Genomic DNA, 57,671 nt, shown 5'->3' with positions numbered 1-57,671 from the left:
CGCATCGGTACCGGTAGCTTGGCCCATCGCGTGAAATGCCGAGCATTTCGCTCTAGGGGTCTGGCGCGTCGATCAAATAGCCCATCCCACGCGCGGTTTGTATGAGCTTAGGTTCGAACTCATCATCGATTTTTGCTCTCAGCCGTCGTACCGCCACCTCAATCACATTGGTATCGCTGTCGAAATTCATGTCCCATACTTGGGAGGCGATAAGGGACTTTGAGAGCACTTCCCCGCGACGCCGAAGTAATAGCTCAAGAAGTGCGAATTCCTTTGCAGTTAGGTCTATTCGTTTCCCCGATCGCGTAACTCGACGCCTGAGCAGATCGACCTCAAGGTCGAGGAGTTTGAGTATTGTTTGGTTGGGGACATTATTGCCGCGGCGAAGCAACGTACGGATCCTGGCTAGCAATTCGGAGAAGGCGAACGGCTTGATGAGATAATCATCAGCGCCCAACTCCAATCCCTTTACTCGATCCTGAACCCCGTCTCGGGCGGTGAGAAAGAGCACGGGAACCTCATTACCAGCAGCGCGGACTTTCTGTAAAACCTGCCACCCATCCAGGCCAGGCATCATCACGTCTAAGATGAGCAAGTCGTATGTGGTATGAAGCGCGTGCTGAGCAGCATCGGTCCCGTTTTCAACTCTATCGACTGTGAAGCCTGCCTCTGAAAGCCCCTGCTGTAGGTAGGTGCCTGTTTTCGGCTCGTCTTCAGCAACAAGAAGCTTCATGAAAGTATTCCCTCCGGCATTTGGAGCAGTGTGCCGATTGTCAGGGCGTGCAGCCAGTACCTTACAGAAACGTAATGCTCGCATCATCTGTCTGACAGCTTGTAGCGTTAACGTCTACATCAGCAGTTGCTCCCACACTCTGCTTTTTGGCCTTTTCCATGCTCCTTTGGCCTATCGGCGCCTAGATGGCGCCCTTTTTTTGCCCGCTGGAAACAAGACCTATTTGCCTGAACGAAAAGGCACCATGCACGCTACCTGCGCTTTCGCTTGGGCTCACTGCTTTTATGCATTACTGACGAAACCGTAATGTCTAAATCAGGCTTCTGACAGGAACGCTCGGTTAGCTTAGACACAGGACCAAGCCAAAGCCCCTATTTATGGAGCTGCGCTGGGTCTCCCATGTCTTCGAACGAGGTAACAAGTAATGAAATTCTTCAGATCCGTTTCTGTACTGCTCGCCATCGCAGCAAGCTCTTCCTATGCAATGGCAGAAGGTGGTGGTGATCGTACCTTTGCTCGTATGGAGCAGGCTCGCCAAATAGCGATCGCTAGTTATCAGGCTGACCAGAAGGACCAAGCCCAGGAGGTAGCCTCAAAAGCAACTTCAGCGAAGCACGCCCACGCTAATTGCTGAAGCGAAACCTTACGCAACTGTGACCATGCACCTTGAGTATCGTTGCAACCGGATCCTTGCACGGAAATCAAAAGCCATTGCGCAGCTTCCACCTGGAGATTGACATGCTCACAGGCGATTTTTTGGGCGATTTCTGAAGCGCTTTAAGCTTACAAAAATGTAATCCCGCGTCTTTCTTAGGCATGCCATATTTACGATTAAAGGCGAGTCGCTTGATAAGACAGACCGTGCGCGAGTTTCTAAGATCAATTAACGCTGGCAACACCAACCTTACGGCTGGTTTCGGCTTGGCTCCTTAGTTTGATTGGAACCTACACATGCAACGTAAAACCTCTAGGCGAACCTTTGTTAAAGGCTTGACTGCCGCAGGCATCCTTGGCGGTCTTGGCTTGTGGCGAGCTCCGGTCTGGGCAGTGACTAGCCCAGGCCAGCCCAGCGTACTAAGTGGCACGGAGTTCGATCTGCTGATTGGGGAGACGCCGGTCAATATCACCGGCGCGGCCCGGACAGCGATGACTATCAATGGGACCATCCCAGGGCCGCTTCTACGTTGGCGTGAAGGGGATACCGTCACGCTGCGAGTCAGAAATAAGTTGAGCGAAGATACATCGATTCACTGGCACGGCATGATCCTGCCGGCCAACATGGATGGCGTGCCTGGATTGAGCTTCCACGGCATCGCTCCCGATGGCATGTATGTCTACAAGTTTCAGGTTAAACAGAACGGTACCTATTGGTACCACAGTCATTCAGGCCTACAAGAGCAGCTTGGTGTCTATGGTCCCTTGGTCATCGATGCGAAGGATCCCGAACCGTTCAGCTATGACCGCGACTATGTGGTGATGTTGACTGATTGGTCCGATGAGGATCCCGCTCGAATCCTTTCTAAGCTCAAGAAGCAGTCCGATTATTACAACTTCCACAAGCGCACTGTCGGAGACTTCATTAACGATGTGAGCGAAGACGGCTGGGCCGCTACGATTGCGAATCGGAAAATGTGGGCTCAGATGAAAATGAGTCCCACCGACCTCGCCGACGTAAGCGGCTACACCTATACCTATCTAATGAACGGCCAAGCACCCGACGGGAACTGGACCGGCATCTTTAAGCCCGGCGAGAAGCTTCGTCTGCGGTTCATCAACGGCTCGGCCATGAGCTATTTCGATGTCCGCATTCCAGGGCTGAAGATGACTGTAGTCGCAGCCGATGGCCAATACGTCAACCCAGTTAGCGTCGACGAATTCCGCATTGCCGTGGCAGAAACCTACGATGTGATTGTCGAGCCTGCGACCGAGGAGGCTTACACGATCTTCGCCCAATCGATGGATCGCACAGGATACGCCCGTGGCACGCTAGCGGTTGCCGAAGGGCTGAGCGCTCCTGTTCCAGAAACCGATCCTCGACCACTAATCACCATGGACGACATGGGGATGGATCACGGCAGCATGGGCGGTATGGCGGGCATGGACCATGGCGGCGACATGGGCGCGATGGACCATAGCAACATGTCCGGCATGAACCACGGTGACATGCAAGGGATGGGCGACATGGGCGCAATGGCCGGCATGGATCACAGCAAAATGGGTGGGATGTCCGGGATGGACCACTCTGGAATGGCTGGGATGAGCGCAGGTATGCAATCGCACCCGCCCTCAGAGTCCAATAACCCACTGGTGGACATGCAGACCATGAGCCCAACTCATAGGCTGAACGATCCCGGTATTGGCTTACGAGACAACGGCCGCCGAGTCCTGACCTATAGCGACTTGAGAAGCACTTTCCCCGATCCGGACGGCCGTGAGCCCAGTCGGACGATCGAACTCCATCTCACCGGCCACATGGAGAAGTTCTCCTGGTCATTTGACGGTATAGAGTTCTCTGATTCGGAGCCCCTGCGGCTCAAATATGGCGAGCGGGTACGCATCACTTTGGTCAACGACACCATGATGACCCATCCGATTCATCTGCATGGTATGTGGAGCGATCTTGAAGATGAGAATGGAAAGTTCATGGTTCGCAAGCACACGATCGACATGCCTCCAGGTTCGAAGCGCAGCTACCGCGTGACAGCCGATGCGCTCGGGCGTTGGGCTTATCACTGTCACCTACTGCTTCACATGGAAATGGGCATGTTTCGTGAAGTCCGAGTGGACGAGTAAGAGGAACTTTATATGGGAAATTTTACGAAGCGTAAAACTCTTATCGGCAGCGCGTTAATGTTCAGTCTGCTGGGCGTAATGAATATGTCAGCTGCGTTTGCAGAGCAAAAGCATGATCAGCACAAGCAATCATCGGCTTCATCGCAGAATCCAGGCAACAAGCCGGCATCTCAGACACAAGGCACCTCTAACTCAAAAATGAACCACGACGACATGGATCATGGCTCGATGGACCATGGAGAAATGGAGCACGGCAAGATGGATCATGACCCCAAGGCCACTGATACTGAGGTGGATTCGCACCATGACCACTAGACCTTCTCGCTTTGCTCTGATTGCGCTCGGAGTTTCGTTGAGCGCAGCGGCTGGAGGGACAGCCAACGCTGCCGAGATGATGGATCATTCGATGCATCAAACCCCTCCTGCTGAGGCAGCTCAAGCCCCTGCATCTTCAGCGAAGCCCGCAGCTAAGAATCATGGCTCCGGTGGGCAAACGGACCATTCTGCGATGGGTCATGGTGCGATGGACCATAGCACGATGAACCATGGCCAAATGAAGCATGACGATACGCTCGAAATGCCCGGCATGGTTCATCCCTCGTTCATTCCAGTATTGACCGATGCGGATAGAGAAGCGGCTTTCCCTGGTCTTCAAGGTCATACAGTCCATGACAAGTATCTGGCCTGGTTCCTTCTGCTAGATCAACTTGAGTACCAGAACGCAAATGAAGGTAGCACCCTCAGTTGGGAAGCTACTGCCTGGGTTGGTGGCGATATCAATCGGTTCTGGTTTCGCTCGGAAGGTGAGCGAACGAATGGCGTTACTGAAGATGCGGAAATTCAGGCGCTCTACGGGCGTGCCATCAGCCCCTGGTGGGATGTGGTAGCAGGTGTTCGCCAGGACTTTAAGCCCGAGTCGCCGCAGACGTGGGCGGCTTTAGGCGTCCAGGGGATGGCTCTGTATAACTTTGAGGCGGAAGCCACCGCCTTCGTCGGTGAAGGTGGGCAGACAGCAGCACGTTTTGAAGGCGAGTACGACATTCTCCTCACTAACCGGCTGATCCTCCAACCGACTGCCGAGCTCAATTTCTATGGCAAGGACGATCCTGCGCGCGGAGTAGGCGCTGGTCTCGCAAACACAGAGGTGGGGCTCCGCCTCCGATACGAAATCGTTCGTGAGTTCGCACCGTACATCGGCGTCACGTGGAGCCGGGCATACGGTAATACCGCCGATATGGCGAGAGATGAAGGCGAAGACGTAGATGAGGCGCGGTTCGTTGCTGGCATCAGGCTTTGGTTTTAAGGACCCTAGATGAAAAGAATAATTATTAGCTTCGCTGCCTTCTGCGCACTAGGCCTGTTGGTGGTGGCCGGTGTTGTTTTCTCGGGACTAATAAACGTTGCCGCGGATGATCCTCATACGGGAGTCGTGCACGCATTCCTGGAAACTGCTCGCAATCGCTCGATTGAGGTTCGCTCCGAAGACATAGTCGTGCCATCTCTCGACGATGAAGACCAAATCCGCGCCGGGGCGGGGAACTACGACTCGATGTGTGTGGGTTGTCATTTGGCGCCAGGCATGGCTGAGACCGAGCTAAGCAATGGCCTTTATCCCGCTCCACCCAGCCTGGCTGAAGCGGGGCCATACGATGACCCAGCAAAAACATTTTGGGTCATCAAGCATGGCATTAAGGCCACTGGGATGCCCGCGTGGGGTAAAAGCATGGCTGACCCGTACATCTGGGGAATGGTGGCTTTTCTGCAGAAGCTTCCTGAGTTAGATGAAGGAGCGTATCGAGCACTCGTTGCGTCTAGCGGTGGTCACCAGCATGGTGGTGGGGAGACCCCAGCTGGGCATAGTGAGCAACACGGCGAGATGGCCTCGGGCGACCACCATCAGGGCGACAGTGGCGGCTCGGATCACCATGGCTCCAGCAGCACAGGTGGAGCATCCGGCCAATCAGGCTCCGGTCATCATGGTAATAACGAAAGCGATGACCATCATGCGTCCGAGGAGCCCCAGGCGGTTGAGCACAGCAATGGCAGTGACAGTGCCGATGCGGAAGGCAAATCCCCTTCAAAAAACCATGTGCACGCAGACGGGAAGCAACACGAGCACTAACATCCGGTATATGTGTGCCTATGCGGTTCTGATCGAGGCTCTAAGAAAGGCGGTTCAGCAAGCAGAGGATCGGCCCTAGGCCATCCTAGTCGACGCAACGGTACCGGAGGGCTTTGCAATTGCTTCCTTCCTAAAAGTTAGGCCGCAAGGCCAGTAACTTACCTAGTTAAGCGGCTTGCGCTCCGGCCGTTCCCCAACGAATGCTCCCAGTCGTGGCGACAGGGAGCTCCCTCATTTTCAACTCAATCATCTCGAACAGACTAGCGAAGCCGTACAGGCAATCTGACGGCCACATCGCCACCAACTGCGCCCGCAGATCCCCGGTGCGGTTGGACTTACCTTACAACATTGTAATGAGGTTTTTCGAAACGGGCTCGGTAGGAGCGTGTCGTAATTCAGTGTCTGCTAACAGGCTGATGAGCCATATCGGCCAGTAACCAAACGACGAAATACAACTATCGAACCCTGGAGAACGTAAATGACAAACTCAATGTTCGCATCCTGTATCCAAGCTTGTTCGAACTGTGCCCTAGTGTGCGAAATGTGCGCCTCTGCTTGCCTACGCGAGGATGATGTAAAAATGATGGCTCGCTGCATCGAGCTTGACCGCGACTGCGCGGACATTTGCAGGTTGGCTGCCACACTGATGAGCCGCGAAAGTGAATATGCTAAGAAGTTCTGCGCCCTTTGCGCCAAGATCTGCCGTGCATGCGGAGAGGAATGCGCGAAGCATGAAATGGATCATTGCCAAGAGTGTGCGAAGGCGTGCATGAACTGCGCTGAGGAATGTGAGCGTATGGCAGGATAACATCCGTAACTCACTGCTCTGGCACTACTAAATTGGGAGTGTCAGAGCCCCTCGAAGAATAAGAAAAGCCATGGTGCGCTTAATGTTCGCGCCTCCATGACATATCGAAAAAGTGCGTACGATACCCGCAACTGCCAAGAGCGAATCAATCCCTGTCCAGCAGCATTTCATTCCAAAGCGAAATACGATAGTTACGCGCTAGCAACTCTTACTTAGCCACCGATGATCGCCACCGTAACGGTCTATTCTCTTGCCACTGTCTCCCGATTGAGCGCTGAAAACTAATTGAGTGAATTAGCATGAAAGCTCCTGGCAAAAAGGCGGTCCAACAACAACCAAGCGGGCCATGCGACCTTATTTTGCTGGGAGAAAACGAAAATGGTTTTGCGAATATTCCCATCGCAGCGATTGGCTTTGCTGCTAGTACTGCTCGCCGTTCTGCAACTCAGTGGCTGCGCCGTTTCCCCGCGCCTGAAACCAAGCGACCAGCCAAGCGTTGCTCGCAAAACCTTTGTCATCACTGGTGCCTCCAGTGGCTTCGGCCGCGGCGTGGCGCTCAAGCTTGCCGCTCTGCAAGGCGACGTGGTGCTAGCGGCCCGCCGGACCGACGTGCTCGAAGAACTGGCCGCGCAGATACGCATGGCTGGAGGATCGGCACTGGTGGTGACCACCGACGTGAGCAACCCGAACGAGATGCAGGACTTGGCACGAGCCGCCATCGAGCGTTTCGGCAGGATCGACGTTTGGATTAACAACGCTGCGGTCGGAGCGCTGGGTCGTTTCGAGGACGTTCCCGTCGAGGACCATGCGCGGATCGTGGATGTCAATCTTAAGGGCATGATCTATGGCAGCCACGCAGCCATGCGCCAGTTCAGAGCTCAAGGCTTCGGCACGCTTGTCAACGTGGGCTCAGTCGAGAGCGAGATACCGCTGGCTTATCATGCCTCCTCCGCAGCGACCAAAGGTGGCGTCATAAATCTCGGCGCGGCAATCGCTGAGGAGATTCGCCTGAGCGGTAGCGAGACCATCAATGTCGCCACCGTCATGCCCTGGGCTGTGGACACACCGTTTCTGGGAATCAATTTGCCCTTTCTAGTTCATTGATCAGGGACTTCATTTCTGCGATTTCTCGGCGCTGAGCGTCGATGATTTCGTCAGCTAACTTGCGGACGCGAGGATCTGAAATCTGAGCTCGTTCACTTGTTAGGATTGCTATGGAATGGTGGGGGATCATGGCCTTCATGTAGTCCGTGTCGTCTACCGTCGCTTGCCCACGTACAAGCCATAGTGCAATGGTAAAAGCTACTGCACTTCCTGCCAATATCGCTAGGTTTACTGACTTACGCTTATACATGTTGAGCATGAATGCGAGCATGACTACTGCCATTACCGCGCCCATCACTAATGCCATCCAAGCGCGAGTCTCGCTCCAAAAAACATGCTCGAACGAGTAAGTATTTAAGTACATCACGCCATACATAATGATCGTAGACGTGGCTACCATCGCTGCAAAGCGCCAGTAAGACATTTGCATAGTTAGACCTCTTTAATGATTGCTGCTGGATCGGCGACTCAACGTGTTCGCGCAGCCCTGCTTAGAAGTGGCTTTCGAATGCTCTCCTAAAAACGGACAAGCCGAAGATGATGAGGTTTCGATTTTTTGAGAAGCTTACAAAAATGTAATCATCGACCGCTTTAAGACCGGCTTAAAGCGCTGCCAGCGCTGTACTACGCGTAATGTTCCCCTGAACTAATCAATCGCTAATAGCTTATAAGCAGACAATACCAACGTCGCGCTATGGACCACTGCGCGAAAGAGCGGGCCCACTAAGATGGCCTTCAAGCCTTGAGACCCGACTACTCGGCTTAGCAAGCCCAAAGAGTTATCGTGAGCAATAGAACACTCGGAGAGAACAATTCAGCACCCAGCATATGCCACGTTCTTGTCGAGTGTGACCGCAGGGTTAGTATTCGCACATTAGATGTGTGGCGGCTAAGACGGCTGGGTGTAGCTGGCTCCAAAACTGAGCGGCGAGGTTATTCTGTCCCAAGCCGCGCCTTTCGTGGCGCGCGGGACCTCACTCACTTTGAAACAACAGACCTTCGATTCGATCATGTTCTTCCGGTGTTGGCAGGGCAGATGAGTCAACATTGCCAATACTATTTGGCTGACCATTTTCTGGTGGGCCAACTTCAGGGTGGTAGGCGCCATCTGCGTCGAAAGCAACCCAGCCGTACAATTCTCGGATGACTTCGGAAGGATGGCCATCTTCCATTGCCACATACCAGTCCGCCAATCGGAAACGCTTACCGGCAAGCTTAGAAGTAGCCATTTCGGCTCGAACCAGCGCCAGATATAGCGGGTGCGGCAGTTCCTCTACGGCGCCGGTTTCGTCGAGCAAGAACATGAACGAGGCGTGCGACCGTTGCTCTGTAGAACCGGCTCGCTCCTCTTCCTCGCCTAAGGTAAAAACGGGAGCAAAACCGCCCCCCTCTGTTCTGAAGTTGGTCGTCTGGCCTTGGTAGACCCTGGCAGCGTTCCACTGCACCTCGCCAGCATAAGCGTAAGCGCGCAGATCAAACTTCATCGATCGTACCTGAGGGTCGGCGACGATTCTACGCTCGCCAGGAGCTACAAGGGACTGGGCCACGTAGTTTCCGCCAACGATTTCTTCCCAAACGCGCTTGGTGAGCTTGTCTCCTCGGTATGCACCGCGACTACCATACCCGCTGACAGGCTTGAAAAAGAGGCTACGGCGGTTTTGCCACAGGTGCTCTGCATTACCATGCCCGACAGGAACGGTAAGCGGGACGTATTGGGCCAATACGGTTCGGATTTGCTGATCAACGCCAATCTCTTCCAAAAAACGTGCGTTGGTTAGGTCAACCAACCTGCGTTTGTCGGCGTAAAGGGCATAGGCCTGAGGGTGTGGCGTTACCGTCACGACATCAGCCAAATAAGCGCTGCGCAGCGCGCTGCAATTGTCGCCTTCCAGATAGAAATCGGTGAGTCGGTTGTAGACGAGATCCACAGGCTTTCCGTCGACCAAGAGGGACTCGTTGTGAAAGGCCAGATCGGCTGGGTCTGCGATTAGGCAGTCGATTCCTGCTGACTCGAATAACCGCTGAAAAAGAAGGAACTCCGGATACAGGTATTGGGCTTGTGGGCTTTCATCCAAGATCACCACGCGCGTGAGCGGACGTGGCTCGCCGCTCGTAGACCATTCCTGGGCGAACATATCCAGAATCGAACGCTCGAAGCCGCCGGGTCCTTCCTGACCTGGCGAAAGCCCGACTACGCCGCTGCAACAACTACGCTGCGCGCGGGCGAGCAATACGTTTAGCATCGCTCCGCCCGCATTTGTGTTTATTTCGATGAGCCCAAGCTTGTCATCATCCAGATGGAAGTCGTAGCCAAAGAAGACGCCGCGCGCGCCCCGAGGATCGTGTCGGGCAATAGGAGGTGCAGAATCCAGAGCATGCTCACGCCAACCGGGCGAGCTCACGGTCTGCTCGATGGCCTGAATAACCTCATTAACCTGGCGCAGCCGCAAGGATGAAACAAAGACCGGTCGTGCTGCAAACACATGAGGGCAACGTGACTTCAATAGCTCCGACAGCTCTGAATTCCCAAGCTGTTCGGTCAATGAGTTTACGAGCGCAGCTTGATCTAGGCTTACGCAGAAGCACGCTTCGTTGAGCGCTGCGGCTGTCGTACCGCATTTTCTCGATGAGGACGCTTGCACGGGAACCTCCAGAACCAAACATACAGCTTCGAAAGTCTCGGCCTCTTTCGGTTCAGCCTGGCGTTTCTATGAGCGTAGGTCAGGGTCGTTGCTGGCACTCTGCCATTAACTAGACATAAGCTTTGGAAGCGTCATTGTGAAAGTCGTATGCCCCTCAGCTGATTCGCAAGCGATGCGCCCTTTGTGCGCTTCGACTATCGAACGAGTGATAGCCATGCCGAGGCCCGCATTCATGGTGGTTCCTTCGCGCCTTGCGGTGTCGACCCTATAGAATCGATCAAACACTCGGGCCTGAAGCTCGGCTGGAATCGTTGTGCCTCGGTTGGATATGGCTGTGCAAACTGAGCCACCGCTCTCGCTTATTTCAACGCTGATGGTGCTGCCTTCCTCTGCATATCGAACTGCGTTAGAGACTATGTTTGAGACGGCCCGTCTCAGCATCGATTTATCGCCATGTACCGATCCATCGCCTGAAAGCGCGATTTCTACCTTTTTGTCCTCGGCTGCAAGCTCGTAATATTCGATAACGCTCGCGGTAATCTCAGCCATGCTGGCATCTTCGGCATTGGGCGTAATCTTCCCGTTGTCCGCCTTGGCGAGGAATAGCATGTCATCGACCATCTTTGACATGCGCCTAAGTTCTTCGAGGGCGGAATACAAAATGTCTTTGTAGTCGGTATTCTCGCGGTCGCGCAAGAGCGCGACCTCCATTTGGGTAAGCATGCTGTTCAGCGGCGTTCTTAGCTCATGCGCGATATCCGCTGAGAAACCTGACAATCTGAGAAAAGAGTCGTCCAAGCGCGAAAGCATTTCGTTGAAGTTGTCTACGAGTTCATGCAGCTCGCCTGGCACCGACTCGGTTGGAATTCTGGTATCTAAGCAGTGGGCGGTTACTGTAGAAGAAGTCTTGGACAGTTCGTCTATTGGTTTTAAGCCTTTCCTGATCAGAACAACACCTAACGCGCCACTCAGAAGTGCACTAACGACAAGCGTATAAGCAAACCACTGCTGAATCATATCGAAGAAGTGGATTCGGTGCGTTACATCCAAAGCCAAATAGATAACAGTGTCCTGCCCTTCTACCCACCGATTTACTTTTCTGGTAATTCCGCTGTACTGGTGGCCACCGAAACTTACCGTCCAGCGTTCCTCTTGGATGTCTGTGACAAGAGGTAGCAAGCTCTCAGACAGATTGTGATGGGAGTAAACCGTCTTACCGTCTACTACAACCGCAGTCGCGAAGCCAAAGGAGTGCTCAATAACGGCATCGATCCTTGAAGCGGTCTCAGGCCCGAATGCTGAGCTGTTGAGTAGCGTACGCTCTACTGCAGCGGCCTTTTCATTAAGCACTTGTGCATCTTTGCGTTCGAAATGGAGCTGACAAAAATAATTAAAGCTGATTGCGGCCGCCAGCAGCACAACCGTAACCACGAGCATGAAAGCTATCGCCATTCTGCTCGTCAGTGACACTTTTCCCATCAGTACGGTCCTGGTTAGGCCATCAAGCACAAAAAAGCAGGTGGGGCACCCCCCACCTGCTTCGATCATTGTTACTCACACCCTCATATCCTATGCTGCGTCTGGATTTTCGCCATTTTGCGAGTGGTCGGCTTTGGCGGCCCCCATCATCTCACGACACTCTTTCATCATTCCACGCATGTCACCCATCATTTCCATATGCTTGTCGCCGCTCATCATGCCGGTTTCTGAATGGCTTTGGTCCGCTTTATCTGCCGCTGCGAAACTCAGTCCGCTCGCCAAGGTGATTGCGATTGCTGTAACGGTGATGGCCTTTCGCATGTTAAATCTCTAAGTTCAGTGGGTTATTCGCTTTTGCTTAACAAGGTGTTTTCGCCAACGTTGGGCTCCTTGGGCTTGTCGCACTTACCGCTAGACATATGCTTCATGCATACGACCATCATCAACAAGCAGGGCAAGAGAAAGAGCAGGCTTGGCAGCGTTGTTGCCAACGCCGCAGTGCTTTGGTTCAGTAGCATGTAGCCAACCACAGCTGCGGTTAACCCCGTTACGACCGGATTGCGCTGCAGTACGCTTTTAATCTTGGATATTATGCTGCTCATCTAACTATCCCTCGGATATTAAGCTTGGCAGATTAGCCATTGTTCACGCCAACTGGGGTGCTCAGGAACTCTACCGTATGGATCTTCCCGTCGGGGGTCTTGACCTTCATCTCATACGTCTGGACTTGGGCACTAGTTCTATAGTTTTGAATCATTCGAGTCGTGCCGGTCGCCCCTGCAGGTGCGATGCTCAGCACTTGACCCTCTTTGACAAGCTCCTTAAGGGTGGGCTTTGCTCCTGCCGAGTCATTTAAGCGATTCAGCGTACGTTCGCTTCCGCCTTCGGCCATTGCAAGCGAGGAAGCAACGGTCAGAATAAAAGGAACGATTACTTTGGTTATGCGGTTCATGGTTTGCACCTCTTGGTTAGTTGATGCCTGTAGATTAAAGGCTTGCTACTTACAAGAAGCTGTTGCCAAGGTTACAAAGCGGTAATCGCTTCATTCTCGTGTTGGTACGACCGCCGCGCCTGCGGCGGTCGCTTTCTGCTCTTTACTGCTTTTCGATGCGCGTAATGGTGGAATCCATACCTTTCGAGGAGAACTCGAATTCGACCTGGTCCCCTTCTTTCAGCGTTTGGAGCTGATCAGGCTTTGCTTTGAAGCCCATCGTCATCGACGGCCAGCCCAACGCTTCGACCGGGCCGTGGGCAATGGTGACGGTTCCGCTCTCGGTGTTTACTTTCTTGACCGTACCTGTGGCTGTAGCGGTCTGTCCCGCCGACTTCTGGTCCATTGGCATGTTCATGCCTTTGTGATCCATCGGCATGCCGTCCATTGGCTCCTTGTCGGCGGCATAGGCGACTGGCACCAGGAAGAGTGAGGCAAGGGTGATGTGCTTAATGTTCATGGATGTTCTCCAGTGGGGTTGGTTGCTTGCTGGGTGGTAACTCGCAATTGCCGGCGGCGCATCAGCAGGTAAGCTGCCGGCAGAACGAACAGGGAGAGCAAAGGGGCGGTGATCATCCCGCCCACCATGGGCGCGGCGATGCGGCTCATGATTTCGCTGCCGGTTCCGCTACCCCAGAGGATGGGCAGCAGACCGGCGATAATCACTGCTACGGTCATGGCCTTGGGGCGCACCCGCTGCACAGCGCCTTCGCGGATTGCGTCGAGCAGTACGCCTTCGCCATGGGCTCCAGCGTTAACCCGATCTGTCCATGCGTTCTTCAAATACAGCAGCATAATGACGCCGAACTCAGCAGAAACGCCTGCCAGTGCGATGAAACCGATTCCTGTCGCTACGGATAGGTTGTACCCGAGCAAATAGAGGAACCAGACGCCACCGGTTAGGGCGAATGGCAGCGTGGCCATGATCAGCAACGCCTCCCCAAAGCGCCCAAACGTGAGGTAGAGCAAGACAAAAATGATGAGCAAGGTAGCCGGCACGACGAGCTTCAGCTTCGCGTTAGCTCGCTCCATGAATTCGAATTGGCCGGAATAGCTGATGCTCATGCCGGATTCGAGCTGGACCCCTTTGCTGATCTTTTCCCTCAGATCGCCCACCACAGCCGCCATGTCGCGGCCACGAACATCGACGTAAACCCAGCCCGACAGCCTTGCGTTTTCGCTTTTAAGCATGGGCGGTCCGTCTGTCACCTGTACTTTGGCCACGGTCCCCAACGTGATCTGGCTGCCTTGCGGCGTGTAGATCGGTAGGTTGCGCAGATCGGATATCGAGTCGCGCCACTCGCGGCCATAGCGGAGGTTGATCGGATACCTGGCGAGCCCTTCCACGGTTTCACCAATGGTTTGACCACCGATGGCACCGGCCACGATCGATTGCACGTCCGCGATATTCAGGCCGTAGCGTGCGGCGGCGACACGATCGATATCCACATCGATATACCTGCCGCCGGTCAGTCTCTCAGCAAGTGCCGAACTGACCCCAGGCACCGTTTTGGCGATTTTTTCCACTGCCTGGGTGGCTTTGTCGATCTGTGCCAAGTCAGTGCCATACACTTTCACCCCGATCGGGCTCTTGATACCCGTCGCCAGCATATCGATACGGTTTCGAATCGGCGGGATCCACAGATTGGCTAATCCAGGTACCTGTACGGTGCGATCCAACTCCTCAACCAGCTTGTCAGGCGTCATCCCAGGGCGCCATTGATCCTTCGGCTTGAACTGAATGGTCGTCTCGAACATTTCCAGCGGGGCGGGATCTGTAGCGGTGTCGGCTCGACCAGCCTTACCGAACACGTGTGCAACTTCTGGAACCGTTTTTATGAGCCGGTCCGTCTGCTGCAGTAGCTCAGAAGCCTTCTGAGCGGAGAGGCCTGGAAGCGCAGTGGGCATATAAAGGAGGTCACCTTCATCCAGCGGGGGCAAGAACTCCCCACCAAGGCGAGAGGCCGGCCACAAGCCTGTCAGGAAGACCAGAACAGCCACCAGCAGAGTCATCTTGGGCCAGCGCAGTACCGCGTCCAGGGCCGGCTTGTAGATCCAGATGAGGCCACGGTTGAGTGGATTACGGTGTTCGTCAGGGATTTTGCCCCTGATCCAATACCCCATGAGCACCGGAACCAGCGTGACAGACAGGCCCGCGGCGGCTGCCATTGCATAGGTTTTGGTGAACGCCAGTGGACCGAACAGCCGGCCTTCCTGCGCCTCCAGGGTGAACACTGGTATGAACGACAGCGTGATGATCAGCAGGCTGAAGAACAGTGCCGGCCCCACTTCAACAGCCGCGTCAGTAATGACCTTCCAGTGCTCCTGGCCCTTCAAGGTGGAGTCAGGATGCCGCTTGTGCCAGGCCTCAATGTGCTTGTGGGCGTTTTCGATCATGACGATTGCTGCATCGACCATCGCTCCGATGGCGATCGCGATGCCACCCAACGACATGATGTTGGCGTTGATGCCTTGCCGCTGCATGATCACAAAAGCAATCAGGATGCCGATCGGCAACGACACGATGGCGACCAACGACGAGCGCAGATGCCACAGAAAAATCGCGCAAACCAACGCAACGACAATGAACTCCTCGATGAGCTTGTGCGTGAGGTTTTCAACGGCACTGTCGATCAGCTTGCTACGGTCGTACGTCGTGACGATTTCGACGCCTTGGGGCAGGCTCGCTTTCAGCTCATCCAGTTTGGTCTGAACGGCAGCGATGGTTTCCCGAGCGTTCTTGCCGCTCCGCAGGATCACCACGCCGCCGACTACCTCACCTTCACCGTCAAGCTCGCTGATGCCCCGGCGCATTTCCGGGCCGAGCTGGATATGCGCAACGTCCCCTAGCGTCACAGGCACGCCGCCGTCGAGACGCAAAGGAATGGCTCGAAAGTCTTTGAGTGTCTTGAGATACCCGGTCGCACGGACCATGAACTCGGTTTCTGCGAGTTCCAGAACACTCCCGCCGGTTTCACGGTTGGCTTCATCGATCGCCTTTGCAATCTGCTGCTGCGTCACGCCCCTGCTTGCCATGCGCACGGGATCCAGTACGACCTGATACTGCTTGACCATCCCGCCTATGGGCGCGACTTCCGCCACGTTGGGCAGTGTCTTGAGCTCATAGCGCAGGAACCAATCTTGCAAAGAGCGCAGCTGCGAGAGGTCATGTTTGCCCGTTCGGTCTACCAAAGCATATTGGTAGATCCAGCCGACACCTGTGGCGTCAGGGCCCAAAGCGGGTTTGGCGGCGGCGGGAAGCCGACTCTGCACCTGACTCAGGTACTCCAGCACCCGAGAACGGGCCCAATAGAGGTCGGTGCCGTCCTCAAACAGGACGTACACGTAGCTATCCCCGAAGAAGGAGTAGCCGCGGACCGTCTTTGCGCCGGGGACAGACAGCATGGTCGTCGTCAGTGGGTAGGTGACCTGATTCTCAACGATCCGGGGCGCCTGCCCGGGGTATGGCGTGCGGATGATGACCTGAACGTCGGAAAGGTCTGGCAATGCATCAACAGCGGTGTTTTTGACCGACCAGACACCCCAAGCCACCGCGAACACAGTAGCCAGCAGGATCAGAAAGCGGTTGGCCACTGACCAGCGAATTATGGCTGCGATCATCGCTGGCCCCCCAGCTTCTCGATGTGCTCAATGACCAGGCCCTCTTCGCTTTCACGCGCGCCGACACGGACGTGATCGCCGGTCTGCAACTTTGTTAGGAGCGATTGATCTGCAACCGGAAAGGACATTGTCATCCCAGGCATGTTCAGCGTCTTGAACGGCCCATGCGACAGGCCAACCATGCCATCTTCCAGGCTGACGATCGTACCTTCAGCCTCGTGCAGCGCAGGTTCTGTAGAAGTTGCAGGCTCCTCCAAACCCTGAGCGGTCAGCCCGCGTAGGCTCGCCTCTGAATCCAGGAGAAACTGACCGGACGCCACGACCTTCTGACCGGCTTCCAGCCCTTCAAGCACCTCTGTCTGGTCATCGAATTCCCGGCCTGTGCGAACCTCAATCGGGCGGTAACGGCCTTGATCCTCGGCCAGCATCACCAATGCGCGCCGACCGGTGCGAATGACCGCCTCGGACGGGATGACCAAGACATCTTCGACGTTGCGACTCAACGTCACCTCGGCCGTCATGCCGGGACGAAGCCGTTGTTGCGGATTAGGCAGTTCAACCCGGACGCGCACAGTACGGCTATCCAAGTTGGCTTGTGGTAGTACGGCCTGGATCGTCCCTTCCAGAACTTCACCTGCAAAGGCCGGGAGGCGCGCGTTGACCAGCTGCCCAGGCGCCACATTTGCAACCTGCGCCTCAGGCACCGCAACCTCTAACCATACCTTTTCCAGCCCATTAACACGTGCCAGAGACGCACCAGTGGATACGGTCATGCCCTCGCGAACGTCGAGGCTGTTCAGCACGCCGCCTATTGGACTCCTCACTGTCCAAACAGGGCGCGCTTTACCAGTTCGTTCTAGCTGCACTATGACTTCTGGCGGCATGCCAGCAAGGCGCAACCGCTGGCGAGCCGCTGCGAGCAGCTGGGGTTCGCCAATCCCTTTGAGCGCCAGGTACTCTTCCTGTGCGGCAACCCATTCGGGAACCAGCAGATCGGCTAACGGCGCGCCTTTTTCGATGACATCCTCCGGTGCTCGGTCGTAAACGCGCTCGACAAAGCCACCGGCACGCGCCTGCACAACCGCCACGTCTCGCTCGTCGAACATCAATGCGCCTGTCGCTTCGAGCGACTGGCTGATCGATTCACGCGTTACGGTTGCAAAGCGCACGCCGAGATTCTGCGTCACGCTCGGGTCGATACTGATCGATGCCCCGTCGCTTCCCTCATCTGCATAGCGTGGAATCAATTCCATATCCATGAATGGCGACTTGCCCGGCTTATCGAACTTTTGCTGGGGGACCATAGGGTCATACCAATAGAGCACTTCCTTGTCTTCTTCTGCAGGCGATTGTCCGAAGGCTGCGGTAGGCAGACCGATTAGCGCTGCAGCGCTAATCATCAGAGGCAGACTGAAGGCGAGTACCAGCCGCTTGTGTTGGAATGTCATGGTCGGGTATCTCCAAAGGCGAAATGCAGGCGGGCATTGCTCAACGATCGATCGCGGGCGACGTCAATACGCCGTAGCCGAGTCTCCACAAGCTGTCGTCGCGCTTCGATCACAGCGGTCAGCTCACCGCTTCCGGAGCGGTAATCGGCCATGGCAAGGCGGACCTTCTCTTCAGCGAGGGGTAGTAAGGTTTTGTCGAGGCGGATGAGTGCGCGGTCCAGACGCTGATACTCAGCGAGGTCAGTACTCAGCTCTTGGTTGTACAGGCGCAAGGTCGCTTGGCGCTGAGCCTCGATCTGGGCAAGGCGAGCTCGTTCGGCCGCGATCTTCGGATCCTGCCGAGAGCTGGTAAACAGCGGCAGGTCGAAGCTGACGCTGAGGTTCACCATGTCGCCGTACTCACGGCCACGTCGCAGGTAGTCGATCCCCCAACTCCAATCCGGTGTTTTCTCTGCGATGGCCTGGTGAACCTTTGCCTCCGCTTCACGAGTCATCGGGTCGAAGGCGAGTAACGCCGGGTGCCGGTTCAGGTTGTGCTGATAGTTATCAACGGCGGCAAGCCATTGCGGCCAGTCACCTGTAAGCGGCTGGCCTGCTAGCTCGCCTATCCAGCGCCGGAGGCCGGCCCGCGCAACAGCCTGGTTACGCAGCAGCTCATCCTCTTGTTCAGCCAGCAATGCTGCCTCTTGCCTCGGAAGTACGCTGTCTGCGGTTTGTCCGCTGCCGCCAGCAATGCGGGCCTGAACAGCCCGCGAAAGGAGCTGATTCTCGCTGTAAAGCTGCTTGAAAAGGCTTAGCTTCTGCTCGACCGCGAAGCTAGCGATCCATGCCTCGGCGGTTGCTTGGCGCACACCGAGACGTTCAACCGTTTGCTGGGCGTTTGCGAGCGCAACACTAGCCTGCGCGGCCTCGACACGAGCGCGCCTTTTCGCTCGGTTTGGCACATCTTGCATGACCCCAACCATTTGCATGGTCATGGCCTCTTGCTCCAACTGCCAGCGAGCGTCACCTTCGATGGGCACGCTTTGCAGTCCAAGCTTAAGTTTAGGGTCAGGAAGCTCGCCGGCAGGGATTGCAGCGCTGCGTGCGGCCACCAGGTTGGCGGCTTGCGCATGCAGCGAAGGCGCGTCTTGCTCGGCCACGCTCAGAGCTTGTTCTAAGGTCAAAGCGGACGCTAACCCTGGAAACGAGAGCGCGCCCATGATCAAGGCGGCCACGTACGGCGGCGCCCAATAAATACGGGGTTTCATTTGCGAAGGATTCCTGATCTTTCATGCGAGCCAAAGGCGCGCAGTAGCCGGCCCGAATGCTCACTCGGGCGGTTCCTATAATTTGATCGGAATTAGACGCGGGGTGGACGCCAGACGGCGTCTAAAAGGCTAGAGGGGATCAGGCCGTTATAGGGAGTGGTCACGGGTTTAGCAGCAGGCATCAGCTGGGCTTTTATTGAGACAAGCTGAAGGATACTTGCAGTTTTGCATTCTTGGCCCGTCTTGCAGACGGTCGCCGTTCCATGCTCATTCGCTTCACAGCACTCGTGTTCAGCACCGTCATCGGCGCCAACCATCGAAGCGTGGTCGGTCGTCATGGCGCCCACACCTTCCATATCGGACATCATGTGATGCCCGGACGATCCAACCGTCATGAGCATTTCCGCTATCCCATTGATCTGAAGCGCAAGCACTAGCAGCAGGATAAGGAAGGAGCGCATGTAGGACGTCATATTTCCAGCTTACGGGGCAATTCATGAGCAATCAATGAGGCAATCGGTCGCTTCGCAACCGAAGCCTAAGCCTAAGCCGACAGGCTTCAAACTACACGCGTTTGACGGAGCCGGAGTGCGTTGAACACAACCGATGCTGAGCTGAGGCTCATGGCCAGGGCAGCAATCATCGGAGACAGCAACAGTCCGAAGAACGGATAGAGCAGACCTGCGGCAATCGGGATGCTCAACCCGTTGTACATAAAGGCAAACAGAAGGTTCTGACGCATATTGCGAACCGTCGCCACCGAAAGCGTGCGCGCGCGCAGTATCCCCATCAGGTCACCTTTAACGAGCGTAACTTGGGCGCTGTTCATGGCGACGTCAGTGCCCGTGCCCATCGCTATGCCGACATCAGCCCTGGCGAGCGCCGGCGCATCATTTATTCCGTCGCCTGCCATGGCGACTACTTTACCTAGGGCTTGTAGCTTAACCACCAGCGCCTCCTTGTCCTGCGGCTTCACTTCGCCATGCACCTCATCGAGCGATAGCTCACGAGCCACCGCGCGGGCAGTGGTAAGCCCGTCGCCGGTGGCCATGATGACTTGCACGCCCTCCGCTTGGAGCCGCGCTACAGCTTCCTTGGAAGTCGGTTTGATTGGGTCCGATACGGCCAGCAAGCCGGCAAGTGCCCCATCAACAGCCAGGTACACAATGCTGGTACCGCTCTCGCGCATTTTTTCTGCCTGATATTTCAACGGCTCGACGCTCACACCCGCATCTTCCATAAGCGCGGTGTTGCCTAGCTGTAGCTGCTTGCCTTCCACCAGACCACGGACTCCGATCCCTGACCCTGACTCGAAGGTCTCTGGCTTCGCCAGCTGGAGACCTTCGCTTCTGGCATGGTCTACGATCGCGTGGGCTAGGGGATGCTCACTACCTTGATCCAAGCTGGCAGACAAACGGATGACTTCCTGCGAGTCAAACGGCGTGACGCCTATGGCCCGATCGAAGACAGGTCGGCCCTCGGTCAAGGTTCCTGTTTTATCGACAATCAGCGTGTCTACCTTACGGACATTTTCGATGGCGCCTGCGTCTCTGAAAAGCACTCCACTTCCAGCCGCTTTGCCTGTGGCAACCATGATCGACATAGGCGTTGCCAGGCCAAGTGCGCAAGGGCAAGCAATGATCAAAACCGCAACTGCATTGATCAGGCCGAATACCCAGCCCTGGTCAGGCCCGAACAGGCCCCATGCAAAGAATGTCAGCAAGGCGATACCGATGACCGTCAGCACGAAATAACCTGCAACCGTGTCTGCCATTCGCTGCATGGGTGCTTTGGAGCGTTGTGCATTCGCAACCATCTGGACGATTTGTGAAAGCATAGTCCCGGAGCCAACCCTGGTGGCTCGCATGACAAGCGAGCCGCTCGTGTTCATCGTCGCGCCGATAAGCGAATCGCCTGTCCGCTTCGTCACCGGAACCGGCTCGCCCGTTAGCATGGATTCATCGACGGCGCTCTCGCCCTCCAATACCTCTCCATCAACGGGTACCTTTTCACCAGGACGAACGCGCAGATGGTCGCCCTCATGAACATGTGTGAGCGGGATGTCCTCCTCTGAACCATCTTTGGCGATACGGCGAGCGGTTTTAGGTGATAAGCCAAGCAGGGACTTAATTGCCGAGGACGTCTGCGAGCGGGCCTTCAATTCCAGCAACTGGCCCAGCAGAGTCAATGAAATGATCACCGCGGCGGCTTCGTAATAAACGCCTATCCGGCCGCCTACTGTGAATGACTCTGGAAACATGCTCGGTAAGAGGGTTGCTACGACGCTGTAAATATAGGCAGCCCCCGTGCCAAGCCCGATCAAGGTCCACATGTTTGGGCTGCGATGTTTGACCGAGGCGAGACCGCGCGCGAAAAATGGCCAGCCTGCCCACAAGACAACCGGGGTCGTGAGGGCCAGTTCAACCCAGTTCTGGCTAGCCCCGTGAAACAGCGGTATCGCATGTCCCGCCATTGCCAACAGGGTTACTGCTACGGTCAGGGGCAGAGACCACCAGAATCGCTTCGAGAAGTCCTTGAGTTCGGGATTCTCCTCCTCGTCGAGTTCAGGGATCAGAGGTTCCAATGACATCCCACAGATAGGGCAATCACCTGGACCCATTTGGCGGATCTCAGGGTGCATCGGGCAGGTGTACTCTGTCGTTGCATCACCGGCGGGTGGTTTCTGTGCGGGTGGGGTAGATGCCCGAGAGGAGGTTCCATGAGCCTGCGGTGCAGCGAGATATCGAGCAGGGTCGGAACGAAACTTGGTCTGGCAACCCTGGCTGCAGAAGCGGTAAGTGCTTCCCTGATAATGCTCTTGATGCTCGCTATCCTCTTCCACCTTCATCCCGCAGACGGGGTCTGTGAGTGCTGCAGTACCTTTCGTTTGGTCGGGCTGGTGATGGCACTGCTGAGAGGACATACGGGGCACCTTATGGATTGGTTAGCGACGAACTTGGCCTATTGCAGGGACATTTGCGGTTTTTCAATGCTTGCAGCGTCTGACAGCCAATATATGCAAAGCGTCCTGACCAAAGGCTGAAGTAACCATTACATTTCTGTCAGGTTCTCTGGTATGTCAGGTCGTATGTATGTTGAAGCGAGCTGCTGGAAAAGTAGCTCGCGCAGATACCGCCTGCTGGCCTAGCCTATGCCTCCATTGTTCGATGCTCGGCCGCTTCATTTTGATGAATACCGAACCGTGCAAAAGCCTAAGCGCAGGTACTCTGCTTTTGAATACGCCTTTGGCAGAGTGGGATACGCCGTACGCTCTAATGAAGCCATAGGAACTCCTTTTCTGAGGAGTCAGAAAAGATAGTCCACGATCAGAGGCTGTGCGGTCGATTTGGTAAATTCTCTTGGCATCAACACGTTACGTGCGAAGTGAGTGAATTTTACTTATATCTCGGCATGACCCCTTACTCGGATCGCCCAGATATCTCTCAGTCGGAGCGGGATTTTCTGCCCGACCAATTTCCCTTTGTTCCAGGGCTGACGGCTCCAGGTAGCGATGATGTTCATGGCAAGTCCTCCACGTGTGGGAGGACAAGGATGGCTAGCCAGAGCAATGGTCGCTAACCGGCCAGAAGCTGACGTTCAAATTCGTCTAATAATTGCGTGTCAGTCATTACCGCCGGGCTGCGCCGGCAGATGGTTTGCGTGGCTAGGTGTTGTCAGGTAGGTTCGATCGAATCAGTGGGTCGAATAACAAGGGCAGCTATGGACTTCGCTAAGGCTTACAAGCAGTGCAGAAAATCGATGGCGCTGGGGCGAGGAATAAAAGCAGTAGAAGCTTGCTTACATCGAGGGAAGCATGAGTTTGATAGTTTGCAGGAAGCGAAGCTGAGCTGTTTTCGGGATATTCGCGGATATAAAATTGTTTCATCTGGTGAGTGTGCATTTTTTCCAAGAGATCTTTCGGAAATCAAAGTGGGCTCTGGGCTAGCTTGGTACAGAGATACGTTTGCGACTACTGAGATAGTACTCCCCCCATATCATAGCTTTGGATTTCTATCTGAATACGGCGGAAAAATCTCGAAAAGCAACAGTGAAGAGGAAAGGTACGCTCACGCGAATAATATGCTGTTGGAAATGTACACGCCCCCACGAATGGCCGACCTGATTTGTGGGGCATGGTCTCAGCGCATCACTTTTGCTCAGTATCAAGAACAGCTGATTGAGGCTGTAAAGGCATACTGTCTGGGTCTGTACGGCGTGGCAATTGTTGGAATTCTGCCTTGCATAGAAGGGTTCCTAAGAGAGCTTGGAAAGCACGTCTCTCTTCCAGTTAAGGATGCCGTGAATATAGAGACGCTTCTAAAGGTTTTTCATCGAATAAAGCAAGGTGAGTTGAAACGACTGGTCGCAGGTTATGATTGGTATCCAGACAAGGAATTAACGATAAACTATTTAAGTCGATATCATGAGCGAGTGCAGATGCTGGAGAGCATGGAAATGTACTTCCGTGGGTGTTTTTACGGTCATACAGAGTCGTTACCATCGCACTTTGTTTTAAATCGGCATGGGATTGCGCATGGATTCTTTAAAGGCTACGCAACACCGAGTAATTTCTTGCGGCTTTTTAATTTAATTAGCTTATTGTCGTTTGCAGCCATTCTTGTCGAAGGGCGCGGTAGCATGTTACAGCCGGGAGTTACCACTGATTCCGAAGCATTGGCATTGAATTTTACTAAATGCCTATTATCCCGACGATACGTTCAGCCGAATGCTCAATCGATTCTTCCATCCCCTATTATTTTGGGCTAGCCCTATACTCCACGGCACGCCCGCCGGCCGCGCATCGGGCAAGGATTCGGCCGGGCAAGGTGGTATTCAGATTTGCAGTCAGGTAGCGTCGCGCTCTTCCAAGGGAGGGGCGAGCGATGTGGACAAAGCATTACCGAGTGATGCGATCTGAGTTGGCCAAGTGCGAAAAAGCCAGGTCCGAACTGGAGAAGATGCACCCGCCCCACACCGTCCAACCGGAACAGGATGGACAGCTTCAGGACTATATTCAGAAGTCGGACAGTCTGTACGAATGGCGGCTGCTGATCTTGACCGAGTACTGGATGATAGAGGCAGACCGCCTCGGTGTCCCACTGCCTGATCGCGATGACAGGACTTTCTGGGGGCGAGTCGAATTTGATAGCGACCCGCGGGAGCCCAGGTATCTCACAGATGCTGGCATTCGCATTGTCAGGGCAGACATCCGCGAGGAGCGTAGGCAGCGCCGCGAGCCGGTAACCTTCTGGAGTAGCATCATGATTGGGGTAGTCGGCGCCCTGACCGGCCTAGCATCTGTCATACCGAACTGGTGGGCAGACTAGGGCGGCTATTGGCCGGTTAGCGACGGCCTGGCTTCGACCGTCGCTATGCATGGTCAAACCTCGGTCTGTTCCGCCATCTCTAGGGCATCATCGACCTCAATCCCCAGATATCGAACGGTGCTCTCCAGCTTCGTATGGCCGAGCAACAGTTGAACTGCCCGCAGGTTCTTCGTCCTGCGATAGATCAGCGATGCCTTCGTACGTCTTATTGTGTGAATGCCATACAGGGCTGGATCAGGGCCAATGGCTTTCACCCAACCTTTGACGATACGAGCGTATTGACGAGTGGATAGATGGTCTGAGATATGCAGCCGGCTCGGAAAAAGGCAATCCTCGCTGCGGGGCTGGGCATGATGTATGGCGATGTGCCGTTCCCTAAGATCAAATGGATTTTCCAGAATCTCAACAAAGCCGAGGTCCTGCTGACCTTCAATGTCGATTTTTTGGTTACGTATCTAGCCGACCGCCAAGCGAACCGGAAAGCCATTGCAAATATCGGCTTGGATCAGCATGTGCCATGGGACATGCTTAAACAGCTGAAGGCGCATCAGCCACGGAGCTGGCAATACCTGATCCAGCGCTATCTGTCCGAGGGGATCAAGCAGGAAAGCGGTGCCCAGTACATGACCGTCTTCTTCATTCGTCCGGCCGGCAGCAACCCGATGGCCTATTGGTTTATCCATCTGGCGAACAACTACCGCGCTAACGATGTGATGAAGAAGATCCACTGGAAATACGGCAACAACTTTTCCCATATGCTGTCGCCTTCCAGCTTTTTCAGCTACGACGCCAATCGGGATATCGCCGTGACAGGTCAGCACGATTTGCTGTTGGATGAGCATTATTTCGACGATGCTACCAATGACCGCATCCGAGGAGAACTTTCGGAGCTCTTGCCCAAACAGGTCTACGAGGTAGAACGGCAACCTTTTTTGGGCCTGATGAGCGGATTGACCAACTACACCATGGCTGACGAGCTTCGCGTAAAGCAGGCACTCGACATTGCTGTCGCGACCGGTGATCTGCTGGCGGTCGACAAGAACGGCAAAACAAGGCGTCGAAAAGGCACAAGCATCAAGTCGACAGATATCCTGATAGCGCCCCCGCAAAGACCCATCTTCTTCGTGCCACCTCTGAAGAAATCCAGTTCAGAAAACTGAGAGGGGCGGCATCGCTCTTCGGGTGGGCGGTTCGCCTCCAACGGTAGAGGTACCGGCATGATACAAGCAGTAGTTTTCGATGTGTTTGGCACGCTTCTCCAGATAGGTGAGCGCCGCCATCCTTTCCGCCAACTGATGCAGAACCTGCGGCTTCAGGGCAAAACACCAAGGCCGGATGACGCACGGACTCTGATGACTCGAAATCTGGGCTTGGCTGGAGCTGCCGATTATTTCGGTGCGCAGTTGAGCAACTCTGAGTTAGCTAGCCTTGAAAGCGACCTTTTCACCGAGCTGGCCAGCGTTCGCCTTTTCGATGATGCGTTGGAGTCGCTAAATCAGCTAAAGGACGCCGGCCTGAATCTCGCGTTGTGCTCCAATCTCGCAGCCCCATATGCGATTCCGGCCAAACTGTTACTGCCGTCGTTCGATGTTTACGGATGGAGCTTTGAGGTTGGGACAATAAAGCCTGAGCCCGCAATCTATCGTCAGATGATCGAACAGCTTGGCTGCGAAGCCTCCGCTATCGCAATGATCGGTGACACGTTGCAAGCCGATATGCTTGGTCCAATTGGGCAAGGCATGCGGGGCTACCACCTACAGCGTGAAGGAAAAGCCGATCAGTGCGGCTTCGTCTCGCTGATGGACTTTGCAGCCCACGTTCTGCAATACCCACCATCCGCCAACGGCTAAAGCGGCGTCGCCAGTTTTAGCTGACGCCGCTAGACCCGGATGGCTTACAGGCATGAAGACACCCTTTTTCTGTAACGGGAGCTCCTTCAACCCTTGAGCGCCAGAATACGCCGAGCGCCGTTGAGAACGATGAATCCCACGACGGTACCGATAATCAGGTCTGGGTAGTTGGACCCAGTCCAAGCGACGAGCGCTCCGGCGACTATGACGCCCATGTTGATGACCACATCATTGGCGGAGAATATCCAGCTCGCTTTCATGTGAGCACCACCTTCCCGGTGTTTGGAAATCAGCAGCAAACAACCCGTGTTGGCGAGCAATGCCAGGAACGCGACGGCCATCATTATCAGCGACTCGGGCTCGCTGCCGAATATAAAGCGTCTGATCACCTCTACGAGCACGCCGAGGGCCAAAATCAGCTGGAGCACACCAGCAAGGTGTGCAGCACGCACCTGCAGATTGACGCTGCGCCCAACCGCATAAAGGGCCAGGCCGTACACTGCCGCGTCAGCGAACATGTCGAGCGAATCGGCAATCAGACCCGCGGACCTGGCAATCAGGCCAGCAGTCATCTCTACCACGAACATGAAGGCGTTGATGCCTAACAGTAAACGTAGGGAGCGGGATTCCTGTGTAGAGTTCGCCGGATTCTCGGCGGCTTTGATCATCTCAGGGTCTGCCGCGACAGTTTTCTGAAGAGTGGCGCCTAGCCCTAACGTCGCCAGCTTTTTGGTTATGGGCTCAACGGCACTGTCATGCATGACATCTAACCGACGGTCCGACAGATCAAAAGTCAGCTTCCGAACTCCGTCCAAACCATTCAGCGCCAAGCGGATCATTCGCTCTTCTGATGGACAATCCATCTTGGGCACGGCGTAAACACTGACCCATTGCCCCGTCGTATCGGAAGGGTTTTGCATATCGGCATCAGCGGCTGGTGTCGCATCGCAGCCGCAGGGACCATCGGACTTGCTCATGATACGGCTCCACTTGAAATCGAAGATGGGATCATTAAAAGCCTTATAGCTACTATAAGGTCAATAACGCAGAGCCGATGAGGATTCACACGATGCGCATTGGTCAGTTAGCAAGGCTAATAGGGATTGATACACAGACGATCCGCTTCTATGAGCAGCAGGGCTTGTTGCCACCGCCTGATCGCCAGGCGAACGGCTATCGTGTCTACACCGAGAAGCATGGCGAGCGGCTAGCTTTCATCCGGCGCTGCCGAATCTTGAATCTGTCACTTCCAGAGATTCACGCACTCCAAAGCTACCAGGATGACCCTCGCCAGCCTTGTACGGCCGTCAATGCCTTACTCGATGATCACATTTCTCAAGTCAGATCCCAGATAACCGCTCTGCAATCACTCGAACGACAACTCGTTTCACTGCGGGCTAATTGCAACGATGGGCGGGAAGTTGAGGCTTGCGGCATTCTCGCCGGAATTAGCGAGGACGCATGCATTAAATGAACGGCGTTGGGGCTTGCGGGCCTGGTTACCCGGCCAACGCGCATGCCCTCGAAATGGTTGTTTGTCCCTGTGGTTTTTGCCCCTTCGTAGTGATGGCTGTCTCCGTGCGGTATCACTTTGAGTCAGGCCTGCCGAGGAAACGTGAGTTCAAACGTGGTCCGACCGTCTTTGCTGGCGACGGCCACGTGGCCTTTGTGGAGGTTCATCACTGAGCGGACAATCGCTAGCCCCAATCCTGCCCCGCGAGGTTGTATGCCGTTAACGCGGTAAAAGCGGTCGAACAGATGTGGGAGATGATCCGATTCGATAGTCGCGCCATGATTGGTGACAGCCAGCGAGACGATGTCTACGTCCTCCTCAAGGATCTTAAGTTCGACCGTACTGCCAGTATTTGAATGCCGCAGCGCGTTGGATAGCAGGTTGGAAATGGCCCGCTGGACCATAAGTCGATTTCCCAAAATCATGGCATCGCCCGTTACTGTCGTAGCGACTCCCGCTTCTTCGGCAAGGACTTCGAAGTATTCACATACGCGCCTCGCCTCGCTTCCTAAAGATAATTGTTCGAGCTTCAGTGCTGGGCTGGCGTGGCTGGCCTGGGCGAGAAACAGCATGTCTGACACGATTCGATCCATGCGTTCGAGTTCTTCAACCGACGACTCGATCACCTCCCGATAATGCTCCTTGCTTCGCTCACGCACCAAAGTCACCTGCGCCTTGCCTATCAGGTTGTTCAGCGGAGTTTTTAACTCATGAGCCACATCGTCCGAGAATTGTGACAGTTGCTGAACGCCGTCATCGAGTCGATGAAGCATTACGTTGAGGCTGTGCGCCAATGCCTGGAGCTCTTGCGGAAGCCGATCGGTGCGGATTCGAGGTGATAGATCCTGTGTAGATACCTTAGTCGCCAAGGCCCGGAACTTGCGAAGCGGCCGCAAGCCATTTTGGGCGATTAGCCATCCAGCCAATCCGATCAATATCAGTAGCATCGGCACGGTCACTAAGGCCGAGCGCAGGAATGCAGCCACCAGCCGTTGATCGGCACTGCGATCTTGCGAAAGTAAAAGCGTCATTGGAGCCAGTCCCGGGACTTGGATTTGCTTGCGCCCGGTTAGCATCTGCACGCCATCTTTCGTTGTCCAGCCAAGATAGTCGCCGTCCCTGCTCACGAGATCCAGCTGCTGCGGCGCATTGGCGAATCGGCCGATACTGAAAATGGGTGATTTCGCTGTATCGCCGATGACCGTAATCGAAAGGTTGTCATGGCCGAGTACGGTATCGCTCAATGCGTGTTGCCAGGAGCGGCCCATACGGGCTTTGGTGTCTTCGAGGAGTCCATGATCGATCTGAGAGAGCTTGGCCGTCACTTCCTCCTGGGCGCGCAGTTCCAGTTGGCGCACCAGTACCCAGTAGCTCAGTGCAATCAGCAGCGCGACCAAAGCGGCGCCGGTCAGTGTGATTTGAAGCGCGAGACGCGATGCGAGGCTGAGTGGCTTCAAGGCCGCGCCTCCAGCACGTAGCCCACACCCCGGATGGTGTGTATCAGGCGATCGCCGAAGGGTTCGTCCACTTTCATCCGCAGGCGACGAATCGCAACATCCACCACATTGGTATCGCAGTCGAAATTGATGTCCCACACCATGGCAGTTATTTCCGTACGCGTGAGGACTTCGCCAGTCCGGCGCATGAGCAGATGCAATAACGCAAATTCTTTGCTGGTGAGGTCGATACGCTGACCGCTCCGGTAAGCCCTATGCCGGGCCGGGTCCAGTTCGAGGTCGGCTACACGCAGGTTGCTCGGAAGTGTGACTGCCTCGCCTCGCCGCAACAGTGTCCGGATACGGGCAAGCAGCTCGGGGAACTGGAACGGCTTGACCAGATAGTCGTCGGCGCCCGATTCCAAGCCGCGGACTTTTTGCTCTAAGCGGCCATTGGCAGTCAGCATGATGACGCGTGTCTGCTTACGCCGCCTGATGAGTTCGAGAACCTCCCACCCATCCATGGTTGGCAGATTCACATCTAGCAGCACGATGTCATAGTCGTTCTGCAGTGCCAGGTGAAACCCATCGAGGCCATCACTTACGCAATCGACCAAGTAACCACATTCGATAAGACCCTGCTGCAAGTATTCCGCAGCTTTGATCTCGTCTTCGACAACCAGGATGCGCATGTTTTGAGGTAACTCGGCAAGGAGGTGCGCGGTAAGCGGAACCAAAAAAATCCATGTAGTAACTAGGTCAAGACGAAAGCGGCTTGGCTCTAGCGTGAAAGGCAGAGGCGAAAAGATCTGCCCAGGGAAGCGGGAAGCACTTTAACGCGGTAAAAGCCCTGTGAGGGCTATCTTGCGAATTTGTAATCTACCGGTCATTTGGTTGACCCGCAGCGCGAGCGGGTGCACCAAACGAAAAAAGGCGCCCTGATGGGCGCCTGAAACACATCTTCAAACCAAGGGAGCAAAACTAAAGAAGATGTGGTGTTGCTCATGGTGTTTCACAAGATCGAGAGAGGGTACTCGGCGATGAATCGGACCTCATCGAGGTCGGACTCGAAAGCAGTCGCCCGCGTGGTAGCCTGGCGCACCCGCAGAGACAAATCCTTGAGAGAGCCAGTCTGTACAACGTAGCGGGCTTCGACGTCGCGTTCCCAGCGGTTCTGTCCCGTCAGCGGCGCACCGTTATCGTCTTGGCGCATGTACACCTCGTTCGCGTTGCTGTAATCGGCGCCCCAACCGCGGGCGTAGCGGGTCATGAAAGTAAGCCCGGGTATGCCGTACTCCGCCATGTTCAGGTCGTAGCGCAGCATCCAGGACTGCTCTTTAGGTGAGTTGAAATCACTGTACTGAATGGAGTTGTTCAGGTAGATCGAGTCCGCCTGGCGCAAGTAGTCAAAGTCGTTGTTACCGTTGTTTCGCTGATACGACGCCGTGACGGTGTGCGCGCCGAAGGCGACACCCAGGCTGGAGCTCCAGATGTTGTTGTTGAACTCGCCCAGCAACTCACGGCCTTCGTCGGTTGCCTTGTAATAGTTGAAGCTGGCCAGCAGCGCGACGATATCGGAGAGCGGATAGGTGGCCGACGCACCGAAGTAATGCTGGTTCCAGGCATCTTTGAGGCGGCTGGTGTACAGGCTAAGACTGATATTTTCATTCACGCTGTAGTCACCGCCTGCGTAGCCGAGCCAAGGCGCGTCTACGCCCCCGCCGTAGAAGGTGACGAAGTCTTCGTTCATGTTACTGGTGTTGGGCTGGCTCATCGCGTGCAAGCGGCCTCCCTGAAGGGTGAGGTCGTCCAGCGAGTTGTTCACAACGGTGACACCCTTGAAAGACTCCGGCAGCAGCCGAGAGTCGCCGAAGTGCACGACAGGTGTAGTGGGAAATACATCGCCGGCCTTGATCTCGGTGTCCAGCAAGCGTGCTTTCACCGCGCCCCCCACCCGTGTGAAGTCATCCTCAGGATCGCCAGCGCTGTCGTGGGGAAGCAGGTCGATGCTGCCGCCCACACCGGAGCGCCCCGAACCGGAGTCGAGCTTGAGGCCGAGCATGGCGAAAGCGTCGAAGCCAATCCCTACCGAGCCTTGGGTATATCCGGACTCGAAGAAGGCCATCAATCCGTGGGCCCATTCCTCGGAGTAGCCATTGCCGGCGGCACTCTCACCGTCGCGAAAATCCCGATTGAAATAGAAGTTGCGATTTATCAGCGATAGCGTGCTGCCTTCGATGAAGCCCTCGGCTGTTTCCGATTGGGCAAAGACCGGGGCGCTGCCCAATGCCAGTGAAAGGGCTGTCAGCGAAAAAACGGCCTTTTTGCTCATGATGATGCTCCTTATGTACGGCAGGTCAGTGCTCGAATGACGCCTTTCGCCTTTTTGTTTTTAGCGCTTGGCCATGTTCTTCCCCTAGAGATGACGGCAGGATTAGCGGCAAATGACTATTTTGTAATCTGAGGAAGCCCAATCGCGCACTCCTTCGATTACAGATTTGTAATGTTGCGGTCACCAGGTCGTTATCCACACTTATTTAAAGTCACCACCCCATAGCCATCAGCTATCTCGCCGGCTTGGCAAGGCTGATAAAAACGCTTTCGTGTATTTGTCTACTAAATTCAGGGCGAATCACTATCGCAGTAGAGGCGCATGTGTTTCGCGTCTTGGCGGGGGTAGTTCTTATGATTGGATTCGACATCTAAACCAGGAAGTCATCGTTTTGCCTTGGATGAGAAAAATAGTTTTGCTGATGTTGCTAGCCTTGTTCCCATTGCAATCATCATGGGCAGTTGTTAGCACGAGCTGCAGTCATGAGGATGGTTCGGCAGCAAATCATCTTGGACATCACGAACATCCGCACGAGTCTCTGGGTACTGACGAGGAAGGATCGTCAAAAGCCGCAAAAAAAATCAGTCTGGATGGAGACTGTGTCTTTCATGGCGACCATATCAAGCCGCTTATAACGAAAGGGATCTGTCCTGGTTCGGTATTATCAATGAGCTTGAAACCGTTTCCTTCTGCTAGCTACGCATCGGCTGAAGCGGGGCGTCCTGAGAAACCTAATTGGCGCATCGGTGCAAAACCGGTGGGACGCCAAAGTAACCAGTAAGCGCCATTTATCTGTATCTGACGTCTCACCGAACCTTCCCTTTTTTTAGGAGATTTCGGTGCGAAAAGCTCTTTTCTCGCTGGGGTTGACGACGTTGTCGTGCAATCTCGCCTTTGCGCAACCCTTAGAGTTGCCGACCTTCACACAGACCTTACCTGTCGGTGTGTCAAATACATTCCCCGTTGAGTCTGTCGAATCCATAAGCTTTCTACGCGCCTTGGAACTCGCTAGCTCTGCAAGCCCTGAACTGGCTGTTGCAAGACGTGAGCTGGCTGCTTCTCGCGCATTAATTAGCCAAGCCGGAGCACGTCCGAATCCAATATTGTCCGCTAGCCAGGAGGGAATCCGGGGCGATGCCCCGGAGACCACGCTTGAACTGAGCCAAGAAATAGAGCTGGGTGGTAAACGTTCGGCTCGTATTGAGGCGGCGCAACGAGCCTTGGACGTAGCAGCTGCTGACCTACAGGACGCCCAAGCTCGACTGAGGGGGGCAGTGATGGGCGCGTACTACGATGTGCTTACTGCTCAAGAACGGCTGGACCTCGCTCAGGCTGCTTCAAAGCTTGCGAAGCAAGCAGTGAACGTGGCCAATCGACGTGTGAGGGCCGGCATGGTTTCTCCCGTAGAGGAAACCCGGGCGCGGGTTGCGGCTACTGGAGTGCAAGTAGAGCTTGCCCAGGCCACAGCTGAACTCGAAGCTGCGCGCACTCGGCTGGCGGCCAACTGGGGAAATCCACAGCCACGCTTTGAGCGAGTAAAAGAGCCGGCAGAGGCAGTGCCTCCTCTTCCCGAGCTAGCTGAGCTTTATAGCCGTTTGAACGATTCCGCCCAACTAACCCGCGCGCGTCGGGAGGCTGAAAGACGTCGGGCTGCGTTAAAGCTGGAAAGGACGAATCGCTTTTCTAACGTGACGGTTAGCGTAGGTGCCCAACGCTCAGATGAATATAACGGCACGCTGGGATTGGTGAGTATCTCGATGCCCCTGCCGTTGTTTGATCGAAACCAAGGCAACATCGGAGCAGCGCAGGAACGGGCCTACCAGGCGCAGGACGAGCTCAACGCCGTCCATATACGCCTGAAAAGCGAACTTTCCCAAGCGCACATGCGGCTGCGCACTGCTCGCCAGCAGTTTGAACTGTTGCGCAACGATATGCTCCCCAGTGCCCAAAGCGCTTATGAAGCTGCCAGCAAGGGGTTCGAACTTGGAAAATTCACGTTCCTTGACGTACTGGATGCTCAACGCACGCTTTTCCAAGCCCGATCTCAGTACCTGTCTGCGCTATCACAAGCTAACCAGGCGGCGGCAGAAATCTCGCGAATTGTCGGAGATGGGTCGGCCGTTATCACCTCGGCCACTCAGCCATAGGAATCCATATGAAAAGTAAATCGAATACATCTTCCTTGGCTGGTCACAAGAAGCAGATTTTTTGGATCGTCGTCATATTAAGCGTGGCACTTATGCTTGGCGGATTGCTTCTTCGCAGTAGTCCAGCTGTGCCCGATGCGGGCGACGCACATAGCGAGCATGGTGACGAATCGGAGCATGAGGATGAAGGGCATTCGGATGAGGATGCAGAAGCCGAAGGAGATCATGGCCATGATGAAGGAGGCGCCGATAGCGATCACGAGGTCGGTGCGGCAGAGAAAGATGAGCATGAAGATGAGCCCGAGGGAGCGGAGCATACTGAAACAGCAGAGGTAGAACTCTCAGAGACACAAATCCTAGCCGCCGGCATCTCACTGGCAACTGCTCAGCCCGCAAAGATAAAAAGCGCAATTGAGCTGCCTGGCGAAATTACATTCAACCAAGACCGCACAGCGCAAGTTGTGCCTCGTCTCTCAGGTGTCGTTGAAGCGGTCAAAGTCGATTTGGGCGAACAGGTGAAACAGGGGCAAGTACTTGCTGTGATCGCGAGTACAGACCTGTCGGAACGTAGAAGCGAGTTCTACGCGGCGCAAAAACGTCTTGCATTGGCTCAAAAAACCTATCGACGCGAAAAGGAGCTATGGGAAGAGCGTATTTCTGCGGAACAGGATTATTTACAGGCACAACAGGCTTTACGGGAAGCAGAGCTGACTGTTGCGAATGCAAACGCACAGCTACAAGCGCTTGGCAGTGATGCTGGCAAGCCAGACGCATTGAGCCGCTACGAACTCAGGGCGCCGTTCGATGGGATGATCGTTGAGAAGGACATCACGCTCGGTGAGTCAGTCAATACCGATGACCAGATATTCATCATTTCCGATCTCTCCACCGTGTGGGCAGATATCAGCGTTCCTGCCAATGCACTCAGCGCGGTACGAGTAGGCAGCAATGCCGTTATCGAGGCCACAGCATTCGAGTCCAGTGCCAATGGAACCGTTTCTTATGTCGGCTCACTTGTTGGTCAGCAAAGCCGCGCCGCTACCGCCCGGGTCACACTTCCCAACCCTGAAGGGGTTTGGCGCCCCGGCCTGTTCGTCAAAGTGCAGGTAGGCGCTGGCGAAGCATCCGTGCCAGTCGCAGTAAGTCCTGATGCGATCCACACATTGGAAGAAAAGCCGGTGGTGTTTGTACGGACCGACCATGGCTTTGCTGCTCAGCCAATCGTGAGTGGCCGCAGCGATAGTGACGCGGTCGAAATCAAGGAAGGCCTCCAGCCCGGAGCGCGCTATGCCTTGGATAACAGCTTCATCATCAAGTCCGAGCTTGGCAAAGCCAGCGCCTCGCATGCTCACTGATACGGAGTTATAGAATCGTGTTCGAACGTATCATTCGTTTTTCTATCGAGCATCGCTGGTTGGTTATGCTAGCCGTGCTTGGCATGGCAGCGTTAGGAGCTTACAGCTACCAAAAGCTGCCTATCGATGCTGTCCCGGATATCACCAACGTACAGGTGCAAATCAACACTGCGGCGCCAGGTTATTCCCCGCTGGAAGTGGAGCAGCGTATTACCTACCCGCTCGAGACGGTAATGGCTGGGCTGCCCAAGCTCGAGCAGACACGATCCTTGTCTCGATATGGACTTTCTCAGATCACAGTTATTTTTGAGGAAGGCACTGACATCTATTTTGCCCGCCAACTTGTGAACGAGCGCCTGGGAGGGGCCAAAGATCAGCTCCCAGATGGCGTCACTCCAACACTTGGCCCTATTTCCACTGGGCTTGGCGAAATCTATTTTTGGACGGTTGAAGCTGAGGAAGGTGCCACCAAATCGGACGGTACGCCGTATACCCCTGCTGACTTGCGTGAGATTCAAGATTGGATCATCAAACCGCAAGTCCGAAATGTACCTGGTGTTACTGAGATCAATACGATCGGAGGATATGCAAAGGAATATCAGATCGCCCCCAACCCAGACACTTTGCGGTCGTTTGGACTAACACTACAAGATTTGATCGAGGCGGTTGAGCAAAACAATAACAATCTAGGTGCCGGATATATTGAAAAGCGCGGCGAGCAGTATCTTGTTCGCGCTCCAGGACAAATGCAGTCTGTGGAGGACATCCGCGATACCCTTATTAGCAACGTTGACGGTACCCCAGTGCGTATCCGCGACGTTGCGACGGTCGAGGTTGGAAAGGAGCTCCGCACTGGCGCAGCCACCGAGAATGGCCGCGAAGTGGTACTAGGTACGGCCTTCATGCTTATCGGTGAAAATAGCCGAGTAGTTTCAAGGGCTGTCGACGACAAGATGAAAGAGATAAACCTTTCGCTTCCGGAAGGCGTAAAGGCAATTACTGTCTACGATCGAACTGTACTCGTAGACAAAGCTATATCCACCGTTAAGAAGAACCTCACTGAGGGTGCCATTCTTGTTGTGGTTATACTTTTTCTCTTCTTAGGCAATATCCGGGCGGCGATCCTAACCGCGCTTGTGATACCGCTTTCTATGCTCTTCACGTTCACCGGCATGGTAGCCAATCAGGTCAGCGCCAACCTGATGAGCCTAGGCGCATTGGATTTCGGCATCATTATCGATGGAGCCGTGGTGATTGTTGAGAACTGCGTGCGTCGACTTGCACACGCTCAGTCCCATCACGGACGGGCATTAACACTGTCCGAACGGCTTCATGAAGTATTCGCTGCGGCAAAGGAAGTGCGTCGGCCTCTATTGTATGGGCAGCTGATCATTATGATCGTGTATCTGCCGATATTCGCCCTTACAGGGGTAGAAGGTAAGATGTTCACGCCCATGGCGTTTACCGTAGTGACAGCGCTATTCGGGGCGATAATCCTTTCGGTGACGTTCGTCCCGGCGGCCGTTGCGCTCTTTATCGGTAAGCGGGTTACGGAAAAGGAAAACTTTCTAATCCGCAATGCTAAACGGGCCTACGCACCTGCGCTCGATGCGGTAATGGCCAACAAGCCAGCAGTGCTCACCTTTGCGGTAGTTGTAGTCATACTTTCTGGCCTCGTAGGGTCACGTATGGGCAGTGAATTCGTGCCTAGCCTCAACGAGGGAGACTTCGCTATCCAAGCCCTTCGTGTACCAGCTACCAGTCTTAGTCAGTCTGTAGAGATGCAGCAGCAGCTGGAGCGAAAGCTTATGGATGAGTTTCCGGAGATTGAACGCATATTTGCGCGAACTGGCACTGCGGAAGTGGCATCGGATGCTATGCCTCCAAATATCTCTGACGGGTACGTCATGCTGAAGCCACAAGAACAGTGGCCGGATCCAGGCAAGTCGCGTAATCAGCTCTTAAGCGAGGTGCAAGCATCCGCCGCTGAGTTGCCGGGCAATAACTACGAGTTTTCCCAGCCGATTCAGCTGCGTTTCAACGAGCTGATTTCCGGAGTTCGTGCCGCGGTAGCCGTGAAAATCTATGGTGATGACATGGACGTTCTTAACAGCACGGCGGCGGAAGTATCCGAGGTGCTAGGACAAGTACCAGGCGCTTCAGAGGTTACGGTCGAGCAGACGACTGGCCTTCCCATGCTCACGATTGATATCGATCGCGATCAGATCGCACGATACGGCCTGAGTCTAGATACCGTCCAGCAAGCGGTTGCAGTAGCTATCGGTGGCCGAGAGGCAGGCACCTTGTTTCAAGGAGATCGGCGTTTCGATATCGTGGTTCGTTTACCGGACGAGATACGCAGCGATCTCGCCGCAATTGAGCGGCTTCCAATTGCCCTTCCAAGGGAATTAAACAGCACCATAAGTTATATCCCCCTCGGCGAGGTGGCCACCCTGGATTTGGCCCCCGGTCCGAATCAGATCAGTAGAGAAGAAGGGAAACGGCGAATTGTCGTCAGTGCAAACGTCCGTGGTCGTGACATTGGATCATTCGTATCTGAGGCAGAACAGAAAATCCAGGCCCAGGTAGATATCCCGGCAGGTTATTGGATCGACTGGGGCGGTACCTTTGAGCAGCTTGAATCGGCAACGAAGCGGCTGCAGATTGTCGTCCCCGTGGCGCTGCTCCTGGTCTTCATTCTGCTTTTCATGATGTTCAACAATGTCAAAGACGGTTTGTTGGTCTTTACAGGGATTCCATTTGCGCTCACCGGAGGCATTGTTGCGCTGTGGCTCAGAGATATCCCATTGTCCATTTCAGCAGGTGTTGGCTTTATTGCTCTGTCAGGCGTCGCCGTTCTAAATGGCCTGGTAATGATCTCCTTCATCCGTAGCCTACGGGAGCAAGGTTTACCTCTGGACACTGCGATCCGCGAAGGTGCCCTTACCCGGCTACGACCGGTATTGATGACAGCCTTAGTGGCTTCACTCGGGTTCGTTCCAATGGCCTTGAATGTGGGTACCGGTGCAGAGGTACAACGTCCCCTTGCGACGGTGGTGATCGGGGGGATTCTCTCCTCAACGGTGCTAACGCTATTAGTTTTGCCGTTGCTCTACCAGATGGCTCATCGACGCGAAGACGAATTGGAGGAGCAAGAAATCGCGTTGGCCGCTGACAGAACAAGCTAGAGATTGGATGGCGGCACACAACGCCCCGTTCTTGCTAGCTAGCGAGAACGGGGCGCGTTAATTATCGGAGCGCAGTTTCATTAGCGGCGCAGCGGACAGCACAGCCTTTGTGGCGCAGTCTGATGCATCTAAGCGGTAAATAAAAAATTGCTCAGCGCTTAGTGCGTATGACTTTCGCTACATACGCGTCCTTGACCTGATGGCTTTCACCCACGGTGAGCTGACGAAGGATTATGCAAACAGCGACTGACCTGCCCCGGTCGGCAGCAAAGGGCGATAGCTACGACAAAGCCCTGGCTGGAACGATCAGCGGGCTGTGCAAGGCCGAGCTGACACCGTCAATCATGGGCGAACCGTGAGGCCTTTGAGATAGCGACCCAGACATGGGTGCGCTGTACGCCACAGCGTCTGTTCAGCTCACTCGGACATGATCCTTGCGAAGGCTAATAACAACAGATCAGGCAATGGCGGCCTGACTTAAACGAAACGGCTTATATAAATTCCGGGCGATTCGCTGGTAGCGATGTTGCGGGCAAGTTATGGAAACAAAAAAGCGCCCCGAAGGGCGCTTAGAGTGCAACTGCTTCCAAAGGAGATTGGAAGCTGCAGGAGGCGAATATCGTTCAGATATGAAGCGGTTAGTCAGCTTTGGTTTCTTTCTTGCTTTCCGTATTGTTCTGATCTTGGCGGGTATCCTTAATCTGTAATTCGTCTATTTTTCGTTTGGCGGATTCGGTTCCGTGAATTCGTTTTTGATCTGCTCGGAATTTTTCATTAAATTTAATTGAGCGGTCGTAACCATCTTCTGCATAAGACAATGCGGAGCCGCAGATTACCAAACCAACAACAATAGCTTTCAACAGATTCATAGGGCAGTCCTCGCTAAATTCAAAGGTGGCTTGCTGAGCTTTCTCGCTGAGCCCTGCAGGTTCGAATGAATTTTGCGTGATTGAAGTTAACAGCAGCATGAGCCAAGCATTACATTATTGAAATGTAATGCTTCCATTGCGCGGTGACATGAGCGCCTTGCTTCGTCATGTCAGCACCGAGGCGCACCAATCTGCAAGGGCCTATCCTACGAAAAGAATGATTGGAAGATTACAATTTTGTCATCTTCGGATTGACGCCGCATCATCTATCATTAGCGAGCAACGTCGTTTAACGTTTGAGAGGGATCGGCCAGTTATCGGCAAGTTTCAGACGATAATGCACGAACTCGCTTGAGAGTGGTCGCATTTCTGTCAGTGTGGTTTGGAAGGCCAGATGGTATTGGTGCTAGTATTATCTATTACTTTTTTGGGCTCCCTATCCTTGTCTTATGTTATTTAAGGACGGTTAAAAACCAATGGCTCACGAACATAACCATAACACCGAAGCCATAGGCGATAAGCGTTTAATCGCTGCCATTGGCGTTAATACTGTGCTAACTCTGGCACAAGTTGTTGGAGGAATACTTTCTGGCAGTTTATCGCTCATAGCTGACGCGCTACATAACTTGAGCGATGCCGCATCACTGGTTATTGCGCTCATCGCACGTAAAATCGGTCGCAAACCGCCAGATGCTTTTAAAACCTTCGGCTACCGACGCAGTGAAACCATAGCGGCTTTGATTAACTTGGTCACGCTGATTATCGTTGGTCTCTACCTCATCTACGAAGCTATAGGTCGGTTTTTTGCCCCACAGCCCATTGAAGGATGGACAGTGGTCGTGGTGGCGGGAATAGCCTTGATTGTAGATGTCGTCACGGCCTTGCTCACCTACACAATGTCTAAGAATAGCATGAATATAAAGGCGGCATTCTTGCACAATGTGTCGGATGCGCTGGCCTCCGTCGGTGTTATTATTGCCGGAACATTAATCCTTCTGTATGACTGGTATTGGACAGATACTGTACTGACGCTGATGATTGCTGGTTACGTGCTATGGCAGGGCTTTAGCATGCTACCTAAAACCATTCACTTGTTAATGGAGGGCGCACCAGAAGGAGTTTCCATCACTGATATAATCAATGTCATGGAGCAAGTGGACGACGTTGTGAGTGTTCACCACGTACATGTCTGGGAAATTGCCGAACATTCAACTGCATTGGAAGCTCACGTTGTCATCAAGAAGGCTAGCCTGCCCGAAATTGAACGAGTGAAGACTGATTTAAAACGTGTACTTCATGAGCGATTCAAAGTCAGCCACTCGACACTTGAAATGGAGCTAGACGGCAGTGTTTGTATCGACACCAGGCAGGCCGACAGTCATCGCAGCGAAGCATAAGCCTGCTTTGCGCTCACCGCTGTTGCTAGACAGTTATCTCGATATCAACGGAGTGAACTTGCGACATCACTCGTTGGCGCTATGTCTTCGACCAGAGACATGCTAGCGGCATGTGGCCAAAGCAGCTCGTCACGAGGAGATCAGGCTAGGTCGTGGCACCTTCGGCAGGCTGCCGCGACGAGCAAGCCCCGCCAGTCGCTACCGCCGCGGACGCTCAGAGCCAGCGGCGGACTCGTGCACGGTAGCGGGCAAATGATTCGCCGAACAATGTTTCCAGCGCCCACTCTTCGGCTGGGATCTGGAAACGGTTCATGTACAGCACGAAAGCAACTACGCCAAGCAGGGTTAGAGGCGAGGCCAAGACCAGCGCCCAAGCCGCCAGGATAATGGCAAAGCCTAAGTACATGGGGTTGCGGCTGTACCGGTAGATGCCAGCCTCCACTAATGCAGAAGCCTGCTGCGGCTGCAATGGATTAACCGTAGTACGCGCGCGGCGAAACGACAGGACGCCGGCGAGGCACACGCCGAGCCCCAGGAGCAGTATTGGCAAAGCGAAGGTCAGGCGCGCGGTCCATGCCAGTTCGAAACCCGGCAATTTGGTTCCCGACAAACCCATCAGCACAGCGATCAGGCCGGCCACGAGCAGCGGTGGCACGCGGTTTTCCAGCGCGCTCATAGTGTCATTCTCGTGCCTTGGCCACTTCGCTGTTCACCAACTGGCGCAGCGGCTCCGGGCCAAACTCGCTGAGCGCACGACCATTGACAAAAAAAGTCGGCGTGCCACGAACCCCAACGGCTTTAACGTCCTGCATGTCCGTTTCCAGCACGGCGTTGACGCCAGGCGTATGCATGTCCTGGCGGGCCTGTTCCAAGTTCAAACCGACGCGCTCTGCAGCAGCCCATGCCTGCGTTACCTTGGGGTCGTCGTGCCAACCGGGTTGGGCTTCCAGCACAGCCCCCAACACTTGTTCATGGAGATTTTGCTTACGCGCCGCCTCCAGCATTCGCGCCACCTCTTCGGAGCCTTGATGGAACAGTACATAGCGCAGCACCAAACGCACGTCTTCCGGGTTCTCGGCGAGGATCTGCTTCACATAGGGGTGGAAGGCGCGGCATGCCTCGCAGGAAGGGTCAAAGAATTCGACGATGGTCACTGGCGCTTGCGCCGGGCCGAACACTGGTGAGTGGAAGCGAACCAACTGGCCGCCGTTCTGTTTGGGTTGTGTCGCGGTCTCTTGGGCTGTCGAACCGGGAGCCTGGGCCTGTTGAGGCGATTGCGAGGGGGAATAGAAGAATGCGGCGGCAGCAAAGACGGCCAGGATCACGACACTGACGATCAGGACCACGGAACGGCGATTCATGGGGTGGTTCTCCGACGGATGATTATGAGCAGGATGGCGATAAGGATAAAAGCGAACAAGGCGAGTGCCGGCAGGGGCACCACGCCGAAGAGGGTCATTCCGGCGCCTGAGCAGGATGGACCAGTGGCCGTGCAGGGCTGGATCGGCTGTGGAATCAGCCCTGCATAGAGCAGCGTGTGAACAAATGCCAGTGCCGCACCGATAGCGGTCAGCGGCAGGGCATAGTGCCAGACGGTGAAATCCGAGCGGTAGCAGGCGATGGCCAGGATCACCGCCAGCGGAAACATGAAGGCACGCTGGAACCAGCACAACACGCAGGGTGCCTGGCCCATCACCTCACCAATGAACAGCGCGGACAGGGTCGATACCAGTGCGACCAGCCAGGTTAGCAGCAGCAGGTTCCAGGGCATGCCTGAAGGTTGAGGATTCATTGCGGTTAACTCCTGGCGATGGCGAGCACTTGCCTCAGACCCGCCATCCAGTTATTTCGAAACATCATGCATCCTCTTATCGGCAGGACTTGTTAGGACCGTTGCGGACTTCGCCCAACGGCAAAGCGAAAAGCAACCAGCCTCAACGCTGGGTTAAATCCGATGCCAGTGGGAGAATGTCGCCCTTGCGCAACAAGGGAAGATATCAGATGTCGCGGGACTGGCTGGAAGAACACCAGATAGCATTTTATTTCGCGGCGGTGGTGGCCGCTGCCATTGCAGGCCTGAGCTCTGCGCAATTCACCGGACTGACGGCCATGGCCATCACACCGGCGATTGCCGTGCTGATGTATGCCATGTTTCTGCAGATTCCTTTTTTGGAGCTGCGAGAAGCTTTTGCCAACCGCCGCTTCGTCGGTGCCTTGTTGCTGGCCAACTTCCTATTGGTGCCATTGATGGTGTGGCTGGTGACGTGGCCGCTCTCATCGAACAAGGCCTTGTTGGTCGGCGCGCTGCTTGTCCTGCTGACGCCTTGTATCGATTACGTGGTGGTCTTCACCCACCTGGGCAAAGGGGACTCTCGTCTGGTGCTCGCGGCGACGCCATTGCTGCTGTTGCTCCAGCTTCTGCTGCTGCCCCTCTACTTGCGGCTAATCCTTGGCCCCGAAGCCGGCACAGTGATCGAGCTGTGGCCCTTCGCAGAAGCCTTCCTGTTACTGATCGTCCTACCCTTGGTAGCGGCTGTGCTCACCGAATTTGGCGGACGCCGATCTCTGCTGCTTCGCGCATGGAGCGCAGGTTGGGCCTGGCTGCCAGTGCCTGCAATGGCCCTGGTTCTAATCGTGGTGGTGGGTTCGCAGATCGCGGCTGTCGTGTACCAACTCGACATCCTGGCGCCGTTGCTTCCGGTATACGGAGCGTTTCTACTACTCGCTCCGGCCCTCGGCGTACTCAGCTCCCGGCTATTTGGCTTGGAGGCTTCTGCCGCACGGGCAGTGGCCTTTAGCTCAGGCACTCGCAACTCGCTTGTAGTGCTTCCCCTGGCCCTAGCGCTCCCGGAGTCCATTCGCGCGCTGGCCGCGGCGGCTGTGATTACTCAGACACTCGTAGAACTGATTGGTGAATTGATCTACTTACGGGCGATTCCAGCCATGGTCAGAAACAGTTGAGCCTCGTCGAAATCGGCGAGAGCGCTCATGCCTCGTGCTGTGGAGCAAGATTGATCAGCGGCGCAATGATGAGCTGAGCGGAGCGCGCCCAAGAAACCAGTGCCTCAAGATCCATCTGTAGAGATTGGGCTTCTGTCCAGATACAAGCACTCTCGGCAGGCACCGTAAGAGCGATGCCCTCAACTATCGTCAGAGCCATCGCATGCAATCTCAGTAGCTCGTCGCGAATGGAGGTGATTCCACCCAGTTCCACCAAGCAGACGTCCAAGCGATCAACCAGCCGGAGCAGTTGAGAGGTGTCGAAGCTGTCGCGCAGGTTTTCCAACGCCACGGCGTCCACTTCGCCGTACGGTGTAAGGCGGAAGGATGCGGGAGGAATGTTGATCATGGCGTTTTCTCGGTATCTAGCTGGCTAGGTCTGATCACCCGCAGCGAGCCGGCAGCTTGTTGGAACACCGAGTCCTTGATCCAGGGCTCCGGTGGCCGGTTTAGCTTGAGGTTGAATTCGCCGAAGCGCTTGAGGTTGCTGGTCAGGTAGAGTGGTTGGGCCCCCTTCAGCATACATAGCGGAACTGGTGTAGACGACTAGCCCTGAGCTAGGCCTTGGGCTTTCAAGCAGCTCCAATGATCGGCACTGAAGTGCTAGGGAGCGGATTACTTCTAAAATTCTGGCTAACACGCTCACACTTAAAAACGCTTCTGGATATGCTGGAAAAAGGCAAGCCAAGCAGGCGAAAAATTGACACTAACTACTTTCAATACAATGGTTATTTCTTGGGATATAACTCTTCTAAAGATAATGCCGGTAAATACGGATTTGAAGAAAGCCCTGCTGAAATCAAGCAAAAAGTGAAAGAGCTTTTACTAATCTAGCTCGGTCGAACAAACTAGGTCTATTGCTCGTTGAGTGATCGTCTCTGAGCATTTTAACTGCTGCCGTTGCTGGCAGCCATGAGTCAAAAATTGCACTCAACGACAGGCAGCTTTTGGCCGACAGGTGCCTGTCGTCACCGGCTGCAATCGGCCGAGGCTGTGTAAAAACGTTTTCGAGCGCGACAGGTACTCAAAACCGGACTGGAAATCGCGCATCTGGGCGAAATCCACATCTGCTGAGGTGCCGAAAAATTTCAGATTTCACGTAGACGCGCGCACTTCAATTTTGACGAAGCGTTTTTACACACTCTGGGCCAAAAGCAGGCATTAGATGTGACCACGGCACTCGAGGTGATTCAAAACTGCTCTAGACGTTCGTCTTCAGCTGATAGCCATATGGACAGCACACACCACCCAAGGTACGGTTCATTTGCCATGGTAATACGCCATTATCAAGCGATGCCTAGAGGGATTTAGAGTGCACGTTAAAGCCATCAAGCTGATCAACTTCAAAAAATTTCGCGACGAACTTCTAGAATTCAACGACGACGTCAATATTTTCGTCGGCGACAACAATGCTGGTAAAAGCACAATCTTGGAAGCGTTAGAAATTGTGCTCAATTACAATCATCGTGGACGGCCCTTCAACGGCGAGTTCTCCCCTGATCTTTTCAATCAGGATGCCGTCACGCGGTTTCTCGCCTCTGACTTGAGCTCCAAGCACCTGCCCAGCCTTATCATCGAAGCCTACATTGACGGTGTGCCTGAGTACCGAGGCTCGAACAACAGCCTCAAGGCTGACGCCCAGGGCGTCTTGGTACAAGCCTGTTTCGACCCGTCGCTGGAGGCCGTATACGAGAGCCACCTGCTGACCAAGCCGAACATCACCAGCATTCCGATCGAATTCTATAAGGTGGAATGGCTCGATTTCGGTTGGAATCCGATAAAACCGATCGCTAAGAAGTTTAAGGCGCTGTACATCGACCCCACACGTATCCACCCAACCATGGGGAAGAACCAGTACATTTCGAGCATTCTCAACACCGCATTGGCGAAGGAAGAGCTCGTCAAGCTGACCCTCAATTATCGTGAAAACCTGCAGGTGTTTAACAACTCCGGGGAGGTCAGGACGGTCAATGCCAGCCTTGATGCGGGTCACCTTATCACCGATAGCAAGCTCACCATTGCAGCAAGTACGTTACCTGCGGGCTCCATCCAGACCGGCCTACAGCTTGAGGTCGATGATGTGCCTTTTCACCTCATCGGCAAGGGTGAACAGAGCAATGTGCAGATTAAACTGGCCATTCAGAACAAATCCCACGACATCGATCTGGTGATGATGGAAGAGCCCGAAAATCATCTATCTCACACCAATCTGAACAAGCTTGTGCACTACATCGAAACCCAGCGAGGAGACAAGCAGCTGTTCCTGACCACCCACAGCTCGTATGTGTTGAACAAGCTGAGTATCGACAAAATTTGCCTTGTGCAGTCAGGGTACAAAAGGCTGCACACGCTAGACGCTAAAGTGGTGAAGACCCTCAAGCGTCTTCCTGGCTACGACACCTTGCGGGTGGCACTGTCGGGCAAGGTCATCCTGGTCGAGGGGCCGTCGGACGAACTGGTGCTCAAGAAAATCTACCAACGAAAACACAACCGACTGCCTGAGCAGGACGGGATAGATATCATCGTGGTACGCGGTGTAGGTTTCAAGACGTTCATCGAAGTCGGTAAAGAGATCGGCACCAAGATCCATGTGCTCAGGGATAATGACGGCGACTATAACGGTAACGTTGTACAAGGACGTCTGGAATACGCTGCGTTTCCTAACATCAAGCTGTACTCGTCGATGAACGACGCCGAATTTTCGCTTGAGCCAGCGATGATTTATGCCAACGCAGTTGACATTAAAACCCTTGACGCTTTCGCAAAGGAAGTCTTGTCGACGGAAACCTTCAATATCTACAACGCAGAGGTCTCTCTGGAGGATCGAAGGGAAAATTTGATCCGTTGGTTCAAGAGCGTAAAGGGCAACGGTAAAGGCGCTCGCAAGGTCGACTCTGCGGTCAAACTGTTCGATGGCGCACTGGACTTCAAGTACCCAGCCTTTCTAGACGAGGTGCTCGATTTTGCCTAACGAACTCTGGGTCGCAGGCGCCGGATCAGGGAAAACGCACAAGATCATTACTGAAGCCATTGAGACCATCAAGGCTGGTGGACGTGTGCTTGTAGTCACCTATACAACCAATAATCAGGCAGAGTTGCGCTCTCGTTTTGTTGAGTTGTACGGTGCTAGCAGTGAGCACTTCGTCGTCAAGGGGCTGTTCTCTTTTTACCTGGAAGATATGGTGCGTCCCTATCAGAGCGAGGTATTTCCAGATCGGATCACGACTATCTCGTTCACTGAGAACAACCCTCACTTAATATCAGGTACAACCTACTACATTGAAGGCAGAGCTGAAAAATCGGAAGATGGCACGATCAATCCACTGCATTACCTGACGCCCTGCAAAACAAAGGCGTACTCCGGGTTTTTGGCAAAGCTTGCGACCCTCATTGCGAAACTATCCAAAAATGCCCCTGCCAAGCGGTTGAAGGAGATTTATCAAAGGGTCTATTTTGATGAAGTGCAGGATTTGGTCGGTTGGGACTACGACGTGATCAAATCACTCAACAAGGTCATGGTCGACTCGATCTGTTGTGTGGGCGACTTTCGACAGACAATCTACACAACGACGTTCGGCCATAAGGCTCCGCAGACGCCTCAACAGAAGGTCGATTACTTCGTCGGGAAAATGAAGTTCGAAAAGCATTCGATGCCGAAGAATCGCAGGTGCATACAAGAAATCTGCGACCTCTCCGACACGATCCACCTGGGGCTGTATGACAAGACGGTAACAGGTGTCGAGAAAGTGCCAGACGAAATATCGCATCACCATGGCACCTTCATAGTGAAACAATCTCAGGTGAGCGATTACTTGGCAGCGTTTCAGCCTCAAGTACTGCGCTGGTCGTCCACCACCGGCACTGGATACCTACCGGGTAACCTTATCTGTTATACGTTCGGTTCCTGCAAAGGCTTAGGCTTTGATCGAGTGCTTGTGATCCCGTCAGATAAACATCTGAAGTTCATTGGCGGAAATGCCAAAGTGTTCGACAAGGATAAGACGGAGGAGTCGCGAAACAAGCTATACGTCGCGATTACCCGCGCGCGCTATAGCCTGGCCTTCCTCGTCGAGGATAAGAAGGTGAAAGGGCTCCCTTACCCCATATGGGATGGCTCTGGCGCGCTCAATGCAGTGATCGAAAAGTGAGGCGGAGAGGCTGACGACTCATGTTGAGTGACGAGAAGCCGCCTCTCCCCGCGGACATTTCAGGAGCAATACCATGACGATGGCCCATGAGCGCACCCGTAGCGTTGTTCAAACACGGGACTTCCTACAGGAGCTGGCTAGGGACACGAGCCTTCCTGAAAACGTACGGTACCAAGCAAATAATCTACTTCGGCATTACCCGACAGCAGAAGCCGTCTGGTTGGCTGGTCGAGTGGAAGAGCGATCCAAGCAAGAGCTTTCCCTATTGGCCGACAAGCATGGACCTCTACATCCGGTGTTAGTCAGCTGGCTGTTAAATGATCCGATGTTTTCGGATCACGGAGCCAGCTGAGCCGGGGCGCAACACTGGCAAGAGGATCCCCCTCGTCAGGTGTTCAAGGGGCAGATGCTGGCTGTGGCCTTGATGTCCATCATGCCGTTTAAATAGGCCCCGTTTATCTCTGAGCGGCCCGAAGGGAGCCGTGCACTGGGCGTGATTGACATACCGCCGTGCCGTAACAGCTTCCCTCGTATCTATAATTGGTGGCTCAGCTAGGAGCCATCATGAGTTTGTTGCCGATTGAATCTGTTTTGCCCGCTTTAAGAGATGCCTTGTCTGCACGTAATGAAGTTGTACTTGAGGCAGCGCCGGGGGCAGGCAAAACAACGCGAGTACCAATAGCGCTGCTGGAAGAGCCTTGGCTGGCCGACCAGACTATTGTCATGCTCGAACCACGTCGACTAGCTGCCAGAGCCGCAGCTGAGCGACTGGCGAGCGAGCTGGGAGAAAGCGTTGGGCAAACAGTCGGCTATCGAATTCGCTTGGAGAGTAAGGTCGGACCACAGACTCGAATTGAAGTAGTGACTGAAGGCATTCTTACTCGTCGGCTTCAAGACGATCCTGCCCTAGATGGCGTTGGGCTGCTCATATTTGATGAGTATCATCTGCGTAGTCTCGATGCCGATCTGGCGTTGGCCTTGTGTCTCAACGGCCGTGAGTTGTTGCGCGACGAACCGCCGCTGAAGGTGCTGCTGATGTCCGCCACGCTGGAAGGCGAGCGCCTGTCGCGCCTGCTGGACGAGGCGCCTGTGGTACGCAGCGAAGGTCGCATGTATCCGGTGGAGCAGCGTTGGGGGCGGCCGAGTCAGATCGGCGAGGCGCTCGAACCCCGGGTGGTACAGACCATGCTCCAGGCCCTGGCCGATGAACCTGGCAGCCTGCTGGTGTTCCTCCCCGGCCAGGCGGAGATTCGCCGCGTCGCCGAGCAGTTGGCCGAGCGCCTCGCTGGCCGGTCAGAGATCCTGCTCTGCCCGCTCCACGGTGAACTGGACCTCGCTGCCCAGCGCGCGGCCATCGAGCCGGCACCGGCGGGCAAGCGCAAGGTGGTGCTGGCCACCAACATCGCCGAGACCAGCCTGACCATCGATGGCGTGCGCGTGGTGGTGGACGCGGGCCTGGAGCGTGTACCGCGCTTCGACCCGGCCAGTGGCATGACTCGCCTGGACACCCAGCGTATTTCCCGCTCCTCCGCGACCCAGCGTGCCGGCCGTGCCGGCCGTCTGCAGCCGGGTGCCTGCTACCGGCTCTGGTCTGAGGCCCAGCATGAGCAACTGGCCGCCCACGGGAGCGCGGAAATCCTCCAGGCCGACCTTGCCGGACTGGCGTTGCAACTGGCGCGCTGGGGGATTGGTGATCCCAATGAACTGGCCTGGCTCGATCCGCCGCCCACGGCTGCCTACGCCCAGGGCCGTGACCTGCTGCAACGCCTCGGCGCACTGGCCGACGATGGCAACTTGACCCGCCATGGCCAGGCCATGGCCGAACTGCCCGCCCATCCGCGCATTGCCCACCTGCTGTTACGTGGCCACGCCCTGGGACTCGGCGGCCTGGCCTGTGACCTCGCCGCCCTACTGGGCGAGCGCGACATCCTGCGTGGTGGCGGTGCCGACCTGCACAGCCGCCTCGCCTTGCTGGCCGGTAACGACAAGGCAGCGCGTGGCGCTCGTGGCGGCGTGCAGCGTGCTCGCCAGCTGGCGCGGCAGTTCCGTTCCTACCTGCGTGGCCCGGCCAGCGAGCCGGTGGCCGATCCGGATCACCCGCGCTGGCTCGGCTGCCTGCTGGCGTTCGCCTACCCGGACCGCATTGCCCAGCAACGTCGTGCCGGAGGGGCCGATTATCGGCTGGCCAATGGCCGTGCAGCCACCTTTGGCGAGCCGGATGCGCTGATGAAGGAGCCCTGGTTGGTGATCGCCGATCTCGGTAGCCGCCAGGGCCAGCGTGAAGAGCGCATCTATCTCGCGGCCGACCTTGATCCCGCACTGTTCGACGGCCCTCTGGCCGAACAGGTAAGGTGCCAGGACCTGCTCGACTGGGAAGAGCGCGAAGGTGTGCTGCGCGCCGAACGTCAGGTGAAAGTGGGTGAGTTGGTGCTGGCCCGCGAAGCCCTTGCCGAACTGGATGACGAGGCCCGCTCGCGTGCGCTGCTCGGTCTGGTGCGACGCAAGGGGCTGGAGCTGCTGCCGTGGAGTGCGGAGCTGCGCCAGTGGCAGGCGCGGGTGGCGCTGCTGCGCCGACTGGACCTGGCCGACACGGGCAGCAGCGAATGGCCAGACCTCTCCGACGCGGCGCTTCTGGCCAGCCTGGAGGAGTGGCTGCAGCCCTGGCTGGGCAAGGTCAGCCGCCTCAGCCATTTCGCCAACCTCGACCTCGCCGGCATCCTCCATGGCCTGCTGCCCTGGCCGCTGCCGCAACGCCTCGACGAGCTGGCGCCGCGTACGCTGGAAGTGCCCTCCGGCTCGCGCATCCGCCTCGACTACAGCGACGAGATGCCGGTTCTCGCGGTGCGCCTCCAAGAGCTGTTCGGCCTCGCCGACACTCCGCGCATCGCCGGTGGCCGTCAGGGCGTCAAGCTGCACCTGCTGTCCCCGGCCCAGCGCCCGGTGCAGGTCACCCAGGACCTGGCGAGTTTCTGGCGCAATACCTACGCGGAAGTGAAGAAAGATTTACGAGGTAGGTACCCTAAGCATTACTGGCCTGAGGACCCGCTTGTGGCCCAGGCTACAGCTAGAGCTAAGCCGCGAAAATCGTAGGCTGTTGCTCAATGCGGGCGTGTGAACCGGAACCCAGTGTTGCCTCGAGAGCAACGCAGGTTGGCTCTCTGTTGAGTGTGCCAGTCAACCGGCGTACTAGGGCCGTGCGAGTTTTACCGTATTGCCATTCGTAGAGTCGACGTGCCCGTTTTTTGCAGATTTCGGCCCTTTGTAAATGTGTGCTCCGGAACTTAAGCGACGGTTCACCCTTGACACCCTAGTGGAGGATCATAGATGTCGTGGACTTTGGCGGCATCGACCATGCATTCCTGGTTGATCACAACGGCCAAGTGATCTTCAGCCTTGACAAGGGTCAGGTGATGACGAACCTCAAGGACATCTATCCGGACAGAGCCCTACGGATTGAGTCGGGCATTCAGGATGCCACCTTGCACGGGCAGGAGCGGATTGTCTCTTTCGCCCCAGTGAACGACCGGTAAACGTCGTCGTCATTAGACACGCGCTTTATGGACGCTTCGGCAGTGAAGCGAGTTGTATCGCAACATTCAAAGGTGGTTATGCCAATGCTCCCAGCTTTTGACTGACTCCGTATTCTCTTCCTCTTCCTCTTCCTTTGTCTCTTTCTTGAGATCTTCTTGCCGAAGTTGCTTTAGCTTCTCCAGTTCACGCACGTACTCGTCAACTGGCATACCATTTTTTAATGCGTTCAGAAGTAGCTCCTCGGCCTGGTCATATATACGGTTAGTCCTGATTATATGGGCAGATGAAACGATGTCTTCGTATCCATCAAGTTTGGCGAATGCAAGATGAATATACCGTTCTACCGAGAGGGGATCTTTGTGGCCAGTCCACAGCATGACGTCGTAAAGAAACTTTTTGCTATTAAGCAGGGCGCTTCTGAAGTCGTCCTTTTGCTTGAACTTGTGTCTTTTGATTAGGAGTACGAAAAGATTGGTGATGAAAGCATGGCGGAACATGTGTGCACAGACTTTTTCTTCGATGCCGGCGTGACTTCTAAGTTGAATCATTTCATTCGTAATACTGCAGGCACCGAGCGGCTTACCAGTCTTTTCTTGAACAAAGAGTCTGTCGTGATCCGTGTCCTTGAAGTTGCGAAGAGATATTCTGCGGGCAAACTGAATATATTTCTTAGCTTCGCTTAGTACCACTCTTGAAATCGGGATAAAACGCTCGGAATAGGTTCCACGTTTCAAGGTTCGCAGACGTAGCAATGGGAACGACATGTTCATGGCATTACGTATGTCCGAAACGGTAATTTCAATTATCTCGCTGCGTCGAGCGCCCGTATGCTCAAGCAAGGAAATCACCAGATTCCGTCGAAGTTGAAGGTGTCTCGATGGGTGGATTTTGTTTGCTGAATCTCGCAAAAGCTTTATATGTTCGCTCGGGATCGGATCGCGCGTGTGGTAGCGCGTTCCAGATACATGAAGAGAGTGGTGATGCAGATAACTCCGCTTTATCGTTCTTCCTGAGCGCGTTGTGATAGTAAATGTTTTCATTACGGCGCGGATGGTTCCATTCTCTGATACAAATGCATCGTCGCCATAAAGACGTCCTACGAATTGCAAAAAATCTAGACAGATCCTACCAATTGCTAGGAGTGTAGTTTCGGTGCGCCTATTTACAGTGGGATCGTTGACAGATCGCTCCTTTCTTAATTCGTCAATGAAGTCTGAGAACTGTTGGTCAGACAGTCCTATAAAGTCAGTTCGGTATCTGAAGCAGTAGCGAACTAGTGGGCTTATTTTGGATGCATACTCCCCAATGCTTCCGCCTTTACCGCCGTGCCTTGATAGGCCTTTTCCACCTCGGCCAGGGCGGTCACGTAGTGCGAGCATGTAGAGATTTGCGACGTTATTGGGCGTGCCATCAGGCCAACAGCAAAACGGCAGGCCAGAACCATCTTTTGTTATAGTACTTCCATGCGCATGGTAGCTAAAGAGTGTTAGCTCTTTAAGTGGTTTAAATAGTTGTTGGCGAAGGTGGTTTGTCACTTGCGATACTCCTCCAGTCGCGTAACTCGCCCGTCTCCGGAAGAAGGGGAGGGGGGGGTGGCTGTTCTGGAGGGAGGCTCAGTAGAGCAGTAAGTGCCTGAACGGCATCGCTTGCCCGCTTTTCAAGTAGAGCGGGATCTAGATTGCTACGTATATTTCTTAACTCGTTAATTGCCAGGCTTAATCCCTGGAGGAGGACCATGTTGGCGCAGCGCTGCTTATCAAGTCTCTCCTCTAGTTCAGTTACTAGTCGCGAAAGTCCGGACTTAGTGCGTTTTGTTGAAGTGGCCTCTTTGCTGCCATTGACCTTCTCAATGGCCCTCAATGCCGCTAGGCGGAGGGTATCAAGTTCCTTAAATCCTCCCTTGAACTGTAAGTTGGCGTGAGATTTTAAAGTGTTGATGCTCATTGAGGATTTTGACTTTATAGCCCCTGAGTCCTCGAAATTGAATTCGAGCTTGGCTAGCGCTCCTTGGCTTCTGAGAGCCTTTAGAATGTTCTCGTTTTTGGAAAAATAGTCAGGATTACGGTAGATTAGCTTTAAAAGTTCACTGGTTATTAATGTGGCGCTAGCATGTGGCTCTAGGTCGGAGATTTTTTTCATTTAGTCTGTGCTCTGAATTTTTACTACCACGCGCATATGTTGGCCGGTTTCGTCTGTGAAAAACTCTGGCTCAATCTGGACTTTCCCTGTCTTTATCATGTCGGTGATTGCGTCTTCAAGTTCAGCAGTGTCTACTAGAGCAAAATTATCTGTGTTGTAACGAATTTTTAGTATTTCGGCTAGATCTTCGTAAGCAGTGATATCGCCATTATGCAAGCTTTCTGCTATGAACTGAGCCTTAGCGCTACGCAAAACTGCACCATCAGTGGACTCAGTAATGTAATTCCAAACATGCTGCATGTCGGTGTGCCCGAGCATCCACTGCAGTGTCTCCAGTCCTCCAAAACTGCTCGAGTGGAAGAATACCATGGAGAAAAAGCGTCGAAGTTGATGTTGTCGGATATAGTACCTTTCTCCTTTTGAATTTAGTGGTAGTTCGAAATAATCGCACAACAAGTCTAGGTTTCTATTGTAGGCATACATTGTTTGCTGACTAAGCCCGGCATTTCCGAGGAGTCCGGGGGGGGCAAAGAGGCTAGTCATTTCAGTTATGAATCCGCTTTTTAAAAGTCTCTGCTGCATGGAAATTAAGTTTTTAATCATTTTTACGGCAATGGGTTCGATTGGGCGTGCTTGGCGTTGTCTTATGCCGAACAGGTTGGATGTGCTTTTTCTATTTAAGAAGATCAACCATCTTTCGCTTTTATCTAGGCAGTCAGTCGAGTGCAAATCGAGCATTTCTCCTATTCGGCGAGCCATGATTGTTCCAACTACCATCTGGACACATCCAATATAGATGCGTAAGCACTCAATCAGTCCCACATTATTTCTGAGTTCTATGAAGTAATTTGACTGCTTTCTCAGTGCGCCGTGCCTAATAGACACCGTTTGACATACAAGCCCAAGCTTCCTAATTCCCATGTCGATAAGCTCAGGGGGCATAATGTCTTGTAACTCTCCATTGGTAAGTTGCGTAGGGGCAATTCCATTGAGGTTGCAATGCTCTGCCATGCGGCAGAAACCTTCTATTAGAAGTTCTCCATACTTGAAATGGTACTCGATTGATTTTCTGAAGGCGTCTCTCACTATTGGGTACGGCAGCGTCCGAAACCGAGCAGCTTCAGAGAGTGATGGTTCATAATCAAGTATCTGCTTCAGCTCTGATACTTCGGGAGCTGGAAGCCCAATTTCATGAAGAATTCCAAGGTTGTATGTTAAAAATCTGTAGGCGCGAAATGGACCGGATGTCATTGCTTCATGGTCACCTGTCCTGACCGATGAACCGGGATACTCTCTCGATATTATTTCTCTCTCATTATCAGTATAGAATTCTAATGAGCTTAATGTTTTTAGTTTTAGATGCCCGCCTTTCAGTGTGTTGGCATAAAGCGATTTCGCTAGCTGCAAGGTGTTAGGGGTGCGGACTCCAGCAGTTGATCTTTTTTTATAATATCCATGCAAATGCAAGGCAGCTCTTGCATAAGGTATTAAATCAAAAGGTATTTCCAGGTGATGCTCATCTAGTTGTTCGTCAGTCACAATGCGCATTCGTGGATATTGATCTAGAATGCTATCGAGTTCGATAGAACTGGAAGTGTTTATTAAGCTTAAACAAAATTTGCTGATAGTCTTGGTCCACTCGTAAACCGACTCTTCCGAACCGTTGACGCTTGAGAAGACGTCTAGCATTCTCTTCATGTGATGGCTGTTGATTCCAGCCAATCCGAATCTGGATAGCTGATATTCTTTTGCATTCAGAAGAATGTAATCGGCAACGTGAATGGCCCTGTTAAACATCGTCATCTGTGCGGCTAGTGAACCTAATTCGATCGCCGATCCTCGAACAGAACGTGTAGATGTTGTTAAAAAATACTTTAGCCCGTCTAGTAATGGCTTGTTTTTTTGGGCAAGCAGAGAAGTTTCGTCGTCTAATGTAATGTCCCAGTTGATCGTGTTGGGGGTCGCAAAATTGAAATCATATTTCCATATGTGCAAGTCGAAATCACTCAGCAACCAACTTGATTTTTTGTATTCTGTCCTAGGGTCGGTGTAGAACGCTTTTAGGAAGTCTAGCTCTGCTGGTAATTCAACATTCATATATCAACTTCTCCATTCTGCGGGGGTTACACCTCTGCTCGGCGACATAAAGGTGGTCTTTCAGTAGTGCGTCATTATCCCTTCTGATCTCGGCAACAACGGCCTTCGTTAGATCTGCCCAGTATCGTGCTACTCCTGTCACTTCTTCGGGTCGTTCCGCTGTAGCCACTGCTTTCTCTAATGATACGAGGGCGGTCATTATCCCTGGATCCACTGAGATGTAGACCTCTGAGTACTGATTCGCTGAATAGGGTTCAGTTGTTTGAGTGTTCTCCGGGTTGACCAGGTGGTCAGGGATGTCTTTTAGTGCATGGTTCTTAAGAAATAGATTTAACTCTTCCATTGTCTCGAAGTCTGCGGCCTCTATGAGGAAGCTGCTATCTTTCATCGCGTCACAGATTAAGCCGCGCTGAAAAATTCTTATCCAGCGGGCTTGGAAGAAGGCTAGTATTGACTCCGGCAGGTAGTGAGAAAGTTGCAGGCAGTCGTGGTTTGCGTGGCCGAGCGCTTTGGACATGGCTTCGACGCTTTGGGTTTTTAAATATACCTCTACCCCACATGAGGCTCGAAGACTAGAAAGGGTGACTCGAGATAAGAAATTTTTTAGTTCAGTACCCCTCAAGGAAGTATGATTTGAAAATTGTTGTGCAAGTCGTTCAAAAATCCGTGTGTGTTTATCGAATAGCGCTTTGTTCCAAGTCGGAATTACAGCGCTCCGCGGGTGACCGAAACCCTTCCCGCAGGTCAGGAATAACTCCTTCCATCGGCTGTCGCCAATTCCCTTGAGATATTTTCTTAACGGTGCTGTGATCTTTATTACTTCGAAGATTCGCTTTGTTGAGTTCGCGTTTAGTTGTATTTTCTGCTCGCTTAGCTTTCCACCTCTTCTATCCTTGAAGCCGACCAACTGATACCCGGTGTCGGTTTTCACAAAGCCGGATCTTCTACCTTTGTCGTCATACAAACGAAAATTCTTAAGGAAAGATTCTGTGATCTCATTGTGCTCTGCTACCAGTAAGCATTGGTAGGGATAAAGAGTGCCAGCAGCCGGAAGTCCAAGTATATTTGCGACATCAGCAGATAATATGGTGTATCCGTATTGGTGTTCGAAGTCCATGCGCGAGGATGGAAAGCCGTTGCTTTGAAAAATCGCGCAAATTGATTCGTGATCGTAACTCCGACGCTGCCAGCCTTTTCGAGGTTTGATTTCCGAGGAGTTTATCCGTGTGGTTGCGAGTATACGAAGTTGGACTCTCGAGTAAAGTTCATTGGCTTGTTCTGTTGCCCAGGATTTTACGGTTTCGATGTCTTTGTGGATACTTTTGAATAATATTTCTATTGCCTCGTTATCAGTTATTTCGAGAGGGACTCTAGTGATAAGTTTTTCATGGATTTCCACCCCCTCATCAGACACGGACACTCTTGTTTGCGCTCTGTGTTGTTTGGGGCGGATGGGCCGTGGTAGTCCATCCCCAAAAGGGGTTGCCCAAACTCCTGATTGTATAAAGGCCTCTTCGCAGTTCGATATGAACCTGTTCCACGTTTTTATCTGGGTTGGTATATTTAGATTTTCTCTATATGCGGTTAAGAAGTGCTCCTTCATGAAGTGCAAAAAGAATGATTTTATATTTTCTGGGTTTTGGAAGGTTGTAGTTGGCCACTCCAAAGAGTTCTTCGATAAATAGCTGGCCAGCTTGTTGCACAATGTGGTGTTGCATCTTGCTTGCTTGGCCGAAAAAGTCTTCCATGTCCGGTAGTACTCTTCTGTAAACTCAGGGCCATGGGAGTGCCATAGTTCTCCCAGCGCGAGAAAACTTGGTACTCCTTTTAGGGAGTCGACTTGCCATCCGTTCCAATAGCGCAAGGCCAATGGGTTCAATTTTTTCTGCTGGGAATCCCAGAGTTCTTTCCCTTCTTCGAGGTCGGCCATCAAATAGTCGAAATTGGGCATGCCTGGAATTTCGTCGCGCAGACTTGTAAGTGTTTCTACGAAACGTCGAGCCCAGCGAATCCGAACAGGCTCTTTGCTATCGGCCAAAGTTCTTGATCGCAATGCACCGACAAAACCGATGATGATCGGCTCGCAGCTTCGACTCGACAGATGGACGTAGGAGAGTTCTGCCTCGATGAGTTGGAGGTAGCACTCGAGCAGCTTCAGCGGAACGTTAATCAACTCCGACGACGCGTGGGTTTGAAAGGCCTTGGCTAGGGGCTCCGAAATTTTTCGGAATGGATAGTTGGGTAAGAACAGGGTGCTGCTGATGATTGTCAACGAATTCTTGTCCTTGCTTTGGGGTGGAAGATCCCGTATTTGCTGGGTTTAGGTATCTAATGATAAATCCATGCGAATG

At 54.1% G+C, this 57,671-nt stretch carries 48 protein-coding genes and 4 pseudogenes; 24 read left to right on the top strand and 28 right to left on the bottom strand.

The window, feature by feature from the left end:
* Positions 1 to 52: 52 nt before the first annotated feature.
* The gene (locus AC4LFW_RS22190) at positions 53 to 733 is read right to left on the bottom strand and encodes a heavy metal response regulator transcription factor (protein ID WP_003292635.1); all 681 of its coding nucleotides are present in this window, start codon (positions 731 to 733) and stop codon (positions 53 to 55) included.
* Between the two features lie 424 nt (positions 734 to 1,157).
* Here AC4LFW_RS22190 and AC4LFW_RS22185 point away from each other — a divergent pair, with 424 nt between their 5' ends.
* From AC4LFW_RS22185 to AC4LFW_RS22155, 7 genes are all read left to right on the top strand, one after another.
* Positions 1,158 to 1,367 carry a co-regulatory protein PtrA N-terminal domain-containing protein gene (locus AC4LFW_RS22185; protein WP_015275566.1) on the top strand — a complete coding sequence of 70 codons (210 nt, stop codon included), beginning with the start codon at positions 1,158 to 1,160 and terminating at the stop codon, positions 1,365 to 1,367.
* Between the two features lie 317 nt (positions 1,368 to 1,684).
* Positions 1,685 to 3,526, top strand: a complete 1,842-nt coding sequence (locus AC4LFW_RS22180) for a copper resistance system multicopper oxidase (protein WP_003292636.1) — start codon at positions 1,685 to 1,687, stop codon at positions 3,524 to 3,526.
* 12 nt (positions 3,527 to 3,538) lie between these two features.
* Positions 3,539 to 3,841, top strand: a complete 303-nt coding sequence (locus AC4LFW_RS22175; protein ID WP_003292637.1) for a hypothetical protein — start codon at positions 3,539 to 3,541, stop codon at positions 3,839 to 3,841.
* Positions 3,831 to 4,829, top strand: a complete 999-nt coding sequence (locus tag AC4LFW_RS22170) for a copper resistance protein B (RefSeq protein WP_015275567.1) — start codon at positions 3,831 to 3,833, stop codon at positions 4,827 to 4,829. The genes AC4LFW_RS22175 and AC4LFW_RS22170 overlap by 11 nt, the downstream gene beginning before the upstream one ends.
* A gap of 9 nt (positions 4,830 to 4,838) precedes the next feature.
* Complete coding sequence (locus tag AC4LFW_RS22165; RefSeq protein WP_003292639.1) at positions 4,839 to 5,648, top strand: c-type cytochrome; 810 nt, start codon at positions 4,839 to 4,841, stop codon at positions 5,646 to 5,648.
* Positions 5,649 to 6,126: 478 nt separating this feature from the next.
* Positions 6,127 to 6,456, top strand: a complete 330-nt coding sequence (locus AC4LFW_RS22160; protein WP_015275568.1) for a four-helix bundle copper-binding protein — start codon at positions 6,127 to 6,129, stop codon at positions 6,454 to 6,456.
* A 378-nt stretch (positions 6,457 to 6,834) separates the two neighbouring features.
* Positions 6,835 to 7,560: an SDR family NAD(P)-dependent oxidoreductase gene (locus AC4LFW_RS22155; RefSeq protein WP_003292641.1), complete on the top strand. Its 726-nt coding sequence runs from the start codon at positions 6,835 to 6,837 to the stop codon at positions 7,558 to 7,560.
* Here the strand turns inward: AC4LFW_RS22155 and AC4LFW_RS22150 are convergent.
* The 10 genes from AC4LFW_RS22150 to AC4LFW_RS22105 all read right to left on the bottom strand — a co-directional run bounded on the left by AC4LFW_RS22150 (position 7,535) and on the right by AC4LFW_RS22105 (position 18,991).
* On the bottom strand, positions 7,535 to 7,990 hold the full coding sequence (locus AC4LFW_RS22150; protein WP_003292642.1) for a DUF305 domain-containing protein: 456 nt from the start codon (positions 7,988 to 7,990) through the stop codon (positions 7,535 to 7,537). The genes AC4LFW_RS22155 and AC4LFW_RS22150 overlap by 26 nt on opposite strands.
* A 544-nt stretch (positions 7,991 to 8,534) precedes the next feature.
* Positions 8,535 to 10,103 (bottom strand): hypothetical protein, encoded by a 1,569-nt coding sequence (locus AC4LFW_RS22145; protein WP_226924959.1) that lies wholly within the window; start codon positions 10,101 to 10,103, stop codon positions 8,535 to 8,537.
* A gap of 204 nt (positions 10,104 to 10,307) precedes the next feature.
* The gene (locus AC4LFW_RS22140; protein WP_003292645.1) at positions 10,308 to 11,681 is read right to left on the bottom strand and encodes a heavy metal sensor histidine kinase; all 1,374 of its coding nucleotides are present in this window, start codon (positions 11,679 to 11,681) and stop codon (positions 10,308 to 10,310) included.
* 90 nt (positions 11,682 to 11,771) lie between these two features.
* On the bottom strand, positions 11,772 to 12,002 hold the full coding sequence (locus AC4LFW_RS22135; RefSeq protein WP_003292646.1) for a hypothetical protein: 231 nt from the start codon (positions 12,000 to 12,002) through the stop codon (positions 11,772 to 11,774).
* 23 nt (positions 12,003 to 12,025) lie between these two features.
* The gene (locus tag AC4LFW_RS22130) at positions 12,026 to 12,283 is read right to left on the bottom strand and encodes a DUF2933 domain-containing protein (protein WP_003292647.1); all 258 of its coding nucleotides are present in this window, start codon (positions 12,281 to 12,283) and stop codon (positions 12,026 to 12,028) included.
* Positions 12,284 to 12,315: 32 nt separating this feature from the next.
* Positions 12,316 to 12,633, bottom strand: coding sequence for a co-regulatory protein PtrA N-terminal domain-containing protein (locus AC4LFW_RS22125; RefSeq protein ID WP_003292648.1), 318 nt, complete (start codon positions 12,631 to 12,633; stop codon positions 12,316 to 12,318).
* Positions 12,634 to 12,775: 142 nt separating this feature from the next.
* On the bottom strand, positions 12,776 to 13,132 hold the full coding sequence (locus AC4LFW_RS22120; protein WP_003298789.1) for a copper-binding protein: 357 nt from the start codon (positions 13,130 to 13,132) through the stop codon (positions 12,776 to 12,778).
* Positions 13,129 to 16,293: an efflux RND transporter permease subunit gene (locus AC4LFW_RS22115; RefSeq protein WP_003292650.1), complete on the bottom strand. Its 3,165-nt coding sequence runs from the start codon at positions 16,291 to 16,293 to the stop codon at positions 13,129 to 13,131. The genes AC4LFW_RS22120 and AC4LFW_RS22115 overlap by 4 nt, the downstream gene beginning before the upstream one ends.
* Positions 16,290 to 17,741 (bottom strand): efflux RND transporter periplasmic adaptor subunit, encoded by a 1,452-nt coding sequence (locus AC4LFW_RS22110; protein ID WP_015275570.1) that lies wholly within the window; start codon positions 17,739 to 17,741, stop codon positions 16,290 to 16,292. Before AC4LFW_RS22110 ends, AC4LFW_RS22115 begins: the two co-directional genes overlap by 4 nt.
* Entirely contained in the window at positions 17,738 to 18,991 is a 1,254-nt protein-coding gene (locus tag AC4LFW_RS22105; protein ID WP_003292652.1) for a TolC family protein, read from the bottom strand. Before AC4LFW_RS22105 ends, AC4LFW_RS22110 begins: the two co-directional genes overlap by 4 nt.
* A gap of 263 nt (positions 18,992 to 19,254) precedes the next feature.
* Here AC4LFW_RS22105 and AC4LFW_RS22100 point away from each other — a divergent pair, with 263 nt between their 5' ends.
* Positions 19,255 to 19,428, top strand: coding sequence for a hypothetical protein (locus AC4LFW_RS22100; protein ID WP_157372369.1), 174 nt, complete (start codon positions 19,255 to 19,257; stop codon positions 19,426 to 19,428).
* Between the two features lie 122 nt (positions 19,429 to 19,550).
* Here AC4LFW_RS22100 and AC4LFW_RS22095 read toward each other — a convergent pair whose 3' ends face one another.
* Positions 19,551 to 21,914 (bottom strand): heavy metal translocating P-type ATPase, encoded by a 2,364-nt coding sequence (locus tag AC4LFW_RS22095; RefSeq protein ID WP_015275571.1) that lies wholly within the window; start codon positions 21,912 to 21,914, stop codon positions 19,551 to 19,553.
* A 494-nt stretch (positions 21,915 to 22,408) separates the two neighbouring features.
* A pseudogene (locus AC4LFW_RS22090) lies at positions 22,409 to 22,513 on the bottom strand (integrase); the annotation flags it as partial.
* A 198-nt stretch (positions 22,514 to 22,711) separates the two neighbouring features.
* Here AC4LFW_RS22090 and AC4LFW_RS22085 point away from each other — a divergent pair.
* On the top strand, positions 22,712 to 23,758 hold the full coding sequence (locus tag AC4LFW_RS22085) for a hypothetical protein (protein ID WP_015275572.1): 1,047 nt from the start codon (positions 22,712 to 22,714) through the stop codon (positions 23,756 to 23,758).
* Between the two features lie 613 nt (positions 23,759 to 24,371).
* Here the strand turns inward: AC4LFW_RS22085 and AC4LFW_RS22080 are convergent.
* Positions 24,372 to 24,677, bottom strand: a pseudogene (locus tag AC4LFW_RS22080) (tyrosine-type recombinase/integrase); the annotation flags it as partial.
* On the opposite strand from AC4LFW_RS22080, the pseudogene tcmP reads away from it, so the two are divergent.
* A pseudogene (gene tcmP, locus AC4LFW_RS22075) lies at positions 24,675 to 25,478 on the top strand (three-Cys-motif partner protein TcmP); the annotation flags it as partial. The pseudogenes AC4LFW_RS22080 and tcmP sit on opposite strands and share 3 nt — an antisense overlap.
* Positions 25,479 to 25,535: 57 nt before the next feature.
* Positions 25,536 to 26,168: an HAD family hydrolase gene (locus AC4LFW_RS22070; RefSeq protein ID WP_003292660.1), complete on the top strand. Its 633-nt coding sequence runs from the start codon at positions 25,536 to 25,538 to the stop codon at positions 26,166 to 26,168.
* An 86-nt stretch (positions 26,169 to 26,254) separates the two neighbouring features.
* Here AC4LFW_RS22070 and AC4LFW_RS22065 read toward each other — a convergent pair whose 3' ends face one another.
* Positions 26,255 to 27,145 carry a cation efflux transmembrane domain-containing protein gene (locus AC4LFW_RS22065; RefSeq protein WP_003292661.1) on the bottom strand — a complete coding sequence of 297 codons (891 nt, stop codon included), beginning with the start codon at positions 27,143 to 27,145 and terminating at the stop codon, positions 26,255 to 26,257.
* Between the two features lie 92 nt (positions 27,146 to 27,237).
* Between AC4LFW_RS22065 and cadR the strand changes: the two genes are divergently transcribed.
* Positions 27,238 to 27,642, top strand: coding sequence for a Cd(II)/Pb(II)-responsive transcriptional regulator (gene cadR / locus AC4LFW_RS22060; RefSeq protein WP_003292662.1), 405 nt, complete (start codon positions 27,238 to 27,240; stop codon positions 27,640 to 27,642).
* Between the two features lie 122 nt (positions 27,643 to 27,764).
* On the opposite strand, the gene AC4LFW_RS22055 is transcribed toward cadR, so the two are convergent.
* The 3 genes from AC4LFW_RS22055 to AC4LFW_RS22045 form a co-directional block, all read right to left on the bottom strand.
* Positions 27,765 to 29,138 carry a heavy metal sensor histidine kinase gene (locus AC4LFW_RS22055; protein WP_003292663.1) on the bottom strand — a complete coding sequence of 458 codons (1,374 nt, stop codon included), beginning with the start codon at positions 29,136 to 29,138 and terminating at the stop codon, positions 27,765 to 27,767.
* On the bottom strand, positions 29,135 to 29,809 hold the full coding sequence (locus tag AC4LFW_RS22050) for a heavy metal response regulator transcription factor (RefSeq protein WP_008569962.1): 675 nt from the start codon (positions 29,807 to 29,809) through the stop codon (positions 29,135 to 29,137). The genes AC4LFW_RS22055 and AC4LFW_RS22050 overlap by 4 nt, the downstream gene beginning before the upstream one ends.
* 320 nt (positions 29,810 to 30,129) lie before the next feature.
* The gene (locus AC4LFW_RS22045) at positions 30,130 to 31,449 is read right to left on the bottom strand and encodes an OprD family porin (protein WP_014822255.1); all 1,320 of its coding nucleotides are present in this window, start codon (positions 31,447 to 31,449) and stop codon (positions 30,130 to 30,132) included.
* Between the two features lie 839 nt (positions 31,450 to 32,288).
* Between AC4LFW_RS22045 and AC4LFW_RS22040 the strand changes: the two genes are divergently transcribed.
* The 4 genes from AC4LFW_RS22040 to AC4LFW_RS22025 all read left to right on the top strand — a co-directional run bounded on the left by AC4LFW_RS22040 (position 32,289) and on the right by AC4LFW_RS22025 (position 38,498).
* Entirely contained in the window at positions 32,289 to 33,596 is a 1,308-nt protein-coding gene (locus AC4LFW_RS22040) for a TolC family protein (protein WP_008569960.1), read from the top strand.
* An 8-nt stretch (positions 33,597 to 33,604) separates the two neighbouring features.
* On the top strand, positions 33,605 to 34,951 hold the full coding sequence (locus AC4LFW_RS22035) for an efflux RND transporter periplasmic adaptor subunit (RefSeq protein ID WP_015275575.1): 1,347 nt from the start codon (positions 33,605 to 33,607) through the stop codon (positions 34,949 to 34,951).
* 17 nt (positions 34,952 to 34,968) lie between these two features.
* On the top strand, positions 34,969 to 38,139 hold the full coding sequence (locus AC4LFW_RS22030) for a CusA/CzcA family heavy metal efflux RND transporter (RefSeq protein WP_015275576.1): 3,171 nt from the start codon (positions 34,969 to 34,971) through the stop codon (positions 38,137 to 38,139).
* Between the two features lie 233 nt (positions 38,140 to 38,372).
* Complete coding sequence (locus tag AC4LFW_RS22025; RefSeq protein WP_023444716.1) at positions 38,373 to 38,498, top strand: hypothetical protein; 126 nt, start codon at positions 38,373 to 38,375, stop codon at positions 38,496 to 38,498.
* Between the two features lie 279 nt (positions 38,499 to 38,777).
* Here AC4LFW_RS22025 and AC4LFW_RS22020 read toward each other — a convergent pair whose 3' ends face one another.
* Positions 38,778 to 39,107, bottom strand: coding sequence for a hypothetical protein (locus AC4LFW_RS22020; RefSeq protein ID WP_023444715.1), 330 nt, complete (start codon positions 39,105 to 39,107; stop codon positions 38,778 to 38,780).
* 377 nt (positions 39,108 to 39,484) lie between these two features.
* Here AC4LFW_RS22020 and AC4LFW_RS22015 point away from each other — a divergent pair, with 377 nt between their 5' ends.
* Positions 39,485 to 40,405: a cation diffusion facilitator family transporter gene (locus AC4LFW_RS22015; RefSeq protein ID WP_008569956.1), complete on the top strand. Its 921-nt coding sequence runs from the start codon at positions 39,485 to 39,487 to the stop codon at positions 40,403 to 40,405.
* A gap of 214 nt (positions 40,406 to 40,619) precedes the next feature.
* On the opposite strand, the gene AC4LFW_RS22010 is transcribed toward AC4LFW_RS22015, so the two are convergent.
* The 3 genes from AC4LFW_RS22010 to AC4LFW_RS22000 are packed head-to-tail and all read right to left on the bottom strand — an operon-like array spanning position 40,620 to position 42,197.
* Positions 40,620 to 41,081, bottom strand: a complete 462-nt coding sequence (locus AC4LFW_RS22010) for a methyltransferase family protein (protein WP_003292672.1) — start codon at positions 41,079 to 41,081, stop codon at positions 40,620 to 40,622.
* Between the two features lie 4 nt (positions 41,082 to 41,085).
* The gene (locus tag AC4LFW_RS22005; RefSeq protein ID WP_008569955.1) at positions 41,086 to 41,766 is read right to left on the bottom strand and encodes a DsbA family protein; all 681 of its coding nucleotides are present in this window, start codon (positions 41,764 to 41,766) and stop codon (positions 41,086 to 41,088) included.
* Positions 41,763 to 42,197: a disulfide bond formation protein B gene (locus tag AC4LFW_RS22000; RefSeq protein WP_003292674.1), complete on the bottom strand. Its 435-nt coding sequence runs from the start codon at positions 42,195 to 42,197 to the stop codon at positions 41,763 to 41,765. Before AC4LFW_RS22000 ends, AC4LFW_RS22005 begins: the two co-directional genes overlap by 4 nt.
* Positions 42,198 to 42,406: 209 nt before the next feature.
* On the opposite strand from AC4LFW_RS22000, the gene AC4LFW_RS21995 reads away from it, so the two are divergent.
* Positions 42,407 to 43,366: an arsenic resistance protein gene (locus AC4LFW_RS21995; protein ID WP_003292675.1), complete on the top strand. Its 960-nt coding sequence runs from the start codon at positions 42,407 to 42,409 to the stop codon at positions 43,364 to 43,366.
* A gap of 25 nt (positions 43,367 to 43,391) precedes the next feature.
* Here the strand turns inward: AC4LFW_RS21995 and tnpC are convergent, their stop codons facing one another.
* Positions 43,392 to 43,754 carry a Tn3 family transposase post-transcriptional regulator TnpC gene (gene tnpC / locus AC4LFW_RS21990; RefSeq protein ID WP_003292676.1) on the bottom strand — a complete coding sequence of 121 codons (363 nt, stop codon included), beginning with the start codon at positions 43,752 to 43,754 and terminating at the stop codon, positions 43,392 to 43,394.
* Positions 43,751 to 43,927 carry a hypothetical protein gene (locus tag AC4LFW_RS21985; protein ID WP_003292677.1) on the bottom strand — a complete coding sequence of 59 codons (177 nt, stop codon included), beginning with the start codon at positions 43,925 to 43,927 and terminating at the stop codon, positions 43,751 to 43,753. The genes tnpC and AC4LFW_RS21985 overlap by 4 nt, the downstream gene beginning before the upstream one ends.
* A 63-nt stretch (positions 43,928 to 43,990) precedes the next feature.
* Between AC4LFW_RS21985 and AC4LFW_RS21980 the strand changes: the two genes are divergently transcribed.
* From AC4LFW_RS21980 to AC4LFW_RS21955, 6 genes and pseudogenes are all read left to right on the top strand, one after another.
* Positions 43,991 to 44,239, top strand: a complete 249-nt coding sequence (locus AC4LFW_RS21980) for a hypothetical protein (protein ID WP_101153433.1) — start codon at positions 43,991 to 43,993, stop codon at positions 44,237 to 44,239.
* Positions 44,240 to 44,717: 478 nt separating this feature from the next.
* Positions 44,718 to 46,376, top strand: a complete 1,659-nt coding sequence (locus AC4LFW_RS21975) for an ATP-dependent nuclease (protein ID WP_015275579.1) — start codon at positions 44,718 to 44,720, stop codon at positions 46,374 to 46,376.
* Complete coding sequence (locus tag AC4LFW_RS21970; RefSeq protein ID WP_003292679.1) at positions 46,369 to 47,553, top strand: UvrD-helicase domain-containing protein; 1,185 nt, start codon at positions 46,369 to 46,371, stop codon at positions 47,551 to 47,553. Before AC4LFW_RS21975 ends, AC4LFW_RS21970 begins: the two co-directional genes overlap by 8 nt.
* 73 nt (positions 47,554 to 47,626) lie before the next feature.
* Positions 47,627 to 47,905, top strand: coding sequence for a BPSL0761 family protein (locus AC4LFW_RS21965; protein ID WP_015275580.1), 279 nt, complete (start codon positions 47,627 to 47,629; stop codon positions 47,903 to 47,905).
* Between the two features lie 212 nt (positions 47,906 to 48,117).
* Positions 48,118 to 50,643 carry an ATP-dependent helicase HrpB gene (gene hrpB / locus AC4LFW_RS21960; protein ID WP_003292681.1) on the top strand — a complete coding sequence of 842 codons (2,526 nt, stop codon included), beginning with the start codon at positions 48,118 to 48,120 and terminating at the stop codon, positions 50,641 to 50,643.
* A 224-nt stretch (positions 50,644 to 50,867) separates the two neighbouring features.
* Positions 50,868 to 51,071: pseudogene (locus AC4LFW_RS21955) on the top strand (PDC sensor domain-containing protein); the annotation flags it as partial.
* A 78-nt stretch (positions 51,072 to 51,149) separates the two neighbouring features.
* Here the strand turns inward: AC4LFW_RS21955 and AC4LFW_RS21950 are convergent.
* From AC4LFW_RS21950 to AC4LFW_RS21935, 4 genes are read right to left on the bottom strand one after another with little or no spacing between them, the layout of a single operon-like run.
* Complete coding sequence (locus tag AC4LFW_RS21950; protein WP_063613243.1) at positions 51,150 to 52,619, bottom strand: tyrosine-type recombinase/integrase; 1,470 nt, start codon at positions 52,617 to 52,619, stop codon at positions 51,150 to 51,152.
* A complete protein-coding gene (locus AC4LFW_RS21945; protein WP_491822253.1) occupies positions 52,588 to 53,223 on the bottom strand; it encodes a hypothetical protein in 636 nt (211 codons plus the stop codon). Before AC4LFW_RS21945 ends, AC4LFW_RS21950 begins: the two co-directional genes overlap by 32 nt.
* Positions 53,224 to 55,320: a phage integrase gene (locus tag AC4LFW_RS21940; protein WP_015275583.1), complete on the bottom strand. Its 2,097-nt coding sequence runs from the start codon at positions 55,318 to 55,320 to the stop codon at positions 53,224 to 53,226.
* Positions 55,310 to 57,592, bottom strand: coding sequence for a hypothetical protein (locus AC4LFW_RS21935; RefSeq protein WP_015275584.1), 2,283 nt, complete (start codon positions 57,590 to 57,592; stop codon positions 55,310 to 55,312). Before AC4LFW_RS21935 ends, AC4LFW_RS21940 begins: the two co-directional genes overlap by 11 nt.
* Positions 57,593 to 57,671: the final 79 nt, after the last annotated feature.

The sequence above is a fragment of the Stutzerimonas sp. C6.4V genome, from assembly GCF_058536345.1.
Note: the sequence above shows the minus strand (reverse complement) of the source record. Positions and strands in the feature narration are given on the sequence as shown.

Excerpts from the sequence above, each read along its gene's own strand:
- AC4LFW_RS22190 (WP_003292635.1), bottom strand. The coding sequence starts at position 733 with ATGAAGCTTCTTGTTGCTGAAGACGAGCCGAAAACAGGCACCTACCTA.
- AC4LFW_RS22185 (WP_015275566.1), top strand. The coding sequence starts at position 1,158 with ATGAAATTCTTCAGATCCGTTTCTGTACTGCTCGCCATCGCAGCAAGC.
- AC4LFW_RS22180 (WP_003292636.1), top strand. The coding sequence starts at position 1,685 with ATGCAACGTAAAACCTCTAGGCGAACCTTTGTTAAAGGCTTGACTGCC.
- AC4LFW_RS22175 (WP_003292637.1), top strand. The coding sequence starts at position 3,539 with ATGGGAAATTTTACGAAGCGTAAAACTCTTATCGGCAGCGCGTTAATG.
- AC4LFW_RS22170 (WP_015275567.1), top strand. The coding sequence starts at position 3,831 with ATGACCACTAGACCTTCTCGCTTTGCTCTGATTGCGCTCGGAGTTTCG.
- AC4LFW_RS22165 (WP_003292639.1), top strand. The coding sequence starts at position 4,839 with ATGAAAAGAATAATTATTAGCTTCGCTGCCTTCTGCGCACTAGGCCTG.
- AC4LFW_RS22160 (WP_015275568.1), top strand. The coding sequence starts at position 6,127 with ATGACAAACTCAATGTTCGCATCCTGTATCCAAGCTTGTTCGAACTGT.
- AC4LFW_RS22155 (WP_003292641.1), top strand. The coding sequence starts at position 6,835 with ATGGTTTTGCGAATATTCCCATCGCAGCGATTGGCTTTGCTGCTAGTA.
- AC4LFW_RS22150 (WP_003292642.1), bottom strand. The coding sequence starts at position 7,990 with ATGCAAATGTCTTACTGGCGCTTTGCAGCGATGGTAGCCACGTCTACG.
- AC4LFW_RS22140 (WP_003292645.1), bottom strand. The coding sequence starts at position 11,681 with ATGGGAAAAGTGTCACTGACGAGCAGAATGGCGATAGCTTTCATGCTC.
- AC4LFW_RS22135 (WP_003292646.1), bottom strand. The coding sequence starts at position 12,002 with ATGCGAAAGGCCATCACCGTTACAGCAATCGCAATCACCTTGGCGAGC.
- AC4LFW_RS22130 (WP_003292647.1), bottom strand. The coding sequence starts at position 12,283 with ATGAGCAGCATAATATCCAAGATTAAAAGCGTACTGCAGCGCAATCCG.
- AC4LFW_RS22125 (WP_003292648.1), bottom strand. The coding sequence starts at position 12,633 with ATGAACCGCATAACCAAAGTAATCGTTCCTTTTATTCTGACCGTTGCT.
- AC4LFW_RS22120 (WP_003298789.1), bottom strand. The coding sequence starts at position 13,132 with ATGAACATTAAGCACATCACCCTTGCCTCACTCTTCCTGGTGCCAGTC.
- AC4LFW_RS22115 (WP_003292650.1), bottom strand. The coding sequence starts at position 16,293 with ATGATCGCAGCCATAATTCGCTGGTCAGTGGCCAACCGCTTTCTGATC.
- AC4LFW_RS22110 (WP_015275570.1), bottom strand. The coding sequence starts at position 17,741 with ATGACATTCCAACACAAGCGGCTGGTACTCGCCTTCAGTCTGCCTCTG.
- AC4LFW_RS22105 (WP_003292652.1), bottom strand. The coding sequence starts at position 18,991 with ATGAAACCCCGTATTTATTGGGCGCCGCCGTACGTGGCCGCCTTGATC.
- AC4LFW_RS22100 (WP_157372369.1), top strand. The coding sequence starts at position 19,255 with ATGCTCATTCGCTTCACAGCACTCGTGTTCAGCACCGTCATCGGCGCC.
- AC4LFW_RS22095 (WP_015275571.1), bottom strand. The coding sequence starts at position 21,914 with ATGTCCTCTCAGCAGTGCCATCACCAGCCCGACCAAACGAAAGGTACT.
- AC4LFW_RS22085 (WP_015275572.1), top strand. The coding sequence starts at position 22,712 with ATGGACTTCGCTAAGGCTTACAAGCAGTGCAGAAAATCGATGGCGCTG.
- AC4LFW_RS22070 (WP_003292660.1), top strand. The coding sequence starts at position 25,536 with ATGATACAAGCAGTAGTTTTCGATGTGTTTGGCACGCTTCTCCAGATA.
- AC4LFW_RS22065 (WP_003292661.1), bottom strand. The coding sequence starts at position 27,145 with ATGAGCAAGTCCGATGGTCCCTGCGGCTGCGATGCGACACCAGCCGCT.
- cadR (WP_003292662.1), top strand. The coding sequence starts at position 27,238 with ATGCGCATTGGTCAGTTAGCAAGGCTAATAGGGATTGATACACAGACG.
- AC4LFW_RS22050 (WP_008569962.1), bottom strand. The coding sequence starts at position 29,809 with ATGCGCATCCTGGTTGTCGAAGACGAGATCAAAGCTGCGGAATACTTG.
- AC4LFW_RS22045 (WP_014822255.1), bottom strand. The coding sequence starts at position 31,449 with ATGAGCAAAAAGGCCGTTTTTTCGCTGACAGCCCTTTCACTGGCATTG.
- AC4LFW_RS22035 (WP_015275575.1), top strand. The coding sequence starts at position 33,605 with ATGAAAAGTAAATCGAATACATCTTCCTTGGCTGGTCACAAGAAGCAG.
- AC4LFW_RS22025 (WP_023444716.1), top strand. The coding sequence starts at position 38,373 with ATGCAAACAGCGACTGACCTGCCCCGGTCGGCAGCAAAGGGCGATAGC.
- AC4LFW_RS22020 (WP_023444715.1), bottom strand. The coding sequence starts at position 39,107 with ATGCTGCTGTTAACTTCAATCACGCAAAATTCATTCGAACCTGCAGGG.
- AC4LFW_RS22015 (WP_008569956.1), top strand. The coding sequence starts at position 39,485 with ATGGCTCACGAACATAACCATAACACCGAAGCCATAGGCGATAAGCGT.
- AC4LFW_RS22010 (WP_003292672.1), bottom strand. The coding sequence starts at position 41,081 with ATGAGCGCGCTGGAAAACCGCGTGCCACCGCTGCTCGTGGCCGGCCTG.
- AC4LFW_RS22005 (WP_008569955.1), bottom strand. The coding sequence starts at position 41,766 with ATGAATCGCCGTTCCGTGGTCCTGATCGTCAGTGTCGTGATCCTGGCC.
- AC4LFW_RS22000 (WP_003292674.1), bottom strand. The coding sequence starts at position 42,197 with ATGAATCCTCAACCTTCAGGCATGCCCTGGAACCTGCTGCTGCTAACC.
- AC4LFW_RS21995 (WP_003292675.1), top strand. The coding sequence starts at position 42,407 with ATGTCGCGGGACTGGCTGGAAGAACACCAGATAGCATTTTATTTCGCG.
- tnpC (WP_003292676.1), bottom strand. The coding sequence starts at position 43,754 with ATGATCAACATTCCTCCCGCATCCTTCCGCCTTACACCGTACGGCGAA.
- AC4LFW_RS21985 (WP_003292677.1), bottom strand. The coding sequence starts at position 43,927 with ATGCTGAAGGGGGCCCAACCACTCTACCTGACCAGCAACCTCAAGCGC.
- AC4LFW_RS21980 (WP_101153433.1), top strand. The coding sequence starts at position 43,991 with ATGATCGGCACTGAAGTGCTAGGGAGCGGATTACTTCTAAAATTCTGG.
- AC4LFW_RS21965 (WP_015275580.1), top strand. The coding sequence starts at position 47,627 with ATGACGATGGCCCATGAGCGCACCCGTAGCGTTGTTCAAACACGGGAC.
- hrpB (WP_003292681.1), top strand. The coding sequence starts at position 48,118 with ATGAGTTTGTTGCCGATTGAATCTGTTTTGCCCGCTTTAAGAGATGCC.
- AC4LFW_RS21945 (WP_491822253.1), bottom strand. The coding sequence starts at position 53,223 with ATGAAAAAAATCTCCGACCTAGAGCCACATGCTAGCGCCACATTAATA.
- AC4LFW_RS21940 (WP_015275583.1), bottom strand. The coding sequence starts at position 55,320 with ATGAATGTTGAATTACCAGCAGAGCTAGACTTCCTAAAAGCGTTCTAC.